Here is a 55,733-nt window from a genome sequence, read left to right as displayed (position 1 = left end):
GATGCTCGAATTCCTGCGAGACGTTGAACAGCGCCGCGGCATGGTCGTCGATCCGGTCCGCCTCGATGGCCAGGCGGCTCATGTAAACCCCGCCGCCGGCGGCGACCGCCGCCGTCATGCCCAGCGCCCAGGCCCAGCCATTGCTCCGCGTGATCAAGACTGCCGCTCGCCCCCGTGTGTCGGCCCCCGCCTTGCGCGCCGCGCCGGGCAGGGCCGGGGGCGCGCTCATCCCCCGGGTGTAGGGCGGGGCGGTTAAGGAAGGCTTTCAGCAGGCTGGACGAAGCGCGAACGCCCGGCGCGGGGCCGGGCGTTCAAGTCGTCGATCGGGGGACGCGCCCGCGCGTCGGCGGGGGCCGGGGCGGGGCGGGGGCGGGGCGGGGACGCATCCCCGCCCGCCCGGGTCAGGTGAAGGCCTCGGGGCGCAGGGCGCGGGCCATCTGGTCGACCACGCCGTTCACCAGGCCGACTTCCTTGCCGCCGGGATAGAAGGCGCCGGCGACGTCGACATATTCCTTGATCGCCACCCGGGGCGGGGTGTCGTGGATGGCGATCAGCTCGGCCCCCGCGGCGCGGAACAGCGCGCGCAGGGTCGGGTCGATGCGGCCGATGGGCCAGCGGTCCACCAGCGCCTTGTCGGTCAGCTGGTCGATCTCGGCCTGGCGCGAGACGGCGTTGGTCAGGATGTCCGAGAACAGGTCCCGGTCGCCCTCGCGGTACGCGTCGCCCTCGATCGTCGCGCCGAAGCGGTGATCCTCGAACTCCTTGCGCACCTTGCGGTAATCCTCGCCCGAGACCTCCATCTGGAACAGGGCCTGGACGGCGTAGAGCCGCGCGGCCGAGCGCATCAGCTGGCGTTCGGACGGCTTGCGGGGGCCGGGGCCCTTGGCGGGTTTGTCGGACATGTCAGGCGACTCCGTCGCGGGGATCGCCCGCCAGAAGGATCTCGCCCTCGGGCGCGCGGTCGCGCCCGGCGGCGCGGGCGGGGGCGAAGCGGCGGTCGAGCGCGACGAGGTGCAGCGCGGCTTCCGCGGCGGCGCCGCCCTTGTTCATGGCCGCCGGGTCGGCGCGGACCTCGGCCTGCTCCATGGTCTCGCAGGTCAGGATGCCGTTGCCGAGGCAGATCCCCTCGAGCCCCAGCAGCGTCAGCCCGCGGGAGCTGTCGTTGCACACCGTCTCATAGTGCGTGGTCTCGCCGCGGATCACGCAGCCGAGGGCGACGAAGCCGTCATAGCGCCTCGCGCGGGCGGCGAGACGGATGGCGGTCGGGATCTCCAGCGCGCCGGGCACCTCGATCACCTCGCAGGTGGCGCCCGCGGCCTCCAGCGCGCCTTTCGCCCCCGCGATCAGCCCGTCGGCGATCTTGCGGTAGAAGGGCGCGCAGACGACCAGCAGGTGCGGGGCCGGCGACAGGGTCGGGACGGGAAGGATCCCGTGGTCCTCATGGCTCGCCATGGGTCAGTCCTCGGTCCGGGGAATCGGGCGCGTCTCGACGATCGAGAGGCCGTAGCCCTCCAGCCCCACCGGGTCGGGGCGGGGCGAATTGGTCAGCAGGATCATCTCGGCGACGCCGAGCGCCCCGAGGATCTGGGCGCCGACGCCGTACTGGCGCAGCGCGCCCTGGGACGGGGCGACGCCGTTGAGGCGCGCGGAGATGGCGTCGGGGGCCATGTCGCGCAGCAGCACCACCACGCCGCGCCCCTCGGCCGCCACCGCGCGCATCGCGTCGGCGAGCTGGTGGGAGCGTTTCTCGTCCGCGCCCACCAGGTCGTCGAGCGGCGAGAGCGCGTGCATGCGCACCAGCGTCGGCCCCGCGGCCCCGAGATCGCCGCGCACCAGCGCGATATGCTCGACGCCCTCGATCTCGTCGCGGAACACGTGCAGCAGCCACTCGCCGCCATATTCCGAGGTGATCGGCTTGACCGCCGTCTCGCGCACCAGGCTGTCATGGCGGCGGCGATAGGCGATCAGGTCGGCGATGGTGCCGATCTTCAGGCCATGCTTCTGCGCGAAGCCCACCAGGTCCGGCAGGCGCGCCATGGTCCCGTCCTCGTTCATGATCTCGCAGATCACGCCCGAGGGGTTGAGGCCCGCGAGGCGGGAGATGTCGGTGGCCGCCTCGGTATGCCCGGCGCGCACCAGCACGCCGCCATCCTTGGCGCGCAGCGGGAACACGTGGCCCGGCGTCGCGATGTCGGCGGCCGAGGAGCGCGGGTCGATGGCCACGGCGACGGTGCGCGCGCGGTCATGGGCGCTGATGCCGGTGGTGACCCCCTCGCGCGCCTCGATGGACGTGGTGAAAGCGGTCTCGTGCCGCGACTGGTTCGACGCGGACATCAGCCGCAGGCCCAGCTCGTCGCAGCGCTCGCCGGTCATGGTCAGGCAGATCAGGCCGCGCCCATGGGTGGCCATGAAGTTGATCGCGTCCGGGGTCGCCATCTGCGCCGGGATCACCAGGTCGCCCTCGTTCTCCCGGTCCTCGTGGTCCACCAGGATGAACATGCGCCCGTTGCGCGCGTCCTCGAGGATCTCCTCGATCGGCGAGATCGCCTCGCCCCAGGCCTTCTCGACCGGGCCGGCCTCGGACATGTCCCGTCCGTCTTCGTCCTTGAAGCTCATGCCATGTTCTCCGTCTCGGCGAGCCGCGCGACATAGCGGGCGAGCGTGTCGATCTCAAGGTTGACCACGCGTCCCACGGCGGCGCCCGCGAAGGTGGTCATGTCCTGGGTGTGGGGGATGAGGTTGACGCCGAACTCGCAGCCCTCGACCTCGTTGACGGTCAGCGACACGCCGTCGAGCGCGACCGAGCCCTTGGGCGCGATGAAGCGCGCCAGCGCGGGGGGGGCGCGGAAGCGGATGCGGATCGAGCCCTCTTCCGCGTGCGTCTCCACGATCTCCGCCGTGCCGTCCACGTGCCCCGAGACGATGTGCCCGCCAAGCTCGTCGCCCACCTTCAGCGCGCGTTCGAGGTTGAGGCGCGCGCCCGCGGCCCAGTTGGGCGCGGCGGTCTTGTCGAGCGTCTCGCGGCTGACCTCGGCGTCGAACCAGCCCTGCGCGCCGTCGGCGCCGCGCTCGACCACCGTCAGGCAGACGCCCGAGCAGGCGATGGAGGCGCCGATCTCGGCGTCGGCGGTGTCGGGGCGGCAGGCGATGCGGATCCGCAGGCAGCCGTCCTCATCCGCCTGGCGCGACGAAATCGCGCCGATATCGGTGATGATCCCGGTGAACATGAAAAGACCCTCTTAACCATCCTGCGCCTAGGGTGCGGCCCGCGACACATAAAAGCGTGGGCGCGGCAGGGCAAGCCCGGCCGGTTCCGGCAGCGCCGCCGAAGGCGGTAAAGTCTGCGGGCGAGCCCACGTGATGCGACGCGGCGGCGGAGGATCTCCGCCACGAATATCAGCGATGGCGGCCGAAGCGCCGCGCAGCGTGGGAGAGACGAAGCGTGGAAGGGTCCGAACTGAGGCGGCGCATGGACGCCGCCGCGGCTGAGCCCGGAGCGGGGGCGGGCGCGCCGTCCCCGGCGCCGCCGCATGGCGCGCCGCCGGGCATGGGCGTGCGCGACGCGCTGCGCCGTCTCGGCCGCGCCCCGCGCACGGGCGCGCCGCTGCGCACGCCGTCCGGCCTCGCCGGGGGCGAGCCCATCGCCATCATGCCCCTGGACCGCGCGGCCCCCCGCGCCGCCGCCCATGCCGCGTCGGCGGCGCGGGCCGCTGCGCCCGAGGCGCGGCTGCGCGGCCCGGCCTCCGGCCCCCCGCCGCCGCCGCCGCCAACGCCGCCGCGCGCCGCAACGGGCCGCCGGGGCGCGCCCGGCGCCGGGGACGCGGAGCATCGCGGCGACGCTTCCGGGCGCAGCTTCCTGCTCCTCCAGGGCCCGCACGGCCCGTTCCTGGCCGAGCTCGCCCTCGCGCTGCGCGCCCGCGGGGCCGATGTCGCGCGCATCGCCTTCAACGCGGGCGACGCGGCCTGCTGGCGGCTGCAAGGCGGGGCCGATCCCGGCCCGCTGCTGCGCTTCGACGCCCCCTTCGCGGAGTTCGAGCTGCGCCTCGGCCGCTGGATCCGGGAGCGCGCCGCCACCGATCTCGTCCTTTACGGCGACACCCGCCCGTTCCACGCCGTCGCCCGCCGCTTGGGCCGCGCGCTGGGGCTGCGGGTGCATTGCTTCGAGGAAGGCTATATCCGCCCGCGCTGGATCACCTATGAGCGCGACGGCGTGAACGGCAATTCCAACATCCTCAAGGTCCCGGTCGAGGAGATGATCCGCGCCGTGCGCGCCGCCGGGCCCGCCCCCGAGGCGCTGTTCGAGGATGGCTGGGGCGCCGCGCGCGCCCATGCGCTGCACGGGGTGCGCTACCACGCGCGGGTGCGCCTCGCCGCCGCCGCGCCCTGGACCCGCTGGCCGCGCCAGGCGCCGCACATGCCGCTGACCGGCTGGTGCGAGGCGCGGGCCTACCTGCGCCGCGGCCTGACCTGGCCGCTGATGGCGCACCGCGCGCGCCGGGCGCTGGCCCCGCTGCTGGCGCCGGATGCGCCGGGCCACCACCTCGCGCTGCTGCAGCTCGGGGCCGACAGCTCGCTGCGCGCCCATTCGCGCTTCCCGGACGTCGCCGCGGTGGTGGAGCGGATCGTCGCCGACTACGCCGCGGCCGAGGGCGGGCTCTCGGGCCTGCCGCTGGTGTTCAAGGCCCACCCGTTCGAAACGGGGCGCGAGCGGCTGGCCCGCGCCGCCGCCCGCGCCGCCCGCCGCCACGGCGTCGCGGGACGGGTGGTCTTCGTCGAACGCGGCCCCCTCGGCCCGATGCTCGACAAGGCCGTTTCCGCCGTCACCGTCAATTCCACCGCCGCCCAGGCCGCGCTTCTGCGCGGCCTTCCCGTGCGCGCGATGGGCGAGGCGGTCTTCGTGCGCCCCGGCCTCGTCTCGACCCAGCCGCCCGCCGCCTTCTTCGCGGCCCCGCTTGCCCCGGACATGGAGGCCGTGCGCGCCTTCCGCCGCTTCCTCGTGGCCTCGAGCCAGTTCGAGGGGGATTTCTACACGCCCGAGGGCCGCGCCCGCGCCATCGGCCCGGTGATCGAGGCGATGCTGGCCCGGCGCGATCCCTACGCCCGGGCCCTGGCGCGATGAGGGGGGCGCTCCTCACCCTTCTCGCGCTGGTCCTGGCGGCCTGCGCCACGCCCCGCGGCGGCCCGACGCCGGGGGAGATCGCGGCCCCGCCGCTGGCGGGCGAGGACGGGTTCGCGCTGGTCCATGTCACCGACGCCGTGGCCCGCGCCGCCGCGCCGCCGCCGCGCCGGCGCTTTCCGGACTCTTTTCTCGCCGCGGAGGCGATGCCCCATGCGCTGATCGCGCGCGGCGAACGCCTGCGCCTGCGGATCTGGGAGAGTGTCGATCGCGGCGTCTACTCCGCCGGCGACGGCCCGCGCGCCTCGGATTTCGAGGTGCAGGTCGACGAGGCGGGGCGCATCTTCGTGCCCTATGCCGGGCATGTCCCCGCCGCGGGCCGCTCGCTCGACCGCGTGCGCGCCAGTCTCTCGAGCCGCCTCGGCGCGCTGACCCGCGATCCGCAGGTCGAGATCAGCCGCCCTGCGCCCACCCCCGGCGCGGCGCCCGAGGGCGAGCGCGCGGCGCTGGTGCTGGGCGAGGTGGCGCAGGGCGGGGTGCGCGCCATCACCCGCGACACGGGCCGGATCCTGGGCATGCTCGCCGCCGCGCTCGGCCCGGTGAAGGAACCCGCGACGCTGCAGATCACCCTGCGCCGCGGCGCCGAATCGGGGAAGGTCTGGCTGCGCGAGATCTACGAGGACCCGGCCCTGAACGTGGCCCTGCGCCCCGGCGACGCGGTGATCGTGGACCGCGACCGGCGCGCCTTCACCGGGCTCGGCGCCGTCTCCGCCCCGCAGCTGGTGCCGTTCCCGGCGCCCGAGGTCACGGCGCTCGAGGCGCTGGGGCTGCTGGCCGGGCTCGACCCGGCCGCGGGCGATCCGACCGGCATCTTCGTGTTCCGCACCGAGGCCGGGCCGACCGCCCGCGCCGTCGCGGCGGCGGCGGGGGCGACCCCGCCCGCGGGCGAGGCGCCGGTGCGCACGGCGTACCTGCTGGACCTGACCCGGCCCGGGGGCATGTTCACCGCCGGCGCCTTCCAGCTGCGCGACGGCGACACGGTCTATGTCACCGACGCGCCCGCGGTGCGCTGGATCCGGGTACTCAACGCGCTGGCCCCGGCGGTGAATTTCGTCGGGTCGGCCCGCAGCCTCGCCGGGGGCTGACGGGCGGCGCGCGCCTTGAGCCCCGCGCCGACGGGGACGGCCGCCCGCGCCGGGCGGGACCGGGCCGGGGACCCGACCGGGCGACGCCGCGGCGCCTGCGCCCCGGGGTGCGGCCCGTCCGGAAAGCGGGGCCCGGCAAAGCGGGGCCCGGCGGCGCGGCCCGCGGATGGCGGCGCCCCGGCGTCCTTCCGCGCTGGATGCAGGCCTCCTCCCGCGCGGGGCCTTTTCCCGCGCCGGATGCGGGCGTCCTCCGGCGCGGGGCGTCCCGTCGCGCCGGGCCTCGGCGGGTGCGCGCCGCTCGCCTTCGCGGCCGGTTTCGTGGCAGGGTGCGGGCGGACGCCCCGGCGCCGCTCCCTCGTCCCTGCCTGCCGCAAAGACCGCCGCCCATGCGCATCCTGTTCCTGACCCGCAAATGGGCCCCCGCCATGGGCGGGATGGAGATCTACAGCCAGGAGATGTCGGCCGAATTCCGCCGCCTCGGGCACGAGGTCGACCTGCGCGCCCTGCCGGGCCGCGCCGATGGCGGCGCGCCGGGGGCGGCCGCGATCCTCGGCTTCGGGCTGGGGCAGGCGCGGCGGCTCGCCCTCGGGGCCGGGCGCTGGGATCTCGTCTTCACCGGCGACCTCGCGATCTGGCCGCTGGCCGCGCTGGCGCTGCGGGCGGCGCGGCGCGGCGGCGCGCGGCCGGCGCTGCTGCTCTCGGCCCACGGCACCGACGCGGCCTTCGCCGCCCGCCCGACCGCGCCCGGCCGGGCCTACGGCGCCTATATGCGCCGCGGCGCCCGCGCCCTCGCCGCCGCCGCGCCCGGCCCCTTCGCCGTCGCCGCCAATTCCGGGGCCACCGCGGTGCTGACCCGCGCCCTCGGCTTCGATCATGTCGGGATCATCCCCCTCGGGGTCCGCGCCCGCGCGCCGGACCCGGCCCCGCCCGAGCGGCGCGAGATCCTGTTCGCCGGCCGCCTCGTGCGCCGCAAGGGCCTGTCCTGGTTCGTGCAGGAGGTGCTGCCGCACCTGCCCGCGGACCTGCCGCTCGCCGTCGCCGGAACGGCCTGGGACAAGGCCGAGGCGGCCGCGCTGGCGCATCCCCGGGTCGTCTTCCTCGGGGCCCTGCCGCAAGAGGAGCTGTGGGCGCGGATGGCCGCCGCGACGGTGGTGGCGGTCCCCAATCTCGCCGCCGGGCAGGGGCATGTCGAGGGGTTCGGCCTCGTCGCCGCAGAGGCCGCGGCGGCGGGGGGGATCGTGCTCGCCCCGCGGCTCGAGGGCTTCGCAAGTTCGGTGATCGAGGGCGAGACGGGGACGTTGCTTCCCCCCGGCGACGGCCCGGCCTGGGCGGCGGAGATCACGCGGATCGCCGCCCTTCCGCCCGCGTCCCGCGCCGCGCTGCGCGCCCGGGCGCGCGACGCCGCGGCGGCCCGGTTCGACTGGTCCCGCTGCGCGCGGGAGACGCTGGCCCTCGTCGGCGCGTGACCCGCGCCGCGGCCGGCTCAGCGCGTCGCGGCGGCCGCGGCCAGGATCCGCTCCATCTGCGTCAGCCAGCGCCCGGCGTCGAAGGCCTCCACCGCCCGCGCCCGCGCCGCCCGGCGCATCGCGGCATGGGCGGGCGCGTCGGCCAGCGCCGCCAGCGCGGCGTCGCCCAGGTCCTCGGCCCGCGCGGGCGGAACGGCGATGCCGCAGGCGGGCGGGGCCGCCACCTCCTCCACCGCGCCGCCCGACAGGCACAGCACGGGGGTGCCGCAGGCCATCGCCTCGGCCGCCACCAGCCCGAACCCCTCCTGGCGCGAGGGGAACAGCAGGAAGTCGGCGGCGCGATAGGCGTCGCGCAGCCCCTCGGCATCGACCCGCCCGAGGCGCCGGGCGCCCGGGGGCGGCGCGATCTCGGGGGCGCCGCCGCCGACGATGGTCAGCTCGGCCCGGTCGCCGAGCCGCGCCATGATCGCCGCGGTCACGTCGAACCCCTTGCGGCGGCTCGGCTTTCCAACCGAGAGCAGCCGCATCGGCCCCGGCGCGCGCGGGGCGTCCGCCCCGGGGGCAGGCGTGAAGAACCCGGTGTCGACGCCGTTCAGCGCCACCTCCACCGGCACGGGCAGAAGATGCGCGCGCAGCGCCGCCGCGGTGCTCTCGCTCACCGCGATGACCTTCGCGGCGGCGCGCAGGGCGGCGCGCTCCATCGGCCGCACGAACCCGGCGTGGAAGATGCGCTGCGCGGGGGATTTGAAGGCGCGCATCGCCGGGTCGTGGACCACGTGATGCACCACCACCGCCAGCGGCGCGGGGCGCGCGAAGGCCGCCGCGCTCCAGGAATTGGCGAGGGTCACGTCCGCCCCCGCGGGGGCGCGCAGCCCCGAGAGCCAGGGCGCGTACTGGAACCGGTGCGGGACCTTGTCCAGCGTCACCGCGTGGCCGCGCGCGCGCAGCCCCTCGGCCAGCTGGTCGGCCCAGACCTCGGCCCCGGTCCCGGTGCGGATCACGGGCATCCAGACATGCATGGCGGGGGCTCCTCGGCGGCGGGCGGGGGCACTATGGCCGCCCGCCCGCGCGGCGCCAAGCCCCGGGGGGCCGGAGGGGTCAGAGCGCCTTCGCGGCCTCCAGCACCTCCTCGGCATGGCCCGGCACCTTCACCTTGCGCCAGACCCGGGCCACCTTGCCCTCGGCGTCGAGCAGGAAGGTCGCGCGCTCGATCCCCATGAACGTCTTGCCGTACATCTTCTTCTCGCCCCAGACGCCGTAGGCCTCGCACATCCCGTCCTCTTCATCGGACAGCAGCGTGACCCCGAGCTCATGCTTGGTCTTGAACTTGTCGTGCTTGGCCACCCCGTCCTTGGAGATGCCGAAGACCGCGCAGCCCGCCGCCTCGAACTCGGCCGCAAGGCCGGTGAAGGCGATCGCCTCCTTCGTGCAGCCCGGGGTGTCGTCGCGCGGGTAGAAATAGAGGACCGCCTTGCGCCCCTTCAGGTCGGCCAGGGACACGCGGCCGCCGCCGTCGCGGGGCAGGTCGAAATCGGGGGCGGCGTCTCCGGCCTTCACGGCGTCGTTGGTCACGGGCGCTTCTCCTTTGCGGTGCGGACAGTTAGGATCGGGCGGGCGGGCGCGCCGGACGCGCCGGGGCCAGCCGCTGGAGCTCACGAGAAGATATGCCGCCCTTCGCCGGATCAAGGCCTGACCGCGTCGCGCGCGCCTCGCGCGCGCCTGCGCACAGGGGCGCGGTCGGGGGCGCGGCCGGGGGCGCGGCATGACCCGGCGGCTGCAGCGCAGGAAGGCGATCGCCGCACGGCTTCGCCGCCGCCCCCGGGCGAAGCATGGGCTCGGGACCGGGGGGCTGACGCTGCGCTGGCTGCTGCGGCGGCTCGGCAGCCTCGTGATCGCGCTCTCGCTCGCCTTCGTGGCGCTGGCGGCGGTGCTGTCGGCGCGGCTCGCGGTCGGGCCGGTCTCGCTCGGCGGGCTGGCGCGCTACGCCGCCGCGCGGATCGAGGCGGAGGCCCCGGGCCTGTCCGTCTCCGTCGCCGACCTGACGCTGGATCTCAGCCGCGCCGACCTGCCGCCGGGCCTGCGCGCCGAGGGGCTGGTGGTGCGCGTCGCCGAGACCGGGGCGCGGGTCTCAGTGCCCGCCGCGGCGCTGCGCTTTCACCTCGCCGACCTGCTGGAGGGGCGCGTGGCGCCGACCAGCGTCACCGTTTCGGGCATGGAGCTGACGCTGGTGCGCGGCGCCGACGGCGCGCTGATGGGCGGCGTGGGCTTCGCCGAGACCGACATGGGCCCGCATCCCGACCCCGCCGACGCGGGCGCCGCGCCGCCGCTCGGCCTCGCCGCCGTGCTGCGCGCGGCGGAAGCCGCGCAGGGCCCGTTCGGGCGGCTCGCGGCGCTGGCGAGCCGCGACATGCGGCTGGTCTTCGAGGACCGGGTGTCGAAGCGCACCTGGACCGCCGAGGGGGTGCAGCTGCACGTCGCCCGCGGGGCGGAGGGGCTGACCGCGACGCTGACCGCCGCCGACCCCGCCGCGCCGCCCTGGCTGCGGATCGACGCCGCCCGCGGCTTCGGGACCGGCGAGACGGCGGTGGAGCTGAAGATCGCCGACGGCGCTGGCGGCCCGGCGCTGGCCGCGGCGCTGCCCGAACTCGCCGTGCTCGCCGCGCTCGAGGCGCCGCTCTCGGGCGAGATCCGCGCCCGGCTGACCGATGCCGGGGCCGTGCGCGCGGCCGAGGCGTCGCTGGTGGCCGGCGCGGGGCGGGTCGCGGGGATCGACGGCGATGCCGGGCGGCTTTCCTCCGCCCGGCTGGAGCTGGAGCTGCACCCGGACGATGACCGGCTGGAGCTGCGCCGCGCGGTGATCGAGGGCGGGCTGGGGCGCGTCGACCTTTCGGGCGGCGGCGTGGTCGAACGCGATGCCGACGGGCGCCCCGACGCCGCGCGCCTGTCGCTCGACCTCGCGGCGCTGGAGCTGGGGTCCGAGGCGGGCTTCGCCGCGCCGATGTCCTTCGGCCCGGGCCGGGTCGAAGGGCGGTTCGAGCGGGACCGCATGGCGCTGACCCTCGACGAGGCGCGGATCGAGACGGGGGACCTCGTCTTCGCCGCCTCGGGCGGGGCGCGCCGGGGGCCGGGCGGCTGGTCGGGCAGCCTGCGCGCCGCCGCCGAACGCCCGGTCCCAGCCGCGGCGCTGGGGCCGCACTGGCCCGTCGGCCTCGCGCCCGGCGCCCGCGACTGGGTGGTGACCAACATCCTCGGCGGCGTGCTCGACACCCTCGTCTTCGCGGCCGATTTCGGCGCCGACGGCGGGTTCGAGGGGCGGCTCGATTTCGACTTCCACGACGTGACCGCGACCCCGGTGCAGGGGCTTCCCGCCCTGACCGGCGCGCGCGGGGCGGGGGCGGTGATCCTGCCCGCGGACGGCACGGGGCGCTTCGAGATCGCGGTGGACGAGGCGGTCGTCACCCCCGAGGGCGGCGTCGCCATCGCCATGGACGGCTCGCGCTTCGTGATCCCGGACGTGGAGGCGCAGATCCCCGAGGGCTTCGCCTACATCACCGCCGCCGGGGCGGTGTCGGACGTGATGGCGGTGATCGATTCGCCGCCCCTCGGGCTCATCTCCCGGCTCGGGGCGGATCTCGGCCCGGTGGACGGCGCCGCGACGCTGACCGCCGAGCTGTCGCTGCCGCTGCTGGCCGATGTCTCCATCGATGCGGTGGAGGTCAGCACGGCGGCGCAGATCGAGGGGCTGTCGCTGGTCGTCCCCGGCATCCAGCTGCCCGCCAACGCCGCGCGGGCGGAGCTGAAGGCCGATACCTCGCGGCTCGAGCTCACCGCCTCGGGCGCGCTCGACGGCATGCCCATCAGCGCCGCCTGGACCGAGACCTTCAGCCCTGAAGACGGCGCCCCGCCCACCCTGGTCACCGCCGCCGGCCCGTTCGGCCCGGCGCTGCTGGAGCGCGCCGGGATCGACGCGCTCTCGATCCCCGAGGGGCGCGGGCGGATGCGCGCGGTCATCGCGGTCCCCCGGAGCGGCCCGGTGGATGTGCGCGCAAGCGTGGACCTGACCGGCGCCGCGCTGCGCCTGGCGCGCCCCGCCTGGGGCAAGGCCGCGGGGGTCGCCGCCTCGGCCGAGGCGCGGCTGCGGATCGGCGAGACCATCGAGCTGCGCTCGCTCAAGGTCGATGCGCCGGGCCTCGCGCTCTCCGGCGCCGCGACGCTGGGCGGGGACGGCGCGCTGCGCAACGCCCGGCTCGACCGGGTGTCCATCGACGGCACGGTGGAAGGGGCGGCGAGCTATATCGCCGGGGCCCCCGCCTCGCTGCGCTTCGAGGGCGCGCTGCTGGACCTCTCGGCCCTCGGCGGCGGGGACGGGGAGGCCGGCGGCGGCGGCGGCGCGCTGACCGGCGAGGCGACGGCCGAGCGGCTGCGCCTGACCGAGAGCCTGGCGCTGCATGGCGGGCGGGCGGCGTTCTCCGCCTCGGCCGCCGGGGGGCTGAAGGCGACGCTGACGGGCGCGCTCGGCGGCGCCGCGCCGCTGCAGGTGGAGTATGACGCGCCCGCGGGGGGCGATGCGGCGACGCTGGCGCTGGCCTCCTCCGACGCCGGGGCGCTGCTGCGCGAGGCGGCGGGGTTCGAGGCGGGCGCGGGCGGCGCGCTGCGCGCCGACGCCCGCCTGCGCCCGCCCTCCGGGGACGGGGTGGTGGAGGGCCGCGCGGTGATCGAGGGGATGTCGCTGCGCGGCGACTCCTCCACCGTGCGGGCGCTGGCCGCCGCGTCCATCACCGGCGTGTTCGAGACCGCGGGCGGCGGCGCGCTGCTGCTCTCGCGCATCGAGGCGCCGTTCCGCTGGGACGGGACCAGGCTGACCGTCACCGACGCGCTGGCGCGGGGCCCGAGCCTTGGCGTCACGCTCTCGGGCGACTGGTGGAAGGCGGAGGACCGGCTCGACATGGCCGGGGTGATGTCGCCCGCCTACGCGATCAACGGGATCCTGAACGAGGTGCCGCTGCTCGGCGCGCTGCTGGGCGGCAAGGGCGAGGGGCTGCTGGGCGTGACCTTCACCCTGACCGGCGCCAGCGGCGATCCGAAGCTGACCGCCAACCCGCTGTCGGCGCTGACCCCCGGCGCGCTGCGCGGGGTGTTCGAGGGGCGCGCCGCGCCCGCCCCGGCGGCGCAGGCCCCTGCGCGCGCGGGGGGCGAGGCGCCGACGCCCCAGCCCGCCCCGGCCCGACCGGCGCCCGCGCCGCCGCCGCCGACCGAGCGGCTTTTCGAGCGCTGAGGGGCGCCGGGCGCCGCGCCGAACGCGACAACGCCCGCGCCGGTCCCCCGGCGCGGGCGTTGTCCGTCACTCGCTTCGGGCAGGTCAGCCCAGCTCGGCGATGGCGTGCTTCTTCTTGCCCGAGGACAGCTTCAGCCCCCCGGCGAAATCAGCCTCGGTGAACATGCGGCCCGGATCGGTGATCGCCTCGTCCCCCGCCTTGGCGCCGCCGCCCTGGATGATGCGCTTGGCCTCCTTGCCCGACGGGGCCAGCCCCGCGCGCACCAGCAGCTGCGCGAACGAAATCCCGCCATCGGCGAGATCCCCCGCGGCCAGCTCCAGCCGCGGCAGGTCGCCCCCGGCGCCGCCCTGCTCGAACACCTCGCGCGCCGTCCGCTTGGCCGCTTCCGCCGCCTCGCGCCCGTGCAGCATCGCGGTGACCTCGTCGGCCAGGATGATCTTCGCCTCGTTGATCTCGGAGCCGCCGAGGGCGCCGAGCCGGTCGCATTCCTCCACCGGAAGCTCGGTATAGAGCTTCAGGAACTTGCCGGTGTCGGCGTCGGTGGTGTTGCGCCAGAACTGCCAGAAGTCATAGGGCGAGAGCATGTCGGCGTTCAGCCACATCGCGCCGCCCTGCGATTTGCCCATCTTCTTGCCGTCCGAGGTGGTCAGCAGCGGCGTGGTCAGGCCCCAGACCTTGTTCCCGTCGACGCGGCGCGTCAGCTCGACCCCGTTGACGATGTTCCCCCACTGGTCCGAGCCGCCCATCTGCAGCACGCAGCCATAGCGGCGGTTCTGCTCCATGAAGTCATAGGCCTGCAGGATCATGTAGTTGAACTCGAGGAAGCTCAGCGACTGGTCGCGGTCGAGGCGCGATTTCACCGATTCAAACGACAGCATCCGGTTGACGCTGAAATGCCGGCCGATGTCGCGCAGGAACTCGAGGTAGTTGAGATGGTCCAGCCACTCGGCGTTGTTGAGCATCAGCGCGCCGTTGTCGCCCTCGCCATAGTCGAGGTAGCGCGCGAAGACCTGCTTCATCGACGCGATGTTGGCGTCGATGGCGTCGGGGGTCAGCAGCGGCCGCTCGTCCGAGCGGAAGGACGGGTCCCCGACCTTGGTGGTGCCGCCGCCCATCAGGGTGATCGGCTGGTGCCCGGTCTTCTGCAGCCAGCGCAGCATCATGATGTTGAGCAGGTGCCCGACATGAAGGGATTTCGCCGTGGCGTCATAGCCGATATAGCCCGGGACGACCCCGCTCAGCAGGGCCTGGTCGAGGCCTTCCAGATCGGTGCAGTCATTGTAGAATCCGCGCGCGATCACGGTGGCGAGGAATTCGGATTTCGGCGTGTAGGTCATGTCCGGAGTCCTTGAGGGCGATGTCGGCCGGGGGCGTGAATGCCCCGTGCGGGGCCAAGACGCAAGGGGAAGGCGCTATGGAAGGCGTGACGGAGGCTTTGCGCGAGGCGTTCGAGAGCGGCCCGGACTGGTGCCTCGGGCTGATGTCCGGCACCGCGATGGACGGCGTGGACGCCGCCCTGGTGCTGACGGATGGCGAGGAGATCACGGGCTTCGGCCCGTCGCTGTTCTCCGCTTACCCCAAGGGCTCCATGGCCGCCGCCCGCTCCGTCCACGCGGACGGCTTGCGCCTGCGCGCCGGGGGCGACCCTGCGCTGGTCGCCGCGGCGGGCGCAGAGGTCGACGCCGCCCATGCCGCCGCCTGCGCCGCGCTTCTGGCCGCCCCGGCCGCGCCCGATGCGGCCCTTGTGGGCTATCACGGCCAGACGGTGGCGCACGCGCCGGATGAGGGCTGGACCTGGCAGCTCGGGGACGGCGCCGCGCTGGCGAAGGCGCTGCGCCGACCCGTGGCCTGGGATTTTCGCTCGGCCGACATGACGGCGGGCGGGCAGGGCGCGCCGCTGGCGCCGTTCTTCCACTGGGCGCTGGCGCGCAGGATCGGCGCGCCGGGGCCGGTGGCGTTCCTCAACCTCGGCGGGGTGGGCAACGTCACCTGGGCGGATCCGCAGGCGGATGGCCCCGAGGCGCCGGGCGCGCTGCTGGCCTTCGACACCGGCCCCGCCAACGCGCCGGTGGATGACTGGATGCGCCGCCAGGCCGGGCTGCCGCACGACCCGGACGGCCGCCACGCCGCCGCGGGCAAGGTGCACGAGGGGGTGTTCAAGGCCAATTCCGTGCGCGCCTATCTCGGGCGCCGCCCGCCCAAATCCCTCGACCGCAACGATTTCGCCCAGGCCGCCGCATCGGCCGAGGGGCTGTCGCTGGAAGACGGCGCCGCAACCCTCACCGCGCTTTCCGCCCGCATGGCGGCGGCGGCGCAGGACCATTTCCCCGCCCCCGTCTCGCGCTGGCTGGTCTGCGGCGGGGGGCGGCGGAACGCTGCGCTGATGGCGATGCTGGCCGAGCGCGTCGAGGCCCCGGTGCAGGCGGTGGAAGAGGCGGGGCTCGACGGCGACATGCTCGAGGCGCAGTGCTTCGCCTGGCTCGCCGCGCGGGTGGTGCGGGGCCTGCCGCTCTCGGCGCCGGGAACGACGGGCGTTGCGGGGCCGACGCCGGGGGGGCGGCTCGCCCGGCCCTGACCGCCTGCGCTGCCTGGCCGCGCGCTACCGCGCCGCGCGCCGCCAGGCCAGCGCGCCGCCGCAGGCGAGGCCGAGGCCGAGCGGCGCGACCACCATCGCCAGCGCCATGAACACCGCCAGCACGATCTCGCCCTGCCACAGCCCGAGGGCCATCGCCGCGAAGCCCAGCGCCGGAACCCCGAGGCCGAAGCCCAGCGACCAGCGCAGCCGCCGCGCCCCCAGCGCCCGCCCGATCACGAGGCCCAGGGCGTAGAAACACCCGATGACGATCAGTCCCAATGCCGCGACCATCCGCGCGCCCTCCGCTTCGTGAAACGCGAAAGGGCGGCCCGACCGGACCGCCCTTTCCCCTCTCGACCCCCGGCGCTCAGAGCGCCGGGTATTCGTCGTCCATGCGGGTCTTTACGTAACCCTCGACCATGGAGATCATCTCCTCGAGCTGCTTCTCGAAGAAATGGCTCGCGCCCGGCATCACCTCGTGGGTGATGGTGATGCCCTTCTGCTGGTGCAGCTTGTCGACCAGCTTCTGCACGTCCGCCGCCGGGGCGACGCGGTCCGCGGCGCCGTTGACGATGATCCCCGAGGAGGGGCAGGGCGCGAGGAAGCTGAAATCGTACATGTTCGCCGGCGGCGCCACCGACACGAAGCCCGAGATCTCGGGGCGGCGCATCAGCAGCTGCATCCCGATCCAGGCGCCGAAGCTGAAGCCGGCCACCCAGGTGGTCTTGGCGTTCGGGTTCATCGCCTGCAGGTGGTCAAGCGCGGCGGCCGCGTCCGACAGCTCGCCGATGCCCTGGTCGAACTCGCCCTGGCTGCGCCCCACGCCGCGGAAGTTGAACCGCAGCACGGAAAAGCCCAGCCGGTGGAAGGCGTAGTGCAGGTTGTAGACGACCTTGTTGTTCATCGTCCCGCCGAACTGCGGGTGCGGATGCAGGATCAGCGCGACGGGGGCGTCCTTGGCCTTCTGCGGGTGGTAGCGGCCCTCGAGCCGTCCGTCGGGGCCGGGAAAGATCACCTCGGGCATGCGCGCGCGTCTCCTTCTTGCATTGGCGGCTGTCCCCATGCGGTCTGGGGGCTGCGGCGGCCTCCCGGGAAACGGTTTCCGGGATTGCTTGACTGGTTTGGTCGGGTAACTTAGAACAGTTCCAAACAGGCCGGGCGGCGCAGCTGCCGCCCAGCGCAGGTAAGCGAGGGCCGGGCGTCCGTCAACTGTGACGGCCGGTATGAATGTGCACGCGTGCGCGGGATGCGCGCGCCGCGGGGCCCCGGGCGGCCCGCGCAACGCCGGAAGTCGGAGGTCGCGATGAAGCTGAGCACCAAGGGCCGCTACGCCGTCACCGCGCTCTCGGACATCGCGCTGCAGGGCGCGGCGGCGGGCGGGCAGGGCGATCTCCTTGTTTCGCTTTCGGAAATTTCCGAGCGGCAGAACATCTCGCTCTCCTATCTCGAACAGCTCTTCGTCCGCCTGCGCCGCGCGGGGCTGGTGGACAGCGTGCGCGGACCCGGCGGCGGCTACCGGCTGGCGCGTCCCGCCGGGCAGATCTCCATCGCCGAGGTGATGAGCGCGGTGGACGAGCGCCTGAACGCCATGGGCTGCGACGGGCGAATCGGCCAGGGCTGCGGCGGCAGCCGCGCCGGGTGCCTGACGCACAACCTGTGGGAGCAGCTCTCGGCCCATGTCCACGTGTTCCTGGCCCGCACCACGCTGGCCGACGTCGTGGCCGACAAGATGCAGCCGTGCCCGGCGGTGCCCGATTTCTCCTCGCTGCTCGAGGCGGAGGACGAGGCGGACCTGGAGCGCACGCCGTGACGGGTCGGCTCTATCTCGACTGGAACGCCAGCGCGCCCCTGCGCCCCGAGGCGCGGGCCGCCGCGGTCGCGGCGCTCGATGTGCTCGGCAACCCCTCCTCGGTCCATGCCGAGGGGCGGCGCGCCCGCGCGCTGGTCGAGACGGCGCGCGAGCAGGTCGCGGCCCTCGTCGGCTGCGCGCCCGCGGAGGTGATCTTCACCTCCGGCGCCACCGAGGCCGCGGCGCTGCGCCTCTCGGACATCCCGGACCTGATCGGCGCGGGGCTCGAGCACCCCGCCGTCGCCGCCCACCTGGGCCGCCTGACGGGCACCGAGATGCTGGCGGTGGACGCCGAGGGCCGCGCCATCCGCGGGGCCGAACGCGGCCGCGTCGCGCTCCAGGCCGCGAACTCCGAAACCGGGGTGCTGCAGGCGGTGACGCCCGAGAAGCCGGTGTTCTTCTGCGACGCGACCCAGGCCGCGGGCCGCATCCCCTTCGCCTTCGACGGCCGCGTCCAGGACAGCGCCGTCGTCTCGGGCCACAAGTTCGGCGGCCCCAAGGGCGTCGGCGCGCTGATCCTGCGCGCGGGCGTGCACCTCTCCATGCCCGGCGGCGGGCAGGAGATGGGCCGGCGATCCGGCACCGAGAACCTCGCCGGCATCGCCGGGATGGGCGCCGCCGCCGAGGCCGCCGCGCGCGACCTCGCCTCCGGCGCCTGGGAGGAGGTGCGCGCCGTGCGCGACGCCTTCGAGGAGATGATCCTTTCCGAGGCCCCGGGCGTATCCATCGTGGGCCGCGGGGCGGAGCGCCTGCCCAACACCACGCTGCTGCTGGCCCCCGGCTGGCGGGGCGAGACGCAGGTGATGCAGATGGACCTCGCGGGCTTCGCCGTCTCGGCCGGGGCGGCGTGCTCCTCGGGCAAGGCGCGGCCCATCGGGGCGCTCTCGGCCATGGGCGTGGAGCCCGGCCTCGGCGCCTGCGCGCTGCGGGTGTCGATCGGGCCGGGGGTGACGGGGGCGGACATGTCCCGCTTCGCCGCCGCCTGGCTTTCGGAATTCAAGCGCCGCGCGAAGACTGCGGCGTAAGCGACTGACAAATCAACTGATCTGCGCGGCGCCCCGTGACGCCAGCGCACAGGCTAAGGAGACCCACATGACGGCTCTCGACAACGTCAAGGACGGCGTGGAGCAGGAAACCATCGACGCGGTGCGCTCGATGGCCGAACGCTACAAGTACGGCTTCGAGACCGAGGTGGAGACCGAGTTCGCGCCCAAGGGCCTGAACGAGGACATCGTGCGCCTGATCTCGGCCAAGAAGGGCGAGCCGGAGTGGATGCTCGAGTGGCGTCTCGCGGCCTACAAGCGCTGGCTGGAGATGGACGAGCCCGAATGGGCGATGGTCCACTACCCGAAGATCGACTTCCAGGACCAGTATTACTACGCCCAGCCCAAGAGCTTCGCCGAGAAGCCCAAGTCGCTGGACGAGGTGGACCCCGAACTGCTGCGCACCTACGAGAAGCTCGGGATCCCGCTGCGCGAGCAGATGATCCTTGCGGGCGTCGAGGGCGCCGAGGCCGCGCCCTCCGAAGGGCGCAAGGTCGCGGTGGACGCGGTTTTCGACTCCGTCTCCGTCGGCACCACCTTCAAGGATGAACTCGCCAAGGCGGGCGTGATCTTCTGTTCGATCTCGGAAGCGGTGCGCGAGCATCCCGAGCTGGTGAAGAAGTATCTCGGCTCGGTCGTCCCGGCCTCCGACAACTTCTACGCCACGCTCAACTCGGCCGTGTTCTCGGACGGGTCCTTCGTCTACGTCCCCGAGGGCGTCCGCTGCCCGATGGAACTGTCCACCTATTTCCGCATCAACGCGGAGAACACCGGCCAGTTCGAGCGCACGCTGATCGTCGTCGACAAGGGGGCCTATGTCTCCTATCTCGAAGGCTGCACCGCGCCGCAGCGCGACACCAACCAGCTGCACGCGGCCGTGGTCGAAATCGTGGCGCTCGAGGACGCGGAGGTGAAGTACTCCACCGTCCAGAACTGGTTCCCGGGCGACGAGAACGGCAAGGGCGGCATCTACAACTTCGTCACCAAGCGCGCCGACTGCCGCGGGGATCGTTCGAAGGTGATGTGGACGCAGGTCGAGACCGGCTCGGCCGTCACCTGGAAGTACCCGTCCTGCATCCTGCGCGGCAATGACAGCCAGGGCGAGTTCTATTCGATCGCCATCGCCAACAACTACCAGCAGGCCGACACCGGCACCAAGATGATCCACCTCGGCAAGAACACCAAGTCGCGGATCGTCTCCAAGGGCATTTCGGCGGGCAAGGCGCAGAACACCTATCGCGGGCAGGTGGCCATCCACCCCAAGGCGACCGGGTCGCGCAACTTCACCCAGTGCGACAGCCTGCTGATCGGCGACGCCTGCGGCGCCCACACGGTGCCGTATATCGAGTGCCGCAACCACTCCTCGAAGGTCGAGCACGAGGCGACGACCTCGAAGATCGCCGACGACCAGCTTTTCTACCTCCGCTCCCGCGGGATCGGCGAGGAAGAGGCGGTGGCGCTGGTGGTCAACGGCTTCTGCAAGGAGGTCCTGCAGGCCCTGCCGATGGAATTCGCGATGGAGGCGCAGAGCCTCGTCGCGATCAGCCTCGAAGGCTCGGTCGGCTGACCGGCTGACCGGGATCGCCGCAGGGATCGGAGGCGCCGAGGGACATGTCGGACGACGATTTCAAGGATCGCCTGGCCCGGATCCAGGCCCGCGCCGCCGAGGAGCGGGCGGCCGAGGGTCCGGCGAAGGCCGAGGATCCCTACGATCTGTCCGACTTCAAGAAGGACAAGTCGTCCAAGGGCTTCCGCAAGGAACGCTACGGCGAACTCCACGACACCTACCGGGGCGCCAAGGCGGCGAACCGGTGGGGGATCGGCCTCGGCGCCGTTTCCACCGGCGCGGTGATGGCGGGGCTTTCGGCGGCGCGCGACGACGGCGCGGGGCCGGATGATGTCGACGTCATCCTGCGGATGGTGGAGATGGCCGAGGACCCGAACGGGCCCGAGGCCGCGCTCTTCGCCATCGGCGTGCCGCTGCTGTGCCTGGCGTTCACGCCGATCCTGCTGCTGGTCGGCCGCTTCCTCTACAAGTGGCGGTGGGCGGCGGTCTGGCTCTATTTCCTGGGGGCGGTCCTCGCCATCGTGGCGGTCGGCTGGCTCGGCCCCCTCGCATTCATCTTCATCTGACCGGAGGGTTCCCGTGATGATCATGACCACCACCGACAGCCTCCAGGGCCGCAGGATCACCGCCTATCACGGCGTGGTCGTGGGCGAGGCGATCATGGGCGCGAACATCGTGAAGGACTTCTTCGCCGGCATCACCGACATCATCGGCGGCCGGGCGAGCGCCTTCGAGGGCAGCTTCAAGGCCGCCCGGATCGAGGCCTTCGGCGAGATCGAGGACCAGGCCCGCGCGCTTGGCGGCGACGCCGTGGTGGGCATCGACATCGACTACGAGGTGGTCGGGGGCGACGGCTCCATGATGATGGTCTCGGTCTCCGGGACCGCGGTCAGCACCTCGCCCGATATCTGAACAACGCCCCGCAAGGGGCTGAGAACACGGGGCGTATTGCCCCAACCCGTGACATCACCCGCGCCCGGCGCGGGGCAGATCCAAGGATGCGACATGCTCGAGATCAAGAACCTGCACGTGAAGCTTGAGGAAGAGGACAAGCAGATCCTCAAGGGCGTCGACCTGACCGTCGAGGCGGGCAAGGTGCACGCCATCATGGGCCCGAACGGCTCCGGCAAGTCCACGCTGTCCTATGTCCTCGCGGGCCGCGACGGCTACGACGTCACCGACGGCTCCGCCACCCTGCTGGGCGAGGACCTGCTGGACCAGGACCCCGAGGAGCGCGCCGCCGCCGGCCTGTTCCTGGCCATGCAGTACCCGGTGGAGATCCCCGGGGTGGGCAACATGACCTTCCTGCGCACCGCGCTGAACAGCCAGAAGAAGGCGCGCGGCGAGGCGGAGATGTCCTCGGCCGATTTCCTCAAGTTCGTGCGCGAGAAGGCGAAGACCCTGAAGATGGGTCCCGAAATGCTCAAGCGCGCGGTGAACGTCGGCTTCTCGGGCGGTGAGAAGAAGCGCAACGAGATCCTGCAGATGGCGGTGCTGGAGCCGAAGCTCTGCATCCTCGACGAGACCGATTCCGGCCTCGACGTCGACGCGATGAAGCTGGTCTCCGAGGGCGTGAACGCGCTGCGCGACGAGGGCCGCGGCTTCCTCGTCATCACCCACTACCAGCGCCTGCTCGACCACATCAAACCCGACGTGGTGCACATCATGGCCAATGGCCGGATCATCAAGACCGGCGGCCCCGAGCTGGCGCTCGAGGTCGAGAACAACGGCTACGCCGATCTGCTCGAGGAGGCGTGAGCATGGCCGTTCCCGCGAAAATGGCCGCCGCGAAGCAGGAGCTGGCGGAGGAGCTTCTCGCCCGTCACGTCCCCGCGCCCGCCTCGGCCTGGGCCGATGCGGCGCGCGCCGAGGCCGCCGCGCGCCTGCGCGCCATGGGCGCCCCGGGCCGCCGCGACGAGTACTGGAAATACACCAACCCCACCAAGCTGACCGCGCTGGCCGAGGCCGCCTCGGCGCTGGAATCGGACGCGTTCAACGGCGTGGATGCGGCGAGATTCGTGTTTGTCGACGGGGTGTTCCGGGCCGATCTTTCGGATGCGCTTGAAGTCGAGGGGCTGGAAATCTCGCTGCTCTCCGACGCGCTCTCGGCGGATATCCACTGGGCGTCCTCGGTGTTCGGCGTGATCGAGGGCGGCGAGCATGGCCGCACCCCGCGCCCGCTTGCCGCGCTCAACACCGCGACCGCCTGGGAAGGTGTTTGCATCCGGGCTGTCGGCGAAGCCGCGCGCCCGGTGCTGATCGACCAGCGCCGCACGGGCGCCGCGGTCGAGGCGATGATCCACCACGTGATCCGGGTCGAGCCCGGCGCGAAGGTGACGGTGCTCGAACAGGGCGCCGCCGGCGCCCGCGCCAACACCTGCATGGAAGTGGACCTCGGCGAAGGCGCCGGTTTCAACCATGTCCGCGCGCAGGGTCCGGCGAACGACCGGCTGACCAACGCGTCGGTCTTCGCCCGCCTCGAAAAGGACTGCGCGTACAAGAGCTTCACGCTCTCGGTCCAGGGCGAGCTGACGCGCAACGAGCATGTCATCCGCCTCAATGGCGACGACGCGCTGGCGCATGTCGCGGGCGCCTGCCTGATCGACGGCGACGTGGTCCATGACGACACCGTCTTCGTCACCCATGACGCGGTGAACTGCGAGAGCCGTCAGGTCTACAAGAAGGTCCTCAAGAACGGCGCCCGCGGCGTGTTCCAGGGCAAGATCCACGTGATCGAGGACGCGCAGAAGACCGACGGCTACCAGATCTCCCAGGCCCTCCTCCTGACCGAAGACGGCGAGTTCGACTCCAAGCCCGAGCTCGAGATCTATGCCGACGACGTCGCCTGCTCCCACGGCTCCACCGTCGGCGCGGCGGACGAGACGGCGCTGTTCTACCTGCGCTCGCGCGGGGTGCCGCTCGAGGCCGCGCAGGGCATGATCGTGCTCGCCTTCCTCGCCGAGGCGCTGGAGGAGATCGAGGACGAGGCTCTCGCCGACATCATGCGCGACCGCATCGCCCACTGGGCGCTCGGCGGCGTGGGCGTGGACGAGGCGCTGGTCGAGGCGCTGGAGGCCGAGGCGTGAGCGACGCCGCCGCCGATCCTGCGCGGGCGCGCCGGCCGCTGATGATCCCCCGGGCCCTGCGGGCCTGGGGCGACCTGGGTGGTTCGGTGCGTGAAGAACTGGACGCAAACCCTTCCGAGCCGCAGGTTTTCGCCTGGCTGATGATCGCGCTCGCCGTGCATGGCGTGGTCGCGGTCCCGGGCGAGATGCTGCTGCCGGGGATGGGCGGCGAGGCGATGCCGGGCATCGCCTTCGCCACCTCCGTCACCCTCGCGCCGCTGCTGTGGTACGGGATCTCGGCCCTTGTCGGCGCCGCGATCCGGGCCATGGGCGGCAAGCTCTCCTATGGCGGGCACCGGGTGGTGTGGTTCTGGTTCGCGCTGGTGATGCTGCCGGTGATGCTGGTGCAGGAGATGCTGGCGCTGCCCGCCGCCCTCGCCGGGCTGACGGTGCTGGGCGACGTGCTCGACATCCTCGCCGCCGCGGCGGGGCTGTGGGTGCTGGTGTCGTTCTACCGCGCGGCCGAGGACTGGGGCGCGATGCGGGCCGACCGCAAGCGCTTCGTGCTCGGCCTCGTCTACACCGCGCTGGTGGCGCTGGTGGTGGTCGGCGTCTTCGCGATGATCCCGATGCTGCTCTCGGCGGCGTGACGACGCGGCCGCGCCCCGGCCCTTGCGCCGGGGCGCCCGCAGGCCCCAGATGCGGGGCCATCCCCTTGTCCCAACCCGGGAAATGACCGCTCGTGCTGATCGCGTTCCTCGACAATCTCCGCCTTGGCTTCACCAATCCGCGCGCCAGCGCCCGCACGCTCCTGGGCCGCGGGGCGACGGTGCGGGACGCGGTGCACATGGCCGTGCTGGCGCTGTGCATCCAGTGGGCGGCCGAGAAGGGCGTGTCCTGGGCCTTCACCGGCAAGGCCGAGGCGACGGGCGGCTTCGCGCTGACCGTCCACATGGGGCTGCAGATGCTGCAGCTTCTGCTGATGAGCGTCGGCGCGCACGAGATCGGCGCCAAGTTCGGCGGCCGCGCGACGCGCGAGCAGATCGCCGTCCTCTCGGGCTGGCACCTGCTGCTGCAGGCGGTGCTGTCGCCGGTGCAGATCCTCGCCGTCCATGCCGCCCTGTCGCAGGAGGCGACGCTGCTGGTGCTGCTGCTGCCGCTCTCGGTCGGCCTGCTGGTCTGGATTTATGCCTCGATGCTGGCCGAGGCGCACGGGTTCAAGCGGCTCGGCCCCGTCCTGCTGGCGGTGTTCCTGGGGTTCATGGCGCTCGGCATGGTGGCGCAGCTGGTGCTGAGCCTGCTGGTGGGCGTCGAGGCGCCCGCGGGCGCCGCCGCCTGAAGTTCTTGACTGGAGAAGACGCGATGTACGACGTCGAGGCCGTTCGCGGCGATTTCCCGATCCTGTCGCGCGAAGTGCACGGGGTTCCGCTGGTCTATCTCGACAACGGCGCCTCGGCCCAGAAGCCGCAGGTGGTGATCGACGCGATCACCCAGGCCTATTCGATGGAATACGCCAACGTGCATCGCGGCCTGCACTACCTGTCGAACCTCGCGACCGAGAATTACGAGGCGGTGCGCGGCAAGGTGGCGAAATTCCTCGGGGCCGCGTCGGAGGACGAGATCATCTTCACCTCGGGCTCGACCGAGGCGATGAACCTGATCTCCTACGCATACGCCGCGCCGAACCTGTCCGAGGGGGACGAGATCCTGCTCTCGGTCATGGAGCATCACGCCAACATCGTGCCCTGGCATTTCCTGCGCGAACGCCAGGGCGTCGTGCTGAAATGGGTCGAGCCGGATGCCGACGGCAGCCTTCCGGCGCAGAAGGTGATCGACGCGATCGGGCCGAAGACGAAGATGATCGCGCTCACGCACATGTCGAACGTGCTGGGGACGGCCGTGGACGTGAAGGCGGTCTGCGCCGAGGCCCGCAAGCGCGGCATCACGACGGTCATCGACGGCTCGCAGGGCGCCGTGCACATGCCGGTGAACATGGTCGATCTCGGCTGCGATTTCTACGCCATCACCGGGCACAAGCTTTACGGTCCCACCGGGTCGGGCGCGCTCTATGCCCGGGCCGAGGTGATGGAGAAGATGCGCCCCTTCCTCGGCGGCGGCGACATGATCCGCGAGGTGTCGCGCGACGTCATCGCCTATGCCGACCCGCCGCTGAAGTTCGAGGCCGGGACCCCGGGCATCGTGCAGACCATCGGCCTCGGCGCCGCGCTCGACTACATGACCGACCTGGGGATGGAGAACATCGCCGCGCACGAGGCGTCGCTGCGGGACTATGCGCAGGAGCGGTTCGCGGGGCTCAACTGGCTCAACGTCCAGGGCAACGCGCCGGGCAAGGGGGCGATCTTCAGCTTCACCATCGAAGGCGCGGGCCACGCCCATGACATCTCGACCGTCGTCGACCGTAAAGGCGTCGCGGTGCGGGCCGGTCATCATTGCGCGCAACCGCTGATGGAGCATCTTGGCGTGACCGCAACCTGCCGGGCTTCTTTCGGTTTGTATAATACTAAAGGCGAAGTCGATCGTCTTGTTTCAGCGCTGGAAACCTGTCACAAACTCTTTGCATGATAAGGAAACGATGTTTCGCAGGATCCTAAGCCTGCGAACGATGGTTTCTCCGAGGTGAAGAAGCAGCAAGGGGTGATGAGATGATGTTCGGTCCGATGTGCAAACCTGACGCGAAGGTCAACACGTCCGACGTGTTCGGGTTCGGCGCCGCCGGCGCGGATATGCAGACCATGCAGAACATGATGACCATGTTCGCCGCGCCCTGGGCGACGATGTGGGCGCTCCAGTCCGAGATGGCGCAGGAAACTCTGCGCCGCGCCTTCGGCGGCTGATCCCGGGCCTTGCGCCGGCCCTCGCGCCAGGCTGTGCGCGGCCGGGCGCGGGGCAGGGGCGCAAGCCTGGTCCGAAACTGAAAACGGGCGCGCCGGGGGACCGGCGCGCCCGTTTCTCGTCCCCGGCGCGCGCGCCTCAGCCCACCGCGCTGTCGCCCGCCCGCAGCCGCCTTGCGGCCAGCGCGCTCAGCCCCGCCAGCAGCGCCGCGCAGCCGAGGCACCCGGCCAGCCCGCCGAGCTGGTAGGACACCCCCGAGGCCACCGTCCCCAGCAGCCGCCCCGCGGCGTTGGACATGTAGTAGAAGCCCACGTCCATCGTCACCCGCCCGGCCGAGCTGAAGGCCAGGATCAGGTAGGAGTGGAGCGAGGAGTTCACCGCGAAGACCGCTCCGAACCCCATCAGCCCCAGCGCCAGCGGGACCGCGAAGCCCGCGCCCTCGCCGAACACGACCGCCGCCGCCGCCATCGGCGCCAGCACCGCCGCCAGCCCCGCCGCCCAGCCCCAGGCGAGGCCGGAGACCTCCGCCAGACCTCGCGCCTTCGCCCGCAGCAGCTTCGGGGCCGCGGCCTGCACCGCGCCGTAGGCGATCACCCAGGCCGACATGAAGCCGCCGGTGATGAAGAACGCCTCGCGCGCGCCCTCGGGCGTTCCGTCCGACAGGGCCGAGGCGAACCAGACCGGGACCCCCACCACGAACCACGCGTCCCGCGCCGCGAACAGGAACACACGCGCCAGCGACAGCCGGTTGACGTTGGGATCCTTGCTGAACACCTCCCTGAACTTCGCCTTGGCCGAGCCGCGCGGCAGCCCCGGCGGCATCAGCGCCGCGCAGCCCGCCAGGATCGCCGCCAGCACCCCGGCCATGGCCCAGAGCGCGCCCTCGAACCCCAGCACGCCCAGCAGCAGCGCCCCGAGGCCGAAGCCGAGGCCCTTCACCGCGTTCTTGGACCCCGTCAGCGCCGCCACCCAGCCGAACAGCGCGCCCTCGGGGGCCAGCAGCTTGACCGCCGATTTCGAGGACATTTTCGAGAGGTCCTTGGCCACCCCCGACAGCCCCTGCACGCCCATCACGTAGGCGACCGAGGCGGTGACGCCCCAGCCCGGGTCCATCCGCGCCAGCAGCGCCAGCGCCACGATCTGCAGCCCCAGCCCGGCATAAAGTGTGCGCGTCAGCCCGAACCGCGCCGCCAGCCACCCGGCCGAGAGGTTGGTGACGATCCCGGCCACCTCGTACAGAAGGAACAGCCAGGCGAGCTGCGTGGCGGTGAAGCCTTCCTCGTGGAAATGCAGCAGCGCCAGCATCCGCAAGGCGCCGTCCGACAGCATGAAGGCCCAGTAGGCCGCGGTGACGGTGACATAGGCCCCGAGCCCCGCGGGGCGCGCCGGACGCGGCCCCGAACCCGGCGTGCTCACCGGCCCGCGCCCATCATCCGGGCGATGTCGACCATGCGGTTCACATAGCCCCATTCATTGTCGTACCAGGCGTAGATCTTGGCCTGGGTCCCGCCGATCACGAAGGTCGAGGGTCCGTCGACGATGGCGCTGCGCGCGTCGCCGCAGAAATCCGTGCTCACCAGCGGCCGGTCCTCGAGCCCGAGGATCCCCGCCAGCGGCCCGTCCGTCGCGGCGGCGCGGAAGGCGGCGTTGATCTCCTCGCCATCCGCTTCGCGCGCCAGCTCGAAGGCGCAGTCGGTGAGCGAGCCGGTGGTCAGCGGCACGCGGACCGCGTGGCCATGGAGGCGGCCGTTCAGCTCGGGGAAGATCGCGCCGATGGCCTTGGCCGAGCCGGAGGTGGTGGGGATCAGCGCCGCCGTCGCCCCGCGCGCCCGGCGCAGGTCCTTGTGCCAGCGATCCACGATCACCTGCGTGTTGGTCACGTCATGGATGGTGGTGAAGCTGCCGTGGCGGATGCCGAAGGCCTCGTGCAGCACCTTGACCACGGGGGCGAGGCAGTTGGTCGTGCAGCTCGCCGCCGTCACCAGCCGGTGCTGCGCCGGGTCATAGAGGCCGTGGTTCACGCCATAGGCGATGTTCAGCGCACCGCCATCCTTGACGGGGGCCGAGACGAGCGCCCGCGGCACCCCGGCGTCCCAATAGGGCTGAAGGGCGCCCGCGTCCTTGCGCGCGCCGGTGCATTCCACCACCAGGTCGATGCCGTCCAGGGGCAGGTCTTCGACCGATCCGGCGCGCACGAAGCGCATGGCGCCGCCGCCCGCGTGGATGGTGTCGCCCTCGGCCCAGCAGGGACTCCACTGGCGCTGGACGGTGTCGAATTCGAGGAGATGCGCGTGGTCCGCGGCGGTCCCGTCGCGGTCGCTGACCAGCACGATCTCGCCGATCCCGCGCCCTTCCGCCGCCGCGTCGAAGGCGGCGCGCAGGAACAGCTTGCCCATGCGCCCGAGGCCGATCACGGCGATGCGCTGGGTTGGAACGGGGCCATGGGCGGGGGGGATGGAAGCGGCGGGCGTGGACATGGCGTGTCTCCGTCTGTCCGGCGCCGCCCGCCTTTCCCGGTCCGCGCCCGGATCAGCCGGTCATGCCGATCCGGTCGATCGCGTCCTGGAACTGCGGCGGCGCAAGCGCGCCCAGGTCGAGCGCGAGCAGGGCGTTCACGCGGGTGGATATCTCATCCGCGGCCTGCCGGAAAGCGTCGCGCCGCCATGCGGCATCGCGTACGCCCGCGGGGTCCGGGATCGGCCAGTGCGACCGGTAGGGCCGCCCGCCGCTGACATGCAGGTCCGCATTCGCCGCCGCGTCGCAGAGCGTGAGCACGAAGGCCGGCGCCGCGCCGCCCTCGCCGCCCAGCGACTGCACCGATTTCGGGGCGTAATCCGCGGGGTCCGCGCCCATGCGCGACAGGATCTCGACCGTCTCGGGGTCCAGCGCCGCCGCGGGCTCCACCCCGGCCGAGGCGGCGCGCAGCTTGCCCCCGGCGCGCTGGTTGACCATCGCCTCGGCCAGGATCGAGCGCGCGCCGTTGGTCCGGCACAGGAACAGCACCAGCGGCGCGGTCCGGCGCGGGGCCGGGGCGGGGAACACCGCGGGGGCGGCGTCGGGCGCGCAGGTCTCGGGGCGCCCGCCGCAGCAATCCTCGGACAGCCAGGACATCAGCTCGGCCAGCCGTTCGGGCGCGACGCGATACAGGATCGACTTGCCCTCGCGCCGTCCCTCGACCAGCCCGGCGCGGACCAGCGCCGCGACCTGCACCGACAGCGTGTTGGGCCGCCGCCCCAGCGCCTCGGCGATCTTGCCCGCGGGCACCGCGTGGGGGGCATGGCGGGCCAGAAGCCTGAAGACGTCCAGCCGCGCGGGGCTGCCAAGGGCCGCAAGCGCCGCCGCTTCTCTCTCCAACCGGGTCATGATCTCTGGATGCTCGTTGTTGTTTATTGGGCCTTCGGCACGCTCGCCTTGCGATTGACTAAGCTGGCCGGGGGGCCGCCATCGCTTGTCGGTCTGGTACGAAGCAATCTGGGCGAAAACACGTCGGAATTAGGCGTTTATACGTGCCCACTTGAAGGGAGTGTGAAGCAGCCTTCAAGAACATGAAAAAAGCCGGCCCGAGGATGTCGGGCCGGCTTCGATCCGCGGCGGGGCGCGGCGCGTCAGATCCGCACCGCCTCGGGCGGCTGGGTCTCGGAGGCGGGCAGGGCGCGCCAGGCGAACCAGCCGATGCAGGCCGACAGCCCCATCAGCGGCGCGATCACGCCCAAGCCCACCGCCGGATCGGCGAAGGAGGCGCCGAGCATCCCCCCGAGCAGCCCCGCGAACATCTGGCTGAAGCCCGTCATCGCCGAGGCCGCGCCCGCGATGTGCGGGAAGGGCGCCAGCGCCGCGGTGCTCGCGAACGGCATCACGAAGCCGATCCCGTAGGCATAGACCGCGACCGGGACCAGCACGTTGACCAGCGTCGGCTCCAGCCCGAAGGCGTGCGGCAGGTTCAGCGCCCCGCCCACCGCCACGAAGGCCAGCCCCACGGGGGTGATCGAGCGCGCCGAGCGGGTCTGCAGCAGCTTGCGAACGGTCAGCGAGCCGAGGAAGAAGCTGCCGGTCTGCGCGATCATCGAGATGCCGAACTGCGCCGGGGTCAGCCCCACCTCGTCGATCAGCACGAAGGGCAGCAGCGTCGCCTGCGCATAGATCGTGCCCACCGTGCCCGCCACCATCAGCGTCGCCGCCATGAACCCGCGCGAGCGCAGGAGCGTGCCGTAAGAGCGCGAGAGAGACCGCGGCCGGAAGCGGCTCGGGTCCGGGGTCACGGTTTCGACCAGCCTGGTGCGGAACAGCAGCATCGCCACGACCGCGTAGACCAGCATCAGCACGAACACCGCCGTCCAGGGCAGGACCTGCATGGTCATGCCGCCGATGAAGGGCGCGATGGCGGGGCCGACGGCCAGCGTCAGCCCGATGCCGTTCATGATGCGCGAGGAGTCCTCGCCCGTGAACAGGTCCCGCACAAGCGCCCGCGACACCGCGATCCCGGCCGAGGCGCCGATCCCCTGCACCGCGCGCGCCGCGATCAGCTGGTGGATGTCCTGCGCCGCGATGGCGCCGAGCGTCGCGACCAGGAACAGCCCGAAGAACCAGTAGAGCACCGCCTTGCGCCCCAGCGCGTCCGAGAGCGGCCCGGCCACCAGCTGCGCGACGGCGAAGCCGGCGAAATAGGCGGTGAGGGTCATCTTCACCAGGTCCGCCTCGGCCCCGAGATCGGCGGCGATGGCGGGCATGGCGGGGGTGTAGAGGGCCATGGCCAGCGGGCCCAGCGCCACCATCAGCGCGCTGAGCGCGGTCACGCGCAGGGGGCTCATCGGAGCGGGGGCAGGCGCGGGCGCGGAAGGCTGCGCCCCGCCGGGGAAGGCGGCGGTCATCTCGGTTCACCCAATCTATGCGGCGGGCCGTGCAGGGAGGAACGCACGGCCCGCCGGGCGGGGCCCCGGCCTCAGGCCGTCAATTCGGCCAGCCGGTCCCGCATCTTCGTCAGCGCGGCCCGCAGGACGCGCATTTCCTCGTCGGTCAGGTCCTCGGTCGCCTCGTCGATCATCCCGCGGGAGATCGGCGCGAAGCGGGCGAGCGCATCGCGCCCATCGTCCGTCGGCGTCACCTGCTTGGCGCGCCGGTCGTCGGGATGGGGGCGGCGCTCCACCAGGCCGCGGGCCTCGAGCTTGTCGACGAAGCCGCAGAAGGTCATCGGCTCGACGCCCATCCGCTCGGCGATCGCCGTCTGGCGCAGGCCCTCGCCGACCGAGACATGGACCAGCGCGCGGGCCTCGCCCACCGTCAGGTCGACCTGTTCATCCGCGGCGACGCCCGCAAGGAAGCGCGCGCGCAGCATCCGGGCGACGTCCTGAATCACCAGCCCGAGGCTGTCAGGCGTGAAGGCCCGGCCCTTCATCTCGTCGCGGGCGGTCTCGTCCGCGGGGGCGGCGTGGGTCTCGGCCTGGGACATCTCTTCGGTCGGCTCCTGCAAGGCGGCGCCGCCCGTTCACGGGGACGGCGCGGAACTCGTTAGCATGGATGATAATAGGGAAGCCTTATAAAAAATTCAAGCGCCATGCCGCAACGCGAAGCCGCCCGCGCCGGGGGGCGCGGGCGGCGGGTCGTCTTCCCGGGGCGCCCGCGGGCGCGGGGCGGCGGATCACGCGGCGGCGGCGGGCGCCTGCGCCGGGCCCAGCAGCCTTGCGTTGAGCTTCAGCGCCAGCCCGATGGCCCCGGCCTGGAGCAGCAGCGCCAGCGCGGTGACCGCCCAGTAGGCCAGCCCGTACTTGTCCACCAGGCCCGGCGCGGCGAGGCCCTTGTTGACGAAGAACTGCAGCATCACCCCCCCGGCGACCAGCGGGCAGACCAGCGCGTAGGCGCCGACCGAGGGGCGCGATCCGTCGATGAACCGCGCGCCGTAGCGCTGGCGCAGCAGCACCATCGCCCCGAAGGCGCCGATCAGGACCTGGGCCGCGACGATGCGGGCCAGCAGGGTGAACATGGCCGCGTTCCCGGCATGGTCATCCAGGTGGACATGCAGCCCGTGCCCCTGGCGCATCAGCGCGATGCCGATCACCGTCAGGATCGGGATACCGACCAGCAGCGTCGGCGCGCCTTCCTCGGCCGCCCCGTGCTCCATCATCGCGCGAAAGCCCATGAACAGCGCGATGGCCCCCAGGATCGAGGCCGCGGTGATGAACAGGGTCGAGAGGACCAGCGACGCCGCCGCCGTCGCCGCGCTCTGCGACATCGCCGCCGGCGCCGACAGGCCGACGCCGATCATCGCCAGCGCGAAGGCGGGCAGCATCTGCCCGAGCGAGTTGTTCTTCGCGCACTCGAAGCCCCCGCGGGTCAGCACCCGGCCGAAGAAATCGCCCAGCAGCCGCAGCGCCCAGGCGCCCACCAGCGTGAAGGCGATGAGCGCCATGGGGAACATGACCTCGACCATCCCCCACAGGCCCGGGACGAAGACGAGCCCGAGGATGAAGCCCATGTTGATGCTCATCGCCACCGTCAGCGGCGCGGCGAGAAGCTGCGTCTCGGCGTTCGAGGCGCGCAGGGCCGTGTACGCCTCGGTGCGTTTGAAGGCGGCGTACTGGGCGAGGTTCCAGGCCAGCAGGCGGATGTGGAGGATCGCGAAGATGACGATCCCCGCATAGCCCGCCACGATCATGCCCTGCGTCGCCGGGCCCCCGGAGGCGAAGGCGGCGGCGATGTCCTCGAACACCGGGACCGGGCGGCCCTTGTGCGGCACCCAGAACATGAACCACAGGAAGAAGGTCACCACGATCCCCCCGGCCCCGAGGGCGGCGAGGAAGTGCAGCGGGGACCAGCGGTCCCCCAGGCGGGGCAGGGCGTGGAACGGCATGGCGGTCTCCATGTGCATAAACATTCGAATTAACGAATGTATGGAGCCGAGTCGCGCCCCCCGCCTTGACCGAGATCATTTCGCCCCGGAACCGGCGCCGCGCACGCAGAAGGGGCGCGGCCCATCCAGGCCGCGCCCCCCTTTCATCCCCGTCCGGGCCGCCTCAGCAGTCCGAGCAGGTCTTGAAGCCCAGCACGGTATAGAGCGGGCAGAAGCTCAGGAACGAGGTGGCGACGAAGATGACGCCGATCCAGCCCCAGCCGGGGATGATCTGCAGCGCCGCCATCAGCATCAGCGCCAGGCCCACGACCATGCGGATGGCGCGGTCGATCTTGCCCATGTTCTTCGTGAAGGTCATCGGACGTCTCCTGTGTTGCGCCGGGCAGGTGCGGCCCCTGCGCGTGGGTGGATCTCAGGCGGCCGGGGACATGGTCGTCCGCTCCGCCCTCAGCGTGCGCTCGGCCAGTTCCGGATTCAAGGCGTGGATGGCGTCGAACTGGGTCAGGAACACCTTGCCCGTCAGCTCCTCGAGGAAATGCGAGCGCTTGAGGCGGTCCATCACCGGGCCCTTCACCTCCGACAGGTGGAAGGTCACGCCGCCATCCTTCAGGCGGTGGTTGATCGCCTCGAGGCTCTCGAGCGCCGAGGCGTCGATGGCGTTCACCGCCGGGGCCATCAGGATCACGTGCTTGATCTTCCGGTTCGCCGCGACCTCGTCCGAGATCCGGTCCTCGAGGAACCGCGCGTTGGGGAAGTAGAGCGCCTCGTCGATGCGGATCGAGAAGATCTCGTCGCAGGTGACGACCTGGTGGCGGGCGATGTTGCGGAAATGCTCGGTCCCCGGCACCTGGCCGACCACGGCGCAGTGGGGCTTGGAGGTGTGGTAGAGGTGCAGGAAGATCGACAGGCCGACGCCCGCGATGATCCCCGCCTCGACCCCGAAGCCGAGGGTGAGCAGGATGGTCGCCGCCTGGGCCGAGAAATCGGTGCGCGAGAAGGTCCAGGTGCGCTTGAGCGAGCCGAGGTCGACGAGGCTCAGCACCGCCACGACGATGGTCGCGGCCAGCGTCGCCTGCGGAAGGAAGAACAGCAGCGGCGTCAGCAGCAGCGTCGCCAGCGCGATGCCCACGGCGGTGAAGATGCCCGCCGCCGGAGTCGCCGCGCCTGCGTCGAAATTCACCACCGAGCGCGCGAAGCCGCCCGTGACCGGGTAGCCGCCGGTGAAGGCCGAGCCGATGTTGGAGGCGCCCAGCCCGATCAGCTCCTGGTCCGGGATGATCCGCTGGCGCTTCTTGGCCGCCAGCGTCTGCGCCACCGAGACGGACTCGACGAAGCCCACCACCGAGATCAGCAGCGCCGAGACGGCGAGCGAGCCCCAGAGGTCGAGATCCACGGGCGGCATGGCGATGCCCGGCAGGCCCTGCGGCACCTCGCCGACGGTCTTCACGCCGGCATCGTCCAGCCCGAAGATCCAGGTCGCCAGCGTGGTCACGGCGACGGCCGCCACCGGCCCGGCCTTGGCGAGGATGTCCGCCAGCATGGGCTTGAGCCCCTTCGCCAGCAGCAGCGGTTTCAGCGACTTGCGCGACCAGAACAGGAAGGCGGTGGCCGAGACGCCGATGATGATGGTCGGCAGGTTCGCCTCGGGCAGCGCCGCGATCAGCGCGCCCGCGAGGTCCCACAGGTTGTGCCCCGAGGCGCTGACGCCAAGGATGTGCTTGAGCTGGCTCGTCGCGATGATGATGCCCGACGCGGTGATGAAGCCCGAAATCACCGGGTGCGAGAGGAAATTCGCCAGGAACCCCAGCCGCAGAAGCCCCATCGCCGTCAGCATCAGCCCCGAGAGCAGCGCCAGCGCGATGGCGGCGCCGTAATACTCGGGCGTCCCCTGGCTCGCGACCTCGCCGACCGCCGCGGCGGTCATCAGCGACACCACCGCCACCGGCCCCACGGCCAGCGCCCGCGAGGTGCCGAAGATGCCGTAGAACACCAGCGGCGCGATGGAGGCGTAGAGCCCGACCTCGGGCGGCAGCCCCGCCAGCAGGGCATAGGCGAGCGACTGGGGGATCAGCATGATCGTCACGATCACCGCCGCCACCAGGTCGGAGGTGGCGGTTTCCTTGTCGTAACGGCGTCCCCAGTCGAGGATCGGCAGGTAGCGGGTCAGGGCCATGTCGGGCTCGGTCTCCTGGGCGGGCGGGGGCGGCGCGCAGGGCGTCGTCCCGGACGCCGGGCGGGGCCTTCAGGCCGCGCGGGGCGTCGGTGACATCGGGCGGCGCACATCTCGCGCCGCGAAGGCTGGGGCAGGGCCCCGGTGCGGGCGGCGCGCGCGCCAGCCGCCTGGTCGGGCGGCGCGGCCGCCGGTCTGCAACTTGAGCGGCCAGGCCGCCGGTTTGCAAACTGGGCGGCCAGGCCGCCGGTCTTCAAACTGGGCGGCGCGGCCGCCGGTCTTCAAACTGGGCGGCGAGGCCGCCCGGTCGGGACGGCCTCGCCTGGCTTCAACCCCCCTCCTCCAGGGCGCAGCGAAGGGAGGGGGGAAGAAGGTCCGCGGATCAGGAGGCCTTCCTGGCTTCCTGGAAATCGCAGGCGTCCTGCGCCTCGTGGGGGGCGGGCTGCATCGGCAGGACCTCGGGCTTCGCCAGCCACTCGCGCCCCTTGAGCATGGCATGCCAGTAGAGCGGCGGCAGCATCTTCTCCTTCAGGAACCAGGCCAGCTTCGACGGTTTCTTGCCGTCGATCATCCAGGTCGGCAGCGACGGGATGATCTTGCCGCCATAGCCGAACTCGGCCAGCACGATCTTGCCGCGCTCCACCGTCAGCGGGCAGGAGCCGTAGCCGTCATAGACCGCCCGCGGCCCGGCGCCGTCGAGCATCCCGATCAGGTTCTCGGCCACCACCGGCGCCTGCTTGCGCACCGCCGCGGCGGTCTTGGCGTTGGGCGCCGAGCAGCCGTCGCCGAGGCCGAAGATGTCGCCATAGCGGGTGTGCTGGAGGGTTTCGGGCGACACCTCGACCCAGCCCGCCTCGTTCGCCAGCGGCGAGGTGCGGATGAAGTCGGGCGCGGTCTGCGGCGGGCAGACATGGAGCATGTCGAAGCTCTTCTCGACCTCGTTCCCCTCGCCGTCCTTGAACACCGCGATCTTCTCGGCCCCGCGGACCTCGACCAGCGTGGTGTTGAAGTTCAGGCCCACGTGGTAGCGGTCGATATACTGCTGCAGCGCCGGCACGTAGTCCGCCACGCCGAACAGCGCGCCGCCCGCGTTGCAGAACTCGATGTCGATATGCTTCAGGCGCTTCGTCTGCTTCCAGTGATCCGCCGACAGGTACATCGCCTTCTGCGGCGCGCCCGCGCATTTGATCGGCATCGGCGGCTGGGTGAAGATCGCCTTGCCCGATTTCAGGCTCTGCACCAGCTCCCAGGTATAGGGCGCCATGTCGAACATGTAGTTCGAGGTGACGCCGTTCTTGCCCAGCGTCTCGCGCAGGCCCTTCACGCCGTCCCAGTTGAGCTTCAGCCCCGGGGCCACCACGAGGGCCGAGTAGGCGATCTTCTCGCCGTCCTCGAGCACGACCTGGCTCATCTCCGGCTCGAACGCCGCCACCGCGGCGCGGATCCAGGTGACGCCCTTCGGCATCACGTCCGCCATCGGGCGCGCGGTCTCGGCGCGGTTGAACACGCCGCCGCCGACCAGGGTCCAGCCGGGCTGGTAGTAATGGGTGTCGCGCGGCTCGATGATGGCGATGTCCATGCCCGGACGGCGCGCCAGCAGCGAGGCGGCGGTGGAGATGCCCGCGGCGCCGCCGCCGACGATCACCACCCGGTGCTTGCGGGTGGCGCGCTCGGAGAACGCGGCGGGCGAGACGACGTTGGACGCATCCGCCATGGCCTCGAGCCGCGGGCGCATGCCCGACAGGTCGAACCCGGCGTTCCCGGCGGCGGCGAGGATGGCGTCGGCGGAGAGCTTCGGCGCCTTCGACAGCGCCCACATGGTGGTCGAGCGCATGCCCGAGCGGCAATAGGCCAGCACCGGGCCGGGCAGCTCCGCCAGCGCGTCGCCGAACGCCTCGGCGTCGCCATCAGTCACCTGGCCCGAGACGGCCGGGATGTGCCGGAAGGCCATGCCATGCGCCAGCGCCGCGGTCTGGATCTCTGCGGTCGCCGGCTGGTCGGAGCTTTCGCCCTCGGGCCGGTTGCAGATGATCGAGCGGAAGCCGCGGGCGGCGGCGGCGCCGACGTCCTGGGCCGTGATCTGGGGCGAGACCGAGATCTCGGGCGAAATCTGGCGAATGTCCATGTGGGTCCTCCCGCGCCGCGGCGTGGCCTGGATGCGCGGCCCCCGGGATCTGCGGCGCGTCCGCGGGGGCCTCTGGGTCTGGCGGCGGGGCGGGGCTTGCCTCTCCCGCCCGCGCCGGATCAGCGTCAGGGGGCGTCAGAGCTTGTTGACGGGCACCTTGAAGTAGACGTTGCCGTCATCCTCGGCCGGGGGCATCTGGCCCGCGCGCATGTTCACCTGCAGCGACGGGATGATCAGCTTGGGCATGTCGAGCTTGGCGTCCCGCTCGGTGCGCATCTTGACGAAGTCGTCCTTGTCATGGCCCTGGCCGACATGGATGTTCGCCGCCTTCTGCTCGGCCACCGTGGTCTCCCACGCGTACTCGTCCCGGCCGGGGGCCTTGTAGTCATGGCCGACGAAGATCCGGGTCTCGTCCGGCAGCGACAGGATCTTCTGGATCGACTCGTAGAGCGTCTCGGCCGAGCCGCCGGGGAAGTCGCAGCGCGCGGTGCCGAAATCGGGCATGAACATGGTGTCGCCGCAGAAGGCCGCGTCGCCGATCACGTAGGTCAGGCAGGCCGGGGTGTGGCCCGGGGTGTGCAGCACGAAGCCGGTCAGACCGCCGATCTCGAAGCGGTCCTGCTCCTTGAACAGCTGGTCGAACTGCGAGCCGTCGCGCTCGAACTCGGTCCCGGCGTTGAACACCTTGCCGAACACGTTCTGCACCACGGTGATCTGGTCGCCGATGCCGATCTTGCCGCCCAGCTCCTGCTGGATGTAGGGCGCGGCCGAGAGGTGGTCGGCATGCACGTGGCTCTCGAGGATCCACTGCACCTCGAGCCCGTTCTCCCTGACGTACTTGATGACCGCGTCCGCGCTCTCGGTCTTGGTGCGGCCGGCGGCGTAGTCGAAGTCGAGCACCGAGTCGATCACCGCGCAGGCGTTGGACGCCGGGTCCTTGACCACGAAGGTGATGGTGTTGGTCGCATCGTCGAAGAAGGGGGTCACTTCGGGGCGCTGCAGGTCGGTCATCATCCGTCTCCTCAGGGGGCGCGCCGTCCCTTTCCCGGAAGGGGCGCGCTGCATTCGTTTGCACGTATATACGATGTGGAATTACACATTTCAATCTTGGAATGCGTTTTCTTCACCGCGTTTCAGGCGGGCGTTCGGCCGCACCCTCCAGGGGCGAACGCGGACGCCGGCGCCCGCCCGCCCGGGCCGCCGGGACGCGCGCGCCTGCGCCCATCATGCACGCGCCCCGGGCAGGGCGTCGTTGACATGGCCCCGGATGGGCGCGCATCGTTCGATACACAACCTAAGATGGAGTGTACCCGCCATGTCCGCACCCAAAGGCCGCGCCCGCCCCGCCGCGCTCGAGGATCTCGGCCCGGGGGCGAGCGTGGCGGCGGCGGAAGGCGCGCTGGCCGAGGGGGCGCTGCGGCTGCTGCCGACGCCCGAGGCGGGGCAGGCGGCGCTGCTGCTCGAGGCCGCGACGCTCTCGGCCGACCCGGACGCGCCCGCGGGCGTGACGCTGGGCGCGGCCGGGGCCTCGGCGAAGATCATCGCCCTGGGCGAGGAGACCGAGGGCCTCGGGCTGCGCAGCGGGATGCGCGTGGCGCTGCCGGACCGCGCGCCCTGCGGGGGCTGCGCGTCCTGCGCGGCGGGGCGGCCGGGCTTCTGCGCGGCCCCCGTCGGCGCCGGGCTGCCGACGCCCGCCGACCTGAAGACGCCGCCCGGGCGGGGGCTGGTGGCGCCCGCCGCGCTCTGCATCCCGGCCGAGGGCGCCTCGGCGCAGGCGGCGGCGCTGCTCGGCCCCCTCGCCGCCGCGCTCCACGCGCTCGAGGCCGCGGGCCCCACGCTCGGCGCGCGGGCGCTGGTCTGCGGGCGGGACCTCTCGGCGGCGCTCTGCGTCCACGCGCTGCGCATGGCGGGGGCGGCGCATGTCGCGGCGCTGGCCGCGGGCGGCAAGGCGCAGGACCGGCTGCGGGCCGCGGGCGCCGACGCGGTGATCGACGCCGGGGACCCGGCGGCGGCGGCCGAGGCGCTGGAGGCGGGCGAGCCCTTCACCCTGTGCATCGACGTTTCGGGCGCCGCGGGGGCCTTGCATGTCGCCGCCGCGGCGCTCGCCCCCGGCGGCACGCTGGTGCTGGCGGCCGCGGGCGGCTCGGCCGCCGGGCCGCTGGGCCTGCTGGCCGAGCGGGAGCTGCGCGCGGTGGGCGCGGCGCGCCCGGCGCCGGACCTGTCGCGCGCCGCGGCCCTGCTGCGCGCGGGCCGGGCCGAGGGCGCGGCGGCGCTGCTGGAGACGCTGGATGCCGCCGACGCGGCCGAGGCCCCCGCGCGGCTCAAGGGCGCGCCGGGGCCGCTGCTGCTGACCTGGGCCGCCGCCGCCGCGCCCGCCGCCGCTGCGCCCGCCGCCGCCGAGACACCCGCTGCGTCGAAGCGGCAGGCCAGGAGCGGCGGGCTGGCGGGCAGGGCGCTCGGCCGCCGCCGCCGCGCGGACTGACGCGCGGGCGCCTCGCCGCGCGCTCCCGCGCCGCCGCATGCTCCCCCGGCGCGCCGCCGCACGCTCACCCGGCGCGCCGCCGCGCGACCGGCCCCGGGGCGCCGCTGCGTCACCCCGACCGGCGACGATTGACAACCCGTTCCGCCACGCCCACAAATTTCGGTGATCCGGGGGACACGCGGCCCCCCGGCGCAGGCGGCGCAGGCCGCCCTGCGACCGGGCCCGACCCGTTCCGCATGGAACGGGGCCGGAGCAGACCGCATCCGCCACCAAGGCAGGCGTCGTTCCGGCGCCGCCCAACACGACAGGGAGCCCAAGCTCATGAAAGCCACCCTCCTCGCCTCCGCCGCCGCCCTGGCGCTGGCCATGCCCCTTTCCGCCAACGCGCAGTCGGTCAAGATCGGCGTGCTGCTCGGCTATACCGGCCCGATCGAATCCCTGACCCCCGACATGGCCAACGGCGCCGAGCTGGCGCTGACCGAGGCCTCGGACAGCGGGAACTTCCTCGGCGGCACGGTGATCGAGCCGGTCCGCGCCGACAGCACCTGCGTCGACAGCGGCGCCGCCACCGCGGCGGCCGAGCGGCTGGTGACCTCGGACGGCGTCGCCGCGATCATGGGCGCCGACTGCTCGGGCGTGACCGGCGCGGTGCTCGACGCCGTCGCCATCCCCAACGGCGTCGCGATGATCTCGCCCTCGGCCACCTCGCCGGCCTTCACCGCCAAGGAAGACAACGGCCTGTTCTTCCGCACCGCGCCCTCCGACGCGCGCCAGGGCGACGTGCTCGCCACCGCGCTGACCGCCAAGGGCGTGGGCGAAGTCGCCGTGACCTACACCAACAACGACTACGGCAAGGGCTTCGCCGACGCGTTCTCGGCCGCCTTCGAAGCCGCGGGCGGCAAGGTGCTCGCCACCGCCGCGCATGAAGACGGCAAGGCCGACTACTCGGCCGAGGTCGGCGCGCTCTCGGCCTCCGGCGCCCCGGTGCTGGTGGTGCTCGGCTATGTCGACCAGGGCGGCGCGGGCATCGTGCGCGCGGCCCTCGACACCGGCGCCTTCGACACCTTCGCCTTCGGAGACGGCATGTATGGCGACTCGCTGACCGAGACCTTCGGCTCGGACATCGACGGCTCCATCGGCACCCACCCCGCCGCGGCGGGCGAGGGCGTGGCGATGTTCCAGGCCCTGGCCGAGAAGGCCGGGTTCTCGGGCGACGGCGCCTATCGCGGCGAATCCTATGACGCCGCGGCGCTGCTCGCCCTCGCCATCCAGGCCGCGGGCGGCGTCGACGACCGCGCCGCCATCGCCGCCAAGGTGATGGACGTGGCCAACGCCCCGGGCGAGAAGATCATGCCCGGCGAGATCGGCAAGGCCCTGGCTCTCATCGCCGAGGGCAAGGACGTCGATTATGTCGGCGCCACCGGCGTCGAGCTGATCGGCCCCGGCGAGGCCGCGGGCGCCTACCGCGAATACGAGATCAAGTCGGGCGCCTTCGAAACCACGAAGTTGCACTGATCGGGTCCCCCTGACGCGGGGGAACTCGGATTTCTCGCCCGGCGCGGCTTGCCCTGCGCCGGGCGTTTTCGTAAAGCGCTGCGCGAAATCGCTTCAATTCCACCGGACCGGCCCCGCGCCGGTCCCCCGACGCCACGAGGCCGCATGATCCGCGTCGAGAATCTTGTGAAGACCTTCGGGGGCGTGCGCGCCGTCGACGGCGCCAGTCTTGAGATCGCCACCGGCCGCATCACCGGCCTGATCGGGCCGAACGGCGCCGGGAAAACCACGCTCTTCAACTGCATCGCCGGGCATTACGCGCCCGACGGGGGGCGCATCCTGCTCGAGGGCGAGGACATCTCCGGCCTCGCGCCCCATGTCCTCTTTGGCAAGGGCGTGCTGCGCACCTTCCAGATCGCCCATGAATTCCACTCGCTCACCGTGCGCGAGAACCTGATGGCCGTCCCCGGCGGCCAGGACGGCGAGGGGCTGCTCTCGGCCTGGTTCCGCCCCGGCGCCGTGCGCGCCCAGGAAAGGGCGATCCGCGAGAAGGCGGACGAGGTGATCGAGTTCCTCGAGATCTCCCATGTCGCCGATGAGCGCGCGGGGAACCTCTCGGGCGGCCAGAAGAAGCTGCTCGAGCTTGGCCGCTGCATGATGACCGACGCGCGGGTGGTGTTCCTCGACGAGGTCGGCGCGGGTGTGAACCGCACGCTGCTCAACACCATCGGCGACGCCATCCACCGCCTGAACAAGGAACGCGGCTATACCTTCTGCATGATCGAGCATGACATGCGCTTCATCTCGCGCATGTGCGACCACGTGATCGTCATGGCCGAGGGGCAGGTGCTGTGCGAAGGCACGGCCGAGGCGGTGCAGAACGACGAGCGGGTGATCGAGGCCTATCTCGGCGGCGGCCTGCGCAAGCGGACCCCGCGCGGCGAGAGCGCCGGGCAGGAGGGCGACGCATGACCATGCTGCTTGGAACCGGGATGCGCGGCGGGTACGGGAAGGCCGACATCCTCCACGGCGTCGAGATCGGCGTCGACGCGGGTGAAGTCGCGGTGATCGTCGGGCCCAACGGCGCCGGCAAGTCCACCGCCATGAAGGCGCTCTTCGGCATGGTCCCGCTGCGCGAAGGCTCGGTCACGCTGAAGGGCGAGGATATCGGCGCCCTCACCCCCCAGGCCCGCGTGCAGGCCGGGATGGGCTTCGTGCCCCAGACCCACAACATCTTCGGCACCATGTCGGTGGAAGAGAACCTCGAGATGGGGGCTTTCACGCGCGACGACGATTACTGGGCGACGGTGGACGAGGTCTATCGCCTGTTCCCGATCCTCAAGGAAAAGCGCAACCAGCCGGCCGGGGAGCTTTCCGGCGGCCAGCGCCAGCAGGTCGCCGTCGGCCGGGCGCTGATGACGAAACCTTCCGTGCTGCTGCTCGACGAGCCCACCGCGGGCGTGTCGCCCATCGTGATGGACGAGCTGTTCGACCGCATCCTCGACATCGCCGAGACCGGCATCGCCATCCTGATGGTCGAACAGAACGCCCGCCAGGCGCTCGAGATCGCCGACAAGGGCTATGTGCTGGTCGAGGGCGGCAACCGTTACACCGACACCGGGGCGGCGCTTCTGGCCGACCCCGAGGTCCGCAAGACCTTCCTGGGGGGCTGAGGGATGCGCGCTTCCACCATTATCGCGGCGGGCATGCTGGGGGCGCTCGCGATCGGCTTCGCAGCGCGCGCCGACGTCGCCACCTTGGACTGCGATTTTACCGTGTCCTGTTCGAACGGGAAGGGCTGCCGAGATGAGAGTCTCGCCATGACGTTTCGCTTCGACACGCTCACAGGCGATGCCTTCATTGAGGGGAACAACGGCGTGTCTCCCGTTAAACTCATCTCCGGTTTAAGCGCTGAAACTTTCATCGAACAACTCGGAACCGGGGCGGTTCAAACCACAACCGTCAATCGTACAGACGGCAGCGCCGTGCATAGTCGACATACCATCCTGACGGGTCAGTTTGCGGCCTCTCAATTCTATGGGGCGTGCAAATGACCGACATCCTCAACGCGCTCGTCCTGTTCATGAACTTCGTCGGCGTCCCGGCGCTGGCTTACGGCTCGCAACTCGCGCTCGGCGCGCTCGGCGTGACCCTCATTTTCGGCGTGCTGCGCTTCGCCTTCTTCGCCCATGGCGACCTGATGGCCTTCGCGACCATGGTCGCGGTGCTGGTCACCTGGGGGCTGCAGGGGCTGGGCGTGGGCCTCGGGCCGCTTCCGACCGCGCTGCTGGCGCTGCCGGTCGCCGCCGCCGCCGCCGCCCTCCTCGCGCTCGGCATCGACAAGACCGTCTACGCCTTCTACCGCAAGCAAAAGGCCCGGCCGCTGACCTTCGTCATCGCCTCCATCGGCGTGATGTATGTGCTTAACGGCGTCGTGCGCCTGGTGATCGGCCCCGATGACCAGCGCTTCGCGGATGGCGAGCGGTTCATCATCGGCGTGCGCGACTTCCGCGCCATGACCGGCCTCGACGAGGGGCTGGCGATCCGCACCACCCAAGGTCTGACCGTCGTGCTGGCGGTGATCGCCATGGCGGCGCTGTTCTGGTTCCTGAATCGCACCCGCATGGGCAAGGCGATGCGCGCCTATTCGGACAACGAGGACCTGGCGCTGCTCTCGGGCGTCGATCCGGCCAAGGTGGTGCGCGCCACCTGGATCATCGCCGCGGTGCTGGCGACGCTGGCCGGGGTGCTCTACGGGCTGGACAAGTCCTTCAAGCCCTTCACCTATTTCCAGCTGCTGCTGCCGATCTTCGCCGCCGCCATCGTCGGCGGCATCGGCCACCCGGTCGGCGCGGTCGTGGGCGGCTATGTCGTCGCCTTCTCCGAGATCACGCTGACCTACGCCTACCGGAAACTCGCCATGCATCTCGGCCCCGAGGGCTGGAGCCCGGACTCGATGCTCCAGCTCCTCTCCACCGACTACAAGTTCGCCATCAGCTTCGTGATCCTGGTGGTGGTCCTGCTGGTCAGGCCAACGGGCCTCTTCCGCGGGAGGACGTTCTGATGAGCGCGCATGTCGCAACGGGCAATGTCTCGCCGCTGCGCGGGCCCTTCGCCTTCGGCCTGATGGCCATCGCGCTGGTGGCCGTCGGCTTCATCCAGAGCCCGACGGTCTCGGTCTCGCTGCTGAACCTGTGCCTGATCTCGGCGATCATGGCCATCGGGGTGAACATCCAGTGGGGCTATGCGGGCCTGTTCAACGTCGGCACCATGGGCTTCGCGGCGCTTGGCGGCGTGGGCGCGGTGCTGACCGCGCAGCCGCCGGTGCCGGAGGCCTGGGGCGCCGGGGGCATGGGCCTCGGGCTGTCGCTGCTGGCGCTGATCGGCACCGTGATCGCGGTGATGGTCGCGCGCGCGAAGCTGACCCGCGGGCGGACGCTGGCCACGGTGGTGCTGTCGCTGGCGGGCTATGCGCTGGTCCGGCAGCTCTATGACCCCGCCACCGACGCCATCGAGGCGGTGAACCCGGCCCAGACCGGATATCTGGGCGGCCTCGGCCTGCCCATCGTCTTCGGCTGGATCGTGGGCGCGCTGCTGGCGGCGGGGGCGGCGTGGATCGTCGGCAAGATCAGCCTCGGGCTGCGCTCCGACTATCTGGCCATCGCCACGCTGGGCATCTCCGAGATCATCATCGCCGTGGTGAAGAACGAGGACTGGCTGGTCCGGGGCGTCAAGAACGTCACCGGCCTGCCGCGGCCCGTGCCCTACGAGGTCGACCTGCAGCAGGCGGACTGGTTCGTGAAGGCCGCCGCCGACTGGGGGCTGGAGCCGGCCATGGCCTCGTCCCTCTATGTCCGCGGGCTCTACGCCATCCTGTTCCTCGTGGTGCTGCTGATCCTGGTGTGGCTCGCGGAACGCGCCCTCTCCTCGCCCTGGGGCCGGATGATGCGCGCGATCCGCGACAACGAGGATGCGGCCGAGGCGATGGGCAAGGACGTCACCAAGCGCCATCTCGAGATCTTCGTGATCGGCTCGGCCGTGGTCGGTCTCGCGGGCGCCATGCTCACGACGCTCGAGGGCCAGTACACCCCGGGCGCCTACAACCCGCTGCGCTTCACCTTCCTGATCTGGGTGATGGTGATCGTCGGCGGCTCGGGCAACACCTGGGGCGGGGTGCTGGGCGGCTTCCTGATCTGGTTCCTCTGGGTCGAGGCCGAGCCCGCGGGCCGCGCCTTGATGGAGGGGCTGGCCGGGGTCTTCCCCGACGGCTCCGCCGTGGCCGCGCACCTGACCGACGGGGCGCCGCACATGCGCATGATCTTCATGGGGCTGATTCTGCTCTTCGCCCTGCGGCTGGCGCCGCGCGGAATCCTGCCCGAGAAGGAACGCTGAGGCGGCGGCGAGGCGCGCGGGCGCCCGGAAACGCGAAGGCCCGGACCTGTCGGTCCGGGCCTTCATGCATTCGCAAGTGATGGATTGTCCTTGCGGGGCAGGGTCTTGCGCCGCGGGGCGGGATCAGTCGCGGGCGCGGCGGCGCGCCTCCGCGTCCTCGTCCACCCGGATGCGCACCGGGCGCGCCTTGGGCGCGGCGTCCTGCAGCACGTGGCGGAGCCCGGCCAGGGCGGCCCCTGCGACGAGGATCCAGATCATTGCAAGGCCGTGGTCCATGGAACGCTCCTCTTGCGGTTGACTGTTTCTGATATAAGGCGCCGCAGCGAAAAAATCGACTCCTCCGCGCGGGGGCGAGACAGTTTTATGTCGCGCCGGAACGCCGCGCCGGGGCGCGGCGGCGGGGGCCCGCGGCGGGGACCGGACAGGCCCCCGCCGCCGCCCCGGTCACATCCCCTCGGGGCCGCGCTTCATCGCCGCGACGCCGGTGCGCGCGACGTCGATCAGGCCCAGCGGGGCCATCAGCTCGACGAAGGCGTCGATCTTCTCCGGCGCGCCCGTCAGCTCGAACACGAAGCTCTCCAGCGTCGTGTCCACCACCTTGGCGCGGAACACGTCCCCGAGCCGCAGCGCCTCGACGCGCGCGTCGCCCTCGCCGCAGACCTTGATCAGCGCCAGCTCGCGCTCCACCGACGGGCCCTCGACCGTCAGGTCATGCACGTCGTGGACGGGGACCATGCGCGACAGCTGCGCCTTGATCTGCTCGATCACCGCCGGGGTGCCGGTGGTGACGATGGTGATGCGCGAGCGGCGCGAGACATGATCCGTCTCGGCCACGGTCAGGCTCTCGATGTTGTAGCCGCGGCCCGAGAACAGGCCGATCACGCGGGCGAGCACGCCCGCCTCGTTGGCCACGAGCACCGCGAGCGTGCGGCGCTCCTCGCCCTCGGCCAGCGAGGAGCGCAGGCTGTAGGCGGAATGGGAGGTGGAGCCTTGGGGGATCTTGAGCGCGTTCATCTTGGGTCTCCGCTGCGTCGGGGATGTTGACGGCGGCGCAGGCCGCTGCGACAACATCCCGTGTTCTTACTTTGTTTCGTCAGGAGGGCCCTATGGCCGAGACATTTTCGGGGCGCTGCCATTGCGGCGCGGTTGAGTTCGAGGTGGAGGGCGAGGCCCCCATGCAGGGCTATTGCCACTGCGCCGATTGCCAGGGCTGGTCCGGGACGCCGGTCACCGCCTTCGCCATGTGGCCCGCCGACAAGGTGCGGTTCACGAAGGGCGCGGAGAACGTCATCTCGTTCCAGCGGGACGTCGAGGCGAACAACACCATCCGCCGGTCCTGCAAGACCTGCGGCGGGGCGGTCCCGTCGCTGATCCCGCAACTGGGGATGAGCGATGCGTATCCGATGCTCATCAAGGATTACCCGTTCAAACCGACGATGCACGCCCAGGTGGCCGACAGCGTGCTGAAGATCGACGACGACCTGCCGAAATTCGACCGCTGGCCGCCGCAGCCCGAGGGCTGAGGCGCGGCGCGAAAAGGGCCCCGGCGCGGATCGCGCCGGGGCCCCCTTGCATCACACCAGCGCGCCGCCGGCGCCGGTGATGGCGCCCTCGGTCGACGCGTCGCCGAGCAGCATGTCGTTATGCGCCTTGCCCGACGGGATCATCGGGAAGCAGTTCTCGTGCTTCTCCACGAGGCAGTCCATGATCACCGGCCCGTCATAGGCGATCATCTCCTTGATCGCCTCGTCGAGATCCGCCGGATCCTTCACCTGGATGCCCTTGCAGCCGAAGGCCTCGGCCAGCTTGACGAAATCGGGCAGCGATTCCGACCAGGAGTGGCTGTACCGCTCGCCATGCAGCAGCTGCTGCCACTGGCGGACCATCCCGAGACGCTCGTTGTTCAGGATGAACTGCTTGACCGGGGCGCGGAACTGCATCGCCGTGCCCATCTCCTGCATGTTCATCAGCCAGGACGCCTCGCCCGCCACGTTGATCACCAGCGCGTCGGGATGGGCGATCTGCACGCCGATCGACGCCGGCAGGCCGTAGCCCATGGTCCCGAGCCCGCCCGAGGTCATCCAGCGCTTGGGCTCGTCGAACCCGAGGAACTGGGCGGCCCACATCTGGTGCTGGCCGACCTCGGTGGTGATGTAGCGGTCATGGCCGCGGGTCAGCGCCTCGAGCCGCTGCAGCGCATACTGCGGCTTGATGATGGTGTCGGAGTTCTTGTAGCGCAGGCACTGGACGGCCTTCCATTCCTCGATCTGCGCCCACCAGCGGCGGACGGCGTCGGCGTTGGTCTTGCTGCCGCGCGACCGCCACAGCTCCAGCGCCTGGCGCAGGACCGCGGCGATGTCGCCGATCACCGGCACGTCGACCTGGACGTTCTTGTTGATCGAGGACGGGTCGATATCGACATGCACCTTGCGCGAGCCGGGCGAGAACGCGTCCAGCGTGCCGGTGATGCGGTCGTCGAAGCGCGCGCCGATGCAGAACATGGCGTCGCAGCCATGCATCGTCATGTTCGCCTCATACGTCCCGTGCATCCCCAGCATCCCGATCCAGGCCTTGCCCGAGGCCGGGTAGGCGCCGAGGCCCATCAGCGTCGAGGTGACCGGGAAGCCGGTCTCGGCCGCCAGCTCGCGCAGCAGGCGCGAGGCCTGGTCGCCCGAGTTGATCACGCCGCCGCCGGTATAGAGGATCGGGCGCTCGGCGGTCTCGAACATCTCGACCATCTGCGCGACCGCCTGCGGGTCCGCCTCGACGCGCGGGGCATAGGGCAGGGCGGGGCGCTCGGCGGGCGTCTTGTAGCCGCCGGTGGCGAACTGGACGTCCTTGGGGATGTCGATCAGCACCGGGCCGGGACGCCCCGTCGTGGCGACGTGGAAGGCCTGGTGGATGGTGTCGGCCAGCTGGTCCGTCTCCTTCACCAGCCAGTTGTGCTTGGTGCAGGGGCGGGTGATGCCGACGGTGTCCGCCTCCTGGAAGGCGTCGTTGCCGATCAGGAAGGTCGGGACCTGGCCCGAGAGGCACACGATCGGGATCGAATCCAGCAGCGCGTCGGTCAGCCCGGTGACGGCGTTGGTCGCGCCGGGGCCCGAGGTGACCAGGACGACGCCCGGCTTGCCGGTGGAGCGGGCATAGCCCTCGGCGGCATGCGCGGCGCCCTGTTCATGACGGACCAGGATGTGGCGGATGCCGTTGTCCTTGAAGATCTCGTCATAGATGGGAAGCACCGCGCCGCCGGGATAGCCGAATACAGTGTCCACGCCCTGGTCTTTCAGGGCCTGGACGACGATCTGGGCGCCGGTCATCTCGCGGGTCATCGGTGCGTTCTCCGGGTTGCGATGCGATGGGTGCGTCGGTCTTGGCGGGCGTGGGATTCGGGTACAAAAAAACCCCCGGTCGGGGGGCGCGCGCGGTCGGTCGGTCGGGTGTCTTCACCCTGCCGTCAACCACGCTCCTCGATAAGTACGATGATGGACACCGAATTCTCCTCGCCTCGGGACTGCTGGCATACCGGGGGGGCAGGGGTTGGTCAACCGGTTTTCAGCCCTTTTCCGGGGGCGCCCGGAAAGAAAGCTGCGCGGCGCGGCGATTTTGCGCAATGGATTTCGCGGACTGACCGCGAACCATGGTTTTGTTTATCTCGGCCGTGCATCGCGGGGCGCGCCCCCGCTCGGCGAAGGGGGGACGGGACATGCCGATCGACCTGGACGACGCGCTGGCGGCCTACGGGGCCGCGTGGCTCGAGGCGGACGCGGGCAAGCGCATGGCGCTGCTCGAGACGTGCTGGGCCGACGGGGGCCGCTATCTCGACCCCTCGGCGGACGTGACGGGGCGCGAGGCGCTCTCGACCCATATCGGGGGCTTTCACGCTGCGCAGCCGGGCGCGCGGATCGAGCTCGCCAGCGGCGCGAGCCGCCACCATGACCGGGTGCATTTCCGCTGGGGCATGGTGACGGCGGCGGGCGCGGTGGCCATCGAGGGCGTGGATTTCGGCCGCCTGGCGGCCGATGGGCGCTTCGAGGAGATCGCGGGATTCTTCGGCCCGCCCCCGGCGGCCTGAGCCGGGCGGGGGCGGGGCGCGGCGAGGATCAACCCGCCGCGGCCACCGGCTCGTGCATGTCCGTGCCGCAGGCGCAGGTCATCAGCTCCACCGGCTCGTCGAAATCGCGCAGCTGCTGCACCCCGGCGCTGATCCAGCGCTCGGGCTCGACCTGCGCGATCTCGCGCGTCACCAGCACCATGCGGCCCAGCCGCTTCGACATCTCGTCGATCCGCGCGACCTTGTTCACCGCCCGCCCGATGGCCGAGAAGGTGAGCCGGTCCGGCACGCCGATATTGCCGAACATCATCTCGCCCACGGTCATCGAGACCGAGAAGCGCAGCTCCTCCGGCAGGCCCAGCGCCTCGTGCTCGGCCAGCTTCGCCTCGCGCATCTGCAGCGACTTGCGCATCGCGCGCACCGCCGCCCGGATCGCCTCCGGCCCGCCGGTGTCGCCGCGGATCGGGAAGATCGCCAGCACCGCGTCGCCGATGAACTCCAGGATCTCGCCGCCCTCGTCGATCACCGGCTGCGCGGTGCAGTCGTAATAGCAGCGCAGCAGCTTCAGGTAGTCCTTGGCGTCCATCGTATTCGACAGGCGGGTCGAGCCGCGCAGGTCCGAATACCAGACCACCGCCCGGATCACCTCGCCGTCGCCGCGCTGGATGGTGCCCGACAGCACCCGCTGCGCCGCCGTCTCGCCAAGGTAGACGCTGGCCAGGTTGCGCTGGATCCGCGACTGGATCGAGGAATGCACGGCGACCGAGAACACCCGCTGGATCCGGGTCAGCGCCTCGATGTCCGAGGCCGAGAAGCCCCCCTCGCGCCGGGTCGCCCAGCTCGCCATCACCCCCATGTCCGCCCCGTCATAGGAGCGCACGTCGCCGATCGACAGCCCCTCGGCCACCAGCAGGTAATCGGTGAAGCCGTCGGCCTCGAGATCCACAAGCACCGGGAAATCCACCATCCGCTCGTCGCCCGTCAGGCGGCGGCGCAGGCGGGGCAGGCGGTTGACGATGATGTGGCGGAAGGGGCTCTGCTCCCACGCCGCGTTGCGCGCGGTTTCGTGCGGGTACTGGCGCAGCTGCGATTCCTCGCCGAGGCGCCAGTAGATCTGTTCGGCCTCGAACAGCGGGTGCAGCGTCGGCCAGGTCAGCGCCGCGCGCTCCACCGGCACGCCGATCCCGTGCAGCCGGGCGCACAGGGTGCTGAACAGCTTCTGGATGTCCGGGTCGCGGACGGCTTCTTCAAGAAGCCAGATCTCGATTTCGGAAGTCAGCGTGGCGTGTGTCATGAAGCGAATCTAGAAAGAAAGCGCCCCGGCGCAATGCCGGGGCGTGATCAATAATTCGAAAATCGGGCGCGCGTGGGACCGCGGCGCGGGGGCGGCGCGGCGCTCAGGCCCCGGCGAAGCGGGCCTCGAGCGCCTCGCGAGTCTCGTCCGCGATCTTGGCGAAGAGCACGTCGGGCACGGTGAATTCATGCCCCGCGGACAGCGCCGAGAGCGCCTCGCCCGCCTCGCGCGGCCAGTCCATCTCGGCCGAGGCCGCATCAAGGCCGAGCGCCGCGAACATCTTGTCCGACGCGTCCGGGATGAAGGGGCGCGAGAGGATGGCGTAGAGCCGCACGAGGTTCAGCGCGAAGCGCACCGAGGCGGCCGCCGCCTCGGGGTCGGTCTTGAACACCGCCCAGGGCTGGGCGTGCTGCAGGTACTCGTTCCCCGCCACCCAGATCGCGCGCAGCTCGGCCGCGGCGCGGCGGATCTCGATCGCGTCCCAGTGCTGCTCATAGGCGCGGATGCGGGTCTCGATCTCGGCCGTCAGCGCGGCCTCGGCCTGGCCGTACTCGCCGCCCGCCGGCACCGCTTCGCCGAATTTCGACCGGCAGAACTTGGTGACGCGGCTGACGAAGTTGCCCAGCACGTCGGCGAGGTCCTTGTTCACCCCCGCCTGGAAGGCGGCGAAGGTGAAGTCGGAATCATTGGTCTCGGGCGCGTTGGCCAGCAGCCACCAGCGCCAGTAGTCGGAGGGCATGATCTCCAGCGCCTGGTCCATGAACACGCCGCGGCCCTGGGAGGTGGAGAACTTGCCGCCATCATAGGTGAGCCAGTTGAAGCCCTTGATGTAGTCGACCAGGTGCCAGCTCTCCTCGCCTTCCTTGCTCGCGCCCATCATGGTCACGGGGAAGGAGAGGGTGTGGAACGGGATGTTGTCCTTGGCCATGAACTCGACATAGCGGACATCCTCCGCGCCCTGGTCGTCGCGCCACCAGCGCTGCCAGGCCGCGTCGTCCTGGCCCGTCGCGTCGGCCCATTCCGCGGTCGCGGCGATATAGGCGATGGGCGCGTCGAACCAGACGTAGAACACCTTGCCGTCCATGCCCGGCCAGTCCTCCTCGCCCCGCTTCACCGCGATGCCCCAGTCGAGGTCGCGGGTGATGCCGCGGTCCTGGAGCCCGTCGCCGTCATTGAGCCATTTCTTGGCGATCGAGGTGGTCAGCAGCGGCCAGTCGGTCTTGCTGTCGATCCACTCGGTCAGCTTCTCGCGCATCTGGGACTGCGCGAGGTAGAGGTGCTTCGTCTCCCGCGGCTCGAGATCGGTGGACCCGGAGATGGCGCTGCGCGGTTCGATCAGGTCGGTGGGGTCGAGCTGCTTGGTGCAGTTCTCGCACTGGTCGCCGCGGGCCTTGTCATAGCCGCAGTTGGGGCAGGTGCCCTCGATATAGCGGTCGGGCAGGAAGCGGCCGTCGGCGTGGGAATAGACCTGCGTCTCCGACACCTCGCGGATCAGACCGGCATCGGCCAGGCGCCCAGCAAGGTGCTGGGTCAGCTTGTGGTTCCGCTCGGAGGACGAGCGCCCGAAATGGTCGAAGCTGAGGCGGAAGCCGTTGGCGATGCCCGCCTGCACCTCGTGCATCTCGGCGCAGAACTCGGCCACCGGCTGGCCCGCCTTGGCGGCGGCGAGCTCGGCCGGGGTGCCGTGCTCGTCCGTCGCGCAGATCAGCAGAACCTCGTGCCCCTGCTGGCGCATCGCGCGGGCGTAGGCGTCCGACGGCAGCTGCGAGCCGATCAGGTTGCCAAGGTGCTTGATGCCGTTGATGTAAGGCAGCGCGGAGGTGACGAGGATGCGGGACATGGGGGTTCCGGTGCGAAGTTGCGGTCAGGCTTGGCGCGCCTTGTAGCGGATCGCGGGCGGGAAGGAAAACCCTGCGTGGGCGCTGGAGATGTTGCGCCCGTCCTTCGGACGTCGGCGCCCCGTGGCGCAGGGGAGGAGGGGATGCATCCCCTCCTCCCCCGCACCCCCACCTCCCGCATACTGGGGGTGCGCGCGGCTCGAAGGTTGCGCCACGTCCAAAAGCAATGGGGATAGGGGGCGTGGGGGGGGGGGGGGGGGGGCCTCCCCCCCCCCGGGCCCCCCGACCGGGAGGGGGACAAGCCCCCCTCCCGGACCCTCCCCGGCCCGGCCCCGCGCGGCACGCGAAAACCCCCGCGGGAGCGCGTCCCGCGGGGGGGGGCCTGGTCCGGCCGGGGCGCGGACGGTCAGGCGTTGGCGCCGGACATGTGCCGCGCGGCGATGTAGCCGAAGGTGATCGCCGGACCCAGCGTGATGCCGCCGCCCGGGTAGTTGCCGCCCATGATCGAGGCCGCGTCGTTGCCCGCCGAGTAGAGGCCCGGGATCGGCTCGCCGCCCCCGTTCAGCACCTGCGCGTTCTCGTTGGTCTTCAGGCCCGCATAGGTCCCCAGATCGCCCACGTAGAGGCGCACCGCGTAGAACGGCCCCTTCGCCACCGGCGCCACGCAGGGGTTCGGCTTGTGGTCCGGGTCCCCGAGCGAGCGGTTATAGGCGGTCGAACCCTTGCCGAATTCCGGGTCCTCGCCCTTGACCGCGTGGCGGTTGAACTCGGCCACCGTGCGCTCGAGCTGGCCCGCATCGGCCCCGATCTCCTGCGCCAGCTCGGCGATGGTGCGGCCGCGCAGCAGGTAGCTCTTGTCGATCAGGTGCTTGAACGGCGCCGGCGCGGGCTTGGCATAGCCGAGGCCGTAGCGCCGGAAGGTCCTGTGATCGGCGACGAACCTGGCCGCGATCTCGCCGTCCGGCCCGCCTTCCTCGCGGCGCCGCTTCACCATGGCCTGGCAGAAGTCATGGTAGCTCTGCGCCTCGTTCACGAAACGCTTGCCCGAGCGGGTGACGGCGATGACGCCCGGCTTGGAGCGGTCGACGAAATGCGGGAAGGCGCCCAGCGTGCCGTCGCCCCGCGGGGGGCGGGAGATCGGCGCCCAGGCGGCCGCGTTGGGCAGCGAGGCGTCGACCGAGGCGCCGATGGATTCGCCCAGCCGCAGCCCGTCGCCGGTGTTGCCCGGCGGGGCGGGCGAGACGTGCTCGTGCCCGGACGGCGCGTGGGGCATCAGCGCCTTGCGGCGCACGGCGTCCTGCGGGAAGCCGCCCGCGGCCAGCACCACGCCCTTGCGCACGCGGACCTCGACCGGGCCGTCGGGCTTGTTGATCACGGCGCCGCGGACCACCCCGTCCTCGTCCCGGATCAGCGACTTGACGGGCGAGGAGGTCCAGATCGGCACGTTCTTGTCGAAGGCCGATTTCGCCAGCCGCGCGACCAGCGCGTTGCCGTTCATCAGCCGCATGGCGCGGCCGTGGAACGCGACGTCGCGCAGGAATTTCGCCACCAGCCCGACGACGAAGAAGGCCGAGACGGGCGAGCGGGTGACGTTGAAGAAGTGCAGCAGCTCCTTGCCCGAGCCGATCATCATCCCCAGCACCGTGATCTCCCACAGGGGGGGACGCAGGCGCTTGATCTCCTTGCCCAGCTCGCGCCCGTCGAAGGGGCGGGCGACGATCGAGCGGCCCGCATCCATGCCGCCGGGGGCGGTGGGGTGGTAATCCGCGAAGGTGGGGCCGAGGTCGAACTGCAGCGCGGTCTTGGTCTCGAAGAACTCCACCGCGCGCGGCCCCGCCTCCAGGAACGCCTCGACGCGGGCGCTGTCGTAATGCTCCCCCGTCTCGTGCTTGAGATAGGTGCGCGCCTTCTCGACGCTGTCCTCGATCTCGGCGCGTTTGGCGGGGCCGTTGTTGGGGATCCAGCTCCAGCCGCCGGAGCGGGCGGTGGCGCCGCCGAAGACGGGCTCCTTCTCGGCCACGATGACCTTCAGCCCGCGATGGGCGGCCGAGACGGCCGCGGACAGCCCCCCCGCGCCGGACCCGACGACGAGGACGTCGACGTCTTCCGTTCTCATGGTTCTCTGCGTCACGCGGTCAGGCAACCGCCATCGACCGGCAGCAGCGCGCCGGTCACGTAGCTCGAGGCATGGGAGGCGAGGAACAGCACGGGGCCGACCAGCTCCTCCGGCTTGCCGGGGCGGCGCATCGGGGTGTGCGCCATGAAGCGGCCGATGGCCTCGGGGTTCTCGCGGGTCGCCACGGTCATCGGGGTCTCGATGACGCCCGGGGCGATGGCGTTCACGCGCACGCCGTGTTCGGACAGATCGTGCACCAGCGCCCGGGTGACCTGCAGCACCGCGCCCTTGGACGCGGCGCAGGCGACCATGCCGGGGCCGGCGGCGACCGACATGATCGAGGCGAGGTTGATCACCCGCCCCCTGCTCTCGGTCAGCTGCGGCAGGAAGGCCCGGACCATGTTGACCACGCCCCCGGCGTTGACGGCCATGGTCGCGTCCCAGTCGGCCTCGAAGCTGTCGGCCGTCGGCGGGGTGCGCCGGATGATGCCGGCGTTGTTGACCAGGATCTCCACCGGGGCGCCGAAATGGGCCCGGGTCGCGGCGGCCGCCGCGGCGCAGCTGCCGCGGTCGGCGACGTCGAGCGCGAGGGCCAGCGCCTCGCCCCCCGCCGCGCGGATGTCGGCGGCCACGCGCTCCACCCCGTCTTTCTGGATGTCGCAGGCCGCGACCCGCGCGCCCCGGGCCGCGAGCCCCTTCGCGATGGCCTCGCCATTGCCCTGCGCCGCGCCGGTGACGAGCGCGAGCGCCCCCTTGATGCCGTCCATGGTTCCTCCCGGCCGGATCCCGCCGGCCCCTTGATTCCCGTCCCGCGCCGAAAATTCAGCAGGGGCGAATTGGTTCGATCATGGATAATCAAATGGATTTGCCAACCGAAAATTGCACCCCGGGCGCCCGCCCGCGGCGCGGCAGGGGGTCATGCGGGAATTCAAGGCGTTGGTAAACATGGGATTTATCCGCCGACGCGCCGTG

Annotated in this window: 52 protein-coding genes (1 of these 52 running past the window's edge); 25 read left to right on the top strand and 27 right to left on the bottom strand. The window is 71.8% G+C overall.

The features are described 5' to 3' along the window. From ACQ5SO_RS05355 to ACQ5SO_RS05335, 5 genes are all read right to left on the bottom strand, one after another. A protein-coding gene (locus tag ACQ5SO_RS05355; RefSeq protein WP_430940544.1) for a putative bifunctional diguanylate cyclase/phosphodiesterase crosses the window boundary here: on the bottom strand, positions 1–157 show its 5' end (the start). Its footprint begins 1,862 nt before the window's first position; only the first 157 of its 2,019 coding nucleotides appear in the window; its start codon is at positions 155–157; its stop codon lies off the left edge, out of view. A 244-nt stretch (positions 158–401) separates the two neighbouring features. Then, a complete protein-coding gene (gene nusB / locus ACQ5SO_RS05350; RefSeq protein WP_430940543.1) occupies positions 402–902 on the bottom strand; it encodes a transcription antitermination factor NusB in 501 nt (166 codons plus the stop codon). Position 903: 1 nt separating this feature from the next. Beyond that, positions 904–1,452: a 6,7-dimethyl-8-ribityllumazine synthase gene (locus ACQ5SO_RS05345; protein ID WP_430940542.1), complete on the bottom strand. Its 549-nt coding sequence runs from the start codon at positions 1,450–1,452 to the stop codon at positions 904–906. 3 nt (positions 1,453–1,455) lie between these two features. Continuing rightward, the gene (ribB, locus tag ACQ5SO_RS05340; RefSeq protein ID WP_430940541.1) at positions 1,456–2,616 is read right to left on the bottom strand and encodes a 3,4-dihydroxy-2-butanone-4-phosphate synthase; all 1,161 of its coding nucleotides are present in this window, start codon (positions 2,614–2,616) and stop codon (positions 1,456–1,458) included. Beyond that, positions 2,613–3,227 (bottom strand): riboflavin synthase, encoded by a 615-nt coding sequence (locus ACQ5SO_RS05335; RefSeq protein ID WP_430940540.1) that lies wholly within the window; start codon positions 3,225–3,227, stop codon positions 2,613–2,615. Before ACQ5SO_RS05335 ends, ribB begins: the two co-directional genes overlap by 4 nt. A gap of 215 nt (positions 3,228–3,442) precedes the next feature. Between ACQ5SO_RS05335 and ACQ5SO_RS05330 the strand changes: the two genes are divergently transcribed. The 3 genes from ACQ5SO_RS05330 (at position 3,443) to ACQ5SO_RS05320 (ending at position 7,727) form a co-directional block, all read left to right on the top strand. Continuing rightward, positions 3,443–5,119: a capsule biosynthesis protein CapA gene (locus ACQ5SO_RS05330; RefSeq protein ID WP_430940539.1), complete on the top strand. Its 1,677-nt coding sequence runs from the start codon at positions 3,443–3,445 to the stop codon at positions 5,117–5,119. Continuing rightward, a complete protein-coding gene (locus ACQ5SO_RS05325; protein WP_430940538.1) occupies positions 5,116–6,261 on the top strand; it encodes a polysaccharide biosynthesis/export family protein in 1,146 nt (381 codons plus the stop codon). Before ACQ5SO_RS05330 ends, ACQ5SO_RS05325 begins: the two co-directional genes overlap by 4 nt. 386 nt (positions 6,262–6,647) lie before the next feature. Beyond that, the gene (locus ACQ5SO_RS05320; protein ID WP_430940537.1) at positions 6,648–7,727 is read left to right on the top strand and encodes a glycosyltransferase family 4 protein; all 1,080 of its coding nucleotides are present in this window, start codon (positions 6,648–6,650) and stop codon (positions 7,725–7,727) included. Positions 7,728–7,744: 17 nt separating this feature from the next. Here ACQ5SO_RS05320 and ACQ5SO_RS05315 read toward each other — a convergent pair whose 3' ends face one another. Further along, on the bottom strand, positions 7,745–8,746 hold the full coding sequence (locus tag ACQ5SO_RS05315; RefSeq protein WP_430940536.1) for a glycosyltransferase family 4 protein: 1,002 nt from the start codon (positions 8,744–8,746) through the stop codon (positions 7,745–7,747). Between the two features lie 79 nt (positions 8,747–8,825). Then, positions 8,826–9,299, bottom strand: coding sequence for a thioredoxin-dependent thiol peroxidase (bcp, locus tag ACQ5SO_RS05310; RefSeq protein ID WP_430940535.1), 474 nt, complete (start codon positions 9,297–9,299; stop codon positions 8,826–8,828). Between the two features lie 190 nt (positions 9,300–9,489). Here bcp and ACQ5SO_RS05305 point away from each other — a divergent pair, with 190 nt between their 5' ends. Then, positions 9,490–13,002 (top strand): hypothetical protein, encoded by a 3,513-nt coding sequence (locus ACQ5SO_RS05305; RefSeq protein WP_430940534.1) that lies wholly within the window; start codon positions 9,490–9,492, stop codon positions 13,000–13,002. Between the two features lie 84 nt (positions 13,003–13,086). Here the strand turns inward: ACQ5SO_RS05305 and tyrS are convergent, their stop codons facing one another. After that, positions 13,087–14,340 carry a tyrosine--tRNA ligase gene (gene tyrS / locus ACQ5SO_RS05300; protein ID WP_430940533.1) on the bottom strand — a complete coding sequence of 418 codons (1,254 nt, stop codon included), beginning with the start codon at positions 14,338–14,340 and terminating at the stop codon, positions 13,087–13,089. A 77-nt stretch (positions 14,341–14,417) separates the two neighbouring features. Between tyrS and ACQ5SO_RS05295 the strand changes: the two genes are divergently transcribed. Further along, positions 14,418–15,578, top strand: a complete 1,161-nt coding sequence (locus ACQ5SO_RS05295; protein WP_430940532.1) for an anhydro-N-acetylmuramic acid kinase — start codon at positions 14,418–14,420, stop codon at positions 15,576–15,578. Between the two features lie 24 nt (positions 15,579–15,602). On the opposite strand, the gene ACQ5SO_RS05290 is transcribed toward ACQ5SO_RS05295, so the two are convergent. Both ACQ5SO_RS05290 and ACQ5SO_RS05285 read right to left on the bottom strand, forming a co-directional pair. Beyond that, positions 15,603–15,869 carry a hypothetical protein gene (locus ACQ5SO_RS05290; RefSeq protein WP_430940531.1) on the bottom strand — a complete coding sequence of 89 codons (267 nt, stop codon included), beginning with the start codon at positions 15,867–15,869 and terminating at the stop codon, positions 15,603–15,605. Positions 15,870–15,945: 76 nt separating this feature from the next. Further along, positions 15,946–16,602, bottom strand: a complete 657-nt coding sequence (locus tag ACQ5SO_RS05285; protein ID WP_430940530.1) for an alpha/beta hydrolase — start codon at positions 16,600–16,602, stop codon at positions 15,946–15,948. A gap of 279 nt (positions 16,603–16,881) precedes the next feature. Here ACQ5SO_RS05285 and ACQ5SO_RS05280 point away from each other — a divergent pair, with 279 nt between their 5' ends. From ACQ5SO_RS05280 to ACQ5SO_RS05230, 11 genes are all read left to right on the top strand, one after another. Next, positions 16,882–17,388, top strand: a complete 507-nt coding sequence (locus tag ACQ5SO_RS05280; protein WP_430940529.1) for an Rrf2 family transcriptional regulator — start codon at positions 16,882–16,884, stop codon at positions 17,386–17,388. Continuing rightward, a complete protein-coding gene (locus ACQ5SO_RS05275; protein ID WP_430940528.1) occupies positions 17,385–18,452 on the top strand; it encodes a cysteine desulfurase family protein in 1,068 nt (355 codons plus the stop codon). The genes ACQ5SO_RS05280 and ACQ5SO_RS05275 overlap by 4 nt, the downstream gene beginning before the upstream one ends. 67 nt (positions 18,453–18,519) lie before the next feature. Next, positions 18,520–20,037 (top strand): Fe-S cluster assembly protein SufB, encoded by a 1,518-nt coding sequence (gene sufB / locus ACQ5SO_RS05270; RefSeq protein WP_430940527.1) that lies wholly within the window; start codon positions 18,520–18,522, stop codon positions 20,035–20,037. A gap of 44 nt (positions 20,038–20,081) precedes the next feature. Next, positions 20,082–20,603 carry a hypothetical protein gene (locus ACQ5SO_RS05265; protein WP_430940526.1) on the top strand — a complete coding sequence of 174 codons (522 nt, stop codon included), beginning with the start codon at positions 20,082–20,084 and terminating at the stop codon, positions 20,601–20,603. Positions 20,604–20,619: 16 nt separating this feature from the next. After that, positions 20,620–20,949, top strand: coding sequence for a heavy metal-binding domain-containing protein (locus ACQ5SO_RS05260; RefSeq protein ID WP_430940525.1), 330 nt, complete (start codon positions 20,620–20,622; stop codon positions 20,947–20,949). A gap of 93 nt (positions 20,950–21,042) precedes the next feature. Beyond that, complete coding sequence (gene sufC, locus ACQ5SO_RS05255) at positions 21,043–21,795, top strand: Fe-S cluster assembly ATPase SufC (protein WP_430940524.1); 753 nt, start codon at positions 21,043–21,045, stop codon at positions 21,793–21,795. Positions 21,796–21,797: 2 nt separating this feature from the next. Then, positions 21,798–23,123, top strand: a complete 1,326-nt coding sequence (sufD, locus tag ACQ5SO_RS05250) for a Fe-S cluster assembly protein SufD (RefSeq protein ID WP_430940523.1) — start codon at positions 21,798–21,800, stop codon at positions 23,121–23,123. Then, positions 23,120–23,752: a hypothetical protein gene (locus tag ACQ5SO_RS05245; protein ID WP_430940522.1), complete on the top strand. Its 633-nt coding sequence runs from the start codon at positions 23,120–23,122 to the stop codon at positions 23,750–23,752. The genes sufD and ACQ5SO_RS05245 overlap by 4 nt, the downstream gene beginning before the upstream one ends. 92 nt (positions 23,753–23,844) lie before the next feature. After that, complete coding sequence (locus ACQ5SO_RS05240; RefSeq protein WP_430940521.1) at positions 23,845–24,441, top strand: hypothetical protein; 597 nt, start codon at positions 23,845–23,847, stop codon at positions 24,439–24,441. Positions 24,442–24,464: 23 nt separating this feature from the next. Continuing rightward, positions 24,465–25,685 (top strand): cysteine desulfurase, encoded by a 1,221-nt coding sequence (locus tag ACQ5SO_RS05235; RefSeq protein ID WP_430940520.1) that lies wholly within the window; start codon positions 24,465–24,467, stop codon positions 25,683–25,685. 95 nt (positions 25,686–25,780) lie between these two features. Next, positions 25,781–25,957, top strand: a complete 177-nt coding sequence (locus ACQ5SO_RS05230) for a hypothetical protein (RefSeq protein WP_430940519.1) — start codon at positions 25,781–25,783, stop codon at positions 25,955–25,957. Positions 25,958–26,093: 136 nt separating this feature from the next. Here the strand turns inward: ACQ5SO_RS05230 and arsJ are convergent, their stop codons facing one another. The 10 genes from arsJ to ACQ5SO_RS05180 all read right to left on the bottom strand — a co-directional run bounded on the left by arsJ (position 26,094) and on the right by ACQ5SO_RS05180 (position 38,105). Beyond that, positions 26,094–27,371, bottom strand: coding sequence for an organoarsenical effux MFS transporter ArsJ (gene arsJ / locus ACQ5SO_RS05225; protein ID WP_430940518.1), 1,278 nt, complete (start codon positions 27,369–27,371; stop codon positions 26,094–26,096). Then, positions 27,368–28,432, bottom strand: a complete 1,065-nt coding sequence (locus ACQ5SO_RS05220) for an ArsJ-associated glyceraldehyde-3-phosphate dehydrogenase (RefSeq protein WP_430940517.1) — start codon at positions 28,430–28,432, stop codon at positions 27,368–27,370. Before ACQ5SO_RS05220 ends, arsJ begins: the two co-directional genes overlap by 4 nt. 52 nt (positions 28,433–28,484) lie before the next feature. Further along, complete coding sequence (locus ACQ5SO_RS05215; protein ID WP_430940516.1) at positions 28,485–29,318, bottom strand: metalloregulator ArsR/SmtB family transcription factor; 834 nt, start codon at positions 29,316–29,318, stop codon at positions 28,485–28,487. Positions 29,319–29,560: 242 nt separating this feature from the next. Continuing rightward, complete coding sequence (locus ACQ5SO_RS05210) at positions 29,561–30,748, bottom strand: multidrug effflux MFS transporter (protein ID WP_430940515.1); 1,188 nt, start codon at positions 30,746–30,748, stop codon at positions 29,561–29,563. A gap of 146 nt (positions 30,749–30,894) precedes the next feature. Then, positions 30,895–31,401: a MarR family winged helix-turn-helix transcriptional regulator gene (locus tag ACQ5SO_RS05205; protein ID WP_430940514.1), complete on the bottom strand. Its 507-nt coding sequence runs from the start codon at positions 31,399–31,401 to the stop codon at positions 30,895–30,897. A gap of 189 nt (positions 31,402–31,590) precedes the next feature. Beyond that, positions 31,591–32,811: a TsoY family (seleno)protein gene (locus ACQ5SO_RS05200; protein WP_430940513.1), complete on the bottom strand. Its 1,221-nt coding sequence runs from the start codon at positions 32,809–32,811 to the stop codon at positions 31,591–31,593. A 151-nt stretch (positions 32,812–32,962) separates the two neighbouring features. Next, positions 32,963–33,157: a YgaP family membrane protein gene (locus ACQ5SO_RS05195; RefSeq protein ID WP_430940512.1), complete on the bottom strand. Its 195-nt coding sequence runs from the start codon at positions 33,155–33,157 to the stop codon at positions 32,963–32,965. Between the two features lie 54 nt (positions 33,158–33,211). Continuing rightward, entirely contained in the window at positions 33,212–34,972 is a 1,761-nt protein-coding gene (locus ACQ5SO_RS05190; protein WP_430940511.1) for a SulP family inorganic anion transporter, read from the bottom strand. A 379-nt stretch (positions 34,973–35,351) separates the two neighbouring features. Continuing rightward, positions 35,352–37,094: a TIGR01244 family sulfur transferase gene (locus tag ACQ5SO_RS05185; RefSeq protein WP_430940510.1), complete on the bottom strand. Its 1,743-nt coding sequence runs from the start codon at positions 37,092–37,094 to the stop codon at positions 35,352–35,354. Between the two features lie 135 nt (positions 37,095–37,229). Beyond that, positions 37,230–38,105: an MBL fold metallo-hydrolase gene (locus ACQ5SO_RS05180; RefSeq protein ID WP_430940509.1), complete on the bottom strand. Its 876-nt coding sequence runs from the start codon at positions 38,103–38,105 to the stop codon at positions 37,230–37,232. A 304-nt stretch (positions 38,106–38,409) separates the two neighbouring features. On the opposite strand from ACQ5SO_RS05180, the gene ACQ5SO_RS05175 reads away from it, so the two are divergent. The 7 genes from ACQ5SO_RS05175 (at position 38,410) to ACQ5SO_RS05145 (ending at position 45,462) form a co-directional block, all read left to right on the top strand. Further along, positions 38,410–39,576 (top strand): zinc-binding dehydrogenase, encoded by a 1,167-nt coding sequence (locus tag ACQ5SO_RS05175; RefSeq protein ID WP_430940508.1) that lies wholly within the window; start codon positions 38,410–38,412, stop codon positions 39,574–39,576. 321 nt (positions 39,577–39,897) lie between these two features. After that, the gene (locus ACQ5SO_RS05170; protein ID WP_430940507.1) at positions 39,898–41,091 is read left to right on the top strand and encodes an ABC transporter substrate-binding protein; all 1,194 of its coding nucleotides are present in this window, start codon (positions 39,898–39,900) and stop codon (positions 41,089–41,091) included. A 144-nt stretch (positions 41,092–41,235) separates the two neighbouring features. Continuing rightward, the gene (locus tag ACQ5SO_RS05165; protein ID WP_430940506.1) at positions 41,236–42,042 is read left to right on the top strand and encodes an ABC transporter ATP-binding protein; all 807 of its coding nucleotides are present in this window, start codon (positions 41,236–41,238) and stop codon (positions 42,040–42,042) included. Beyond that, complete coding sequence (locus ACQ5SO_RS05160; RefSeq protein WP_430940505.1) at positions 42,039–42,743, top strand: ABC transporter ATP-binding protein; 705 nt, start codon at positions 42,039–42,041, stop codon at positions 42,741–42,743. Before ACQ5SO_RS05165 ends, ACQ5SO_RS05160 begins: the two co-directional genes overlap by 4 nt. 3 nt (positions 42,744–42,746) lie before the next feature. Next, positions 42,747–43,124, top strand: a complete 378-nt coding sequence (locus tag ACQ5SO_RS05155; RefSeq protein ID WP_430940504.1) for a hypothetical protein — start codon at positions 42,747–42,749, stop codon at positions 43,122–43,124. Beyond that, a complete protein-coding gene (locus ACQ5SO_RS05150) occupies positions 43,121–44,134 on the top strand; it encodes a branched-chain amino acid ABC transporter permease (protein ID WP_430940503.1) in 1,014 nt (337 codons plus the stop codon). The genes ACQ5SO_RS05155 and ACQ5SO_RS05150 overlap by 4 nt, the downstream gene beginning before the upstream one ends. Further along, on the top strand, positions 44,134–45,462 hold the full coding sequence (locus ACQ5SO_RS05145; RefSeq protein WP_430940502.1) for a branched-chain amino acid ABC transporter permease: 1,329 nt from the start codon (positions 44,134–44,136) through the stop codon (positions 45,460–45,462). Before ACQ5SO_RS05150 ends, ACQ5SO_RS05145 begins: the two co-directional genes overlap by 1 nt. A gap of 123 nt (positions 45,463–45,585) precedes the next feature. On the opposite strand, the gene ACQ5SO_RS05140 is transcribed toward ACQ5SO_RS05145, so the two are convergent. Together ACQ5SO_RS05140 and ilvN are read right to left on the bottom strand one after the other, a co-directional pair. Then, complete coding sequence (locus tag ACQ5SO_RS05140; RefSeq protein WP_430940501.1) at positions 45,586–45,738, bottom strand: hypothetical protein; 153 nt, start codon at positions 45,736–45,738, stop codon at positions 45,586–45,588. Positions 45,739–45,906: 168 nt separating this feature from the next. After that, positions 45,907–46,476: an acetolactate synthase small subunit gene (gene ilvN / locus ACQ5SO_RS05135; RefSeq protein ID WP_430940500.1), complete on the bottom strand. Its 570-nt coding sequence runs from the start codon at positions 46,474–46,476 to the stop codon at positions 45,907–45,909. Between the two features lie 92 nt (positions 46,477–46,568). Between ilvN and ACQ5SO_RS05130 the strand changes: the two genes are divergently transcribed. Beyond that, positions 46,569–46,985 (top strand): GFA family protein, encoded by a 417-nt coding sequence (locus ACQ5SO_RS05130; protein ID WP_430940499.1) that lies wholly within the window; start codon positions 46,569–46,571, stop codon positions 46,983–46,985. Positions 46,986–47,036: 51 nt separating this feature from the next. On the opposite strand, the gene ACQ5SO_RS05125 is transcribed toward ACQ5SO_RS05130, so the two are convergent. Then, the gene (locus ACQ5SO_RS05125) at positions 47,037–48,791 is read right to left on the bottom strand and encodes an acetolactate synthase 3 large subunit (RefSeq protein WP_430940498.1); all 1,755 of its coding nucleotides are present in this window, start codon (positions 48,789–48,791) and stop codon (positions 47,037–47,039) included. 374 nt (positions 48,792–49,165) lie between these two features. Between ACQ5SO_RS05125 and ACQ5SO_RS05120 the strand changes: the two genes are divergently transcribed. Beyond that, the gene (locus tag ACQ5SO_RS05120; RefSeq protein WP_430940497.1) at positions 49,166–49,534 is read left to right on the top strand and encodes a nuclear transport factor 2 family protein; all 369 of its coding nucleotides are present in this window, start codon (positions 49,166–49,168) and stop codon (positions 49,532–49,534) included. Between the two features lie 28 nt (positions 49,535–49,562). Here the strand turns inward: ACQ5SO_RS05120 and ACQ5SO_RS05115 are convergent, their stop codons facing one another. The 4 genes from ACQ5SO_RS05115 to ACQ5SO_RS05100 form a co-directional block, all read right to left on the bottom strand. Next, entirely contained in the window at positions 49,563–50,807 is a 1,245-nt protein-coding gene (locus tag ACQ5SO_RS05115) for an adenylate/guanylate cyclase domain-containing protein (protein WP_430940496.1), read from the bottom strand. Between the two features lie 103 nt (positions 50,808–50,910). Continuing rightward, positions 50,911–52,647 (bottom strand): methionine--tRNA ligase, encoded by a 1,737-nt coding sequence (gene metG / locus ACQ5SO_RS05110; protein WP_430940495.1) that lies wholly within the window; start codon positions 52,645–52,647, stop codon positions 50,911–50,913. A 404-nt stretch (positions 52,648–53,051) separates the two neighbouring features. Beyond that, a complete protein-coding gene (locus tag ACQ5SO_RS05105; RefSeq protein ID WP_430940494.1) occupies positions 53,052–54,761 on the bottom strand; it encodes an FAD-dependent oxidoreductase in 1,710 nt (569 codons plus the stop codon). Between the two features lie 11 nt (positions 54,762–54,772). Further along, a complete protein-coding gene (locus ACQ5SO_RS05100) occupies positions 54,773–55,528 on the bottom strand; it encodes an SDR family NAD(P)-dependent oxidoreductase (protein WP_430940493.1) in 756 nt (251 codons plus the stop codon). Positions 55,529–55,733: the final 205 nt, after the last annotated feature.

It is taken from the genome of Rhodovulum sp. DZ06, from assembly GCF_050586345.1.
Lineage (GTDB): Bacteria > Pseudomonadota > Alphaproteobacteria > Rhodobacterales > Rhodobacteraceae > JBOCEF01.
Note: the sequence above shows the minus strand (reverse complement) of the source record. Positions and strands in the feature narration are given on the sequence as shown.

Coding starts and splice junctions, on each gene's coding strand:
- ACQ5SO_RS05280 (WP_430940529.1), top strand. CDS start 16,882: ATGAAGCTGAGCACCAAGGGCCGCTACGCCGTCACCGCGCTCTCGGAC.
- ACQ5SO_RS05180 (WP_430940509.1), bottom strand. CDS start 38,105: ATGACCGACCTGCAGCGCCCCGAAGTGACCCCCTTCTTCGACGATGCG.
- ACQ5SO_RS05345 (WP_430940542.1), bottom strand. CDS start 1,452: ATGGCGAGCCATGAGGACCACGGGATCCTTCCCGTCCCGACCCTGTCG.
- ilvN (WP_430940500.1), bottom strand. CDS start 46,476: ATGAACGCGCTCAAGATCCCCCAAGGCTCCACCTCCCATTCCGCCTAC.
- ACQ5SO_RS05320 (WP_430940537.1), top strand. CDS start 6,648: ATGCGCATCCTGTTCCTGACCCGCAAATGGGCCCCCGCCATGGGCGGG.
- ACQ5SO_RS05175 (WP_430940508.1), top strand. CDS start 38,410: ATGTCCGCACCCAAAGGCCGCGCCCGCCCCGCCGCGCTCGAGGATCTC.
- ribB (WP_430940541.1), bottom strand. CDS start 2,616: ATGAGCTTCAAGGACGAAGACGGACGGGACATGTCCGAGGCCGGCCCG.
- ACQ5SO_RS05195 (WP_430940512.1), bottom strand. CDS start 33,157: ATGACCTTCACGAAGAACATGGGCAAGATCGACCGCGCCATCCGCATG.
- ACQ5SO_RS05235 (WP_430940520.1), top strand. CDS start 24,465: ATGTACGACGTCGAGGCCGTTCGCGGCGATTTCCCGATCCTGTCGCGC.
- ACQ5SO_RS05155 (WP_430940504.1), top strand. CDS start 42,747: ATGCGCGCTTCCACCATTATCGCGGCGGGCATGCTGGGGGCGCTCGCG.
- ACQ5SO_RS05105 (WP_430940494.1), bottom strand. CDS start 54,761: ATGAGAACGGAAGACGTCGACGTCCTCGTCGTCGGGTCCGGCGCGGGG.
- tyrS (WP_430940533.1), bottom strand. CDS start 14,340: ATGACCTACACGCCGAAATCCGAATTCCTCGCCACCGTGATCGCGCGC.
- ACQ5SO_RS05140 (WP_430940501.1), bottom strand. CDS start 45,738: ATGGACCACGGCCTTGCAATGATCTGGATCCTCGTCGCAGGGGCCGCC.
- ACQ5SO_RS05325 (WP_430940538.1), top strand. CDS start 5,116: ATGAGGGGGGCGCTCCTCACCCTTCTCGCGCTGGTCCTGGCGGCCTGC.
- ACQ5SO_RS05145 (WP_430940502.1), top strand. CDS start 44,134: ATGAGCGCGCATGTCGCAACGGGCAATGTCTCGCCGCTGCGCGGGCCC.
- ACQ5SO_RS05125 (WP_430940498.1), bottom strand. CDS start 48,791: ATGACCCGCGAGATGACCGGCGCCCAGATCGTCGTCCAGGCCCTGAAA.
- ACQ5SO_RS05290 (WP_430940531.1), bottom strand. CDS start 15,869: ATGGTCGCGGCATTGGGACTGATCGTCATCGGGTGTTTCTACGCCCTG.
- ACQ5SO_RS05120 (WP_430940497.1), top strand. CDS start 49,166: ATGCCGATCGACCTGGACGACGCGCTGGCGGCCTACGGGGCCGCGTGG.
- ACQ5SO_RS05165 (WP_430940506.1), top strand. CDS start 41,236: ATGATCCGCGTCGAGAATCTTGTGAAGACCTTCGGGGGCGTGCGCGCC.
- ACQ5SO_RS05295 (WP_430940532.1), top strand. CDS start 14,418: ATGGAAGGCGTGACGGAGGCTTTGCGCGAGGCGTTCGAGAGCGGCCCG.
- ACQ5SO_RS05285 (WP_430940530.1), bottom strand. CDS start 16,602: ATGCCCGAGGTGATCTTTCCCGGCCCCGACGGACGGCTCGAGGGCCGC.
- ACQ5SO_RS05130 (WP_430940499.1), top strand. CDS start 46,569: ATGGCCGAGACATTTTCGGGGCGCTGCCATTGCGGCGCGGTTGAGTTC.
- nusB (WP_430940543.1), bottom strand. CDS start 902: ATGTCCGACAAACCCGCCAAGGGCCCCGGCCCCCGCAAGCCGTCCGAA.
- ACQ5SO_RS05185 (WP_430940510.1), bottom strand. CDS start 37,094: ATGGACATTCGCCAGATTTCGCCCGAGATCTCGGTCTCGCCCCAGATC.
- sufD (WP_430940523.1), top strand. CDS start 21,798: ATGGCCGTTCCCGCGAAAATGGCCGCCGCGAAGCAGGAGCTGGCGGAG.
- ACQ5SO_RS05160 (WP_430940505.1), top strand. CDS start 42,039: ATGACCATGCTGCTTGGAACCGGGATGCGCGGCGGGTACGGGAAGGCC.
- sufC (WP_430940524.1), top strand. CDS start 21,043: ATGCTCGAGATCAAGAACCTGCACGTGAAGCTTGAGGAAGAGGACAAG.
- ACQ5SO_RS05260 (WP_430940525.1), top strand. CDS start 20,620: ATGATCATGACCACCACCGACAGCCTCCAGGGCCGCAGGATCACCGCC.
- metG (WP_430940495.1), bottom strand. CDS start 52,647: ATGTCCCGCATCCTCGTCACCTCCGCGCTGCCTTACATCAACGGCATC.
- ACQ5SO_RS05230 (WP_430940519.1), top strand. CDS start 25,781: ATGTGCAAACCTGACGCGAAGGTCAACACGTCCGACGTGTTCGGGTTC.
- ACQ5SO_RS05215 (WP_430940516.1), bottom strand. CDS start 29,318: ATGACCCGGTTGGAGAGAGAAGCGGCGGCGCTTGCGGCCCTTGGCAGC.
- ACQ5SO_RS05190 (WP_430940511.1), bottom strand. CDS start 34,972: ATGGCCCTGACCCGCTACCTGCCGATCCTCGACTGGGGACGCCGTTAC.
- ACQ5SO_RS05265 (WP_430940526.1), top strand. CDS start 20,082: ATGTCGGACGACGATTTCAAGGATCGCCTGGCCCGGATCCAGGCCCGC.
- ACQ5SO_RS05200 (WP_430940513.1), bottom strand. CDS start 32,811: ATGGAGACCGCCATGCCGTTCCACGCCCTGCCCCGCCTGGGGGACCGC.
- ACQ5SO_RS05150 (WP_430940503.1), top strand. CDS start 43,121: ATGACCGACATCCTCAACGCGCTCGTCCTGTTCATGAACTTCGTCGGC.
- sufB (WP_430940527.1), top strand. CDS start 18,520: ATGACGGCTCTCGACAACGTCAAGGACGGCGTGGAGCAGGAAACCATC.
- ACQ5SO_RS05335 (WP_430940540.1), bottom strand. CDS start 3,227: ATGTTCACCGGGATCATCACCGATATCGGCGCGATTTCGTCGCGCCAG.
- ACQ5SO_RS05205 (WP_430940514.1), bottom strand. CDS start 31,401: ATGTCCCAGGCCGAGACCCACGCCGCCCCCGCGGACGAGACCGCCCGC.
- ACQ5SO_RS05170 (WP_430940507.1), top strand. CDS start 39,898: ATGAAAGCCACCCTCCTCGCCTCCGCCGCCGCCCTGGCGCTGGCCATG.
- ACQ5SO_RS05315 (WP_430940536.1), bottom strand. CDS start 8,746: ATGCATGTCTGGATGCCCGTGATCCGCACCGGGACCGGGGCCGAGGTC.
- ACQ5SO_RS05100 (WP_430940493.1), bottom strand. CDS start 55,528: ATGGACGGCATCAAGGGGGCGCTCGCGCTCGTCACCGGCGCGGCGCAG.
- ACQ5SO_RS05305 (WP_430940534.1), top strand. CDS start 9,490: ATGACCCGGCGGCTGCAGCGCAGGAAGGCGATCGCCGCACGGCTTCGC.
- ACQ5SO_RS05220 (WP_430940517.1), bottom strand. CDS start 28,432: ATGTCCACGCCCGCCGCTTCCATCCCCCCCGCCCATGGCCCCGTTCCA.
- ACQ5SO_RS05115 (WP_430940496.1), bottom strand. CDS start 50,807: ATGACACACGCCACGCTGACTTCCGAAATCGAGATCTGGCTTCTTGAA.